General features: G+C 64.2%; 58 protein-coding genes and 1 tRNA gene (2 of these 59 cut by a window edge). 30 read left to right on the top strand and 29 right to left on the bottom strand.

Translation table 11 applies throughout. The features are described from left to right. Positions 1–214, top strand: partial view of a GNAT family N-acetyltransferase gene (locus tag ASD76_RS12715; protein ID WP_055923467.1) — the 3' end only. Its footprint begins 923 nt before the window's first position; only the last 214 of its 1,137 coding nucleotides appear in the window; the start codon falls outside the window, past its left edge; it ends in the stop codon at positions 212–214. Positions 215–221: 7 nt separating this feature from the next. On the opposite strand, the gene virB11 is transcribed toward ASD76_RS12715, so the two are convergent. Genes virB11 through ASD76_RS12675 form a run of 8 tightly spaced genes read right to left on the bottom strand, consistent with a single transcriptional unit; the run spans position 222 to position 8,070 of the window. Beyond that, a complete protein-coding gene (virB11, locus tag ASD76_RS12710) occupies positions 222–1,238 on the bottom strand; it encodes a P-type DNA transfer ATPase VirB11 (protein WP_082553826.1) in 1,017 nt (338 codons plus the stop codon). A 7-nt stretch (positions 1,239–1,245) separates the two neighbouring features. Continuing rightward, positions 1,246–2,349 carry a TrbI/VirB10 family protein gene (locus ASD76_RS12705; RefSeq protein ID WP_055923464.1) on the bottom strand — a complete coding sequence of 368 codons (1,104 nt, stop codon included), beginning with the start codon at positions 2,347–2,349 and terminating at the stop codon, positions 1,246–1,248. Then, a complete protein-coding gene (locus tag ASD76_RS12700) occupies positions 2,349–3,161 on the bottom strand; it encodes a TrbG/VirB9 family P-type conjugative transfer protein (RefSeq protein WP_055923462.1) in 813 nt (270 codons plus the stop codon). Before ASD76_RS12700 ends, ASD76_RS12705 begins: the two co-directional genes overlap by 1 nt. Further along, positions 3,158–4,372 (bottom strand): type IV secretion system protein, encoded by a 1,215-nt coding sequence (locus ASD76_RS12695; protein ID WP_235506720.1) that lies wholly within the window; start codon positions 4,370–4,372, stop codon positions 3,158–3,160. Before ASD76_RS12695 ends, ASD76_RS12700 begins: the two co-directional genes overlap by 4 nt. Further along, positions 4,369–6,822 (bottom strand): VirB4 family type IV secretion/conjugal transfer ATPase, encoded by a 2,454-nt coding sequence (locus tag ASD76_RS12690; RefSeq protein WP_055923456.1) that lies wholly within the window; start codon positions 6,820–6,822, stop codon positions 4,369–4,371. The genes ASD76_RS12695 and ASD76_RS12690 overlap by 4 nt, the downstream gene beginning before the upstream one ends. Before the next feature lie 42 nt (positions 6,823–6,864). Further along, entirely contained in the window at positions 6,865–7,146 is a 282-nt protein-coding gene (locus tag ASD76_RS12685; RefSeq protein ID WP_055923452.1) for a type IV secretion system protein VirB3, read from the bottom strand. 1 nt (position 7,147) lies between these two features. Beyond that, entirely contained in the window at positions 7,148–7,450 is a 303-nt protein-coding gene (locus ASD76_RS12680) for a TrbC/VirB2 family protein (protein WP_200943100.1), read from the bottom strand. A 2-nt stretch (positions 7,451–7,452) separates the two neighbouring features. Further along, complete coding sequence (locus ASD76_RS12675) at positions 7,453–8,070, bottom strand: lytic transglycosylase domain-containing protein (protein ID WP_235506719.1); 618 nt, start codon at positions 8,068–8,070, stop codon at positions 7,453–7,455. 395 nt (positions 8,071–8,465) lie between these two features. Between ASD76_RS12675 and ASD76_RS12670 the strand changes: the two genes are divergently transcribed. Next, a complete protein-coding gene (locus ASD76_RS12670) occupies positions 8,466–8,729 on the top strand; it encodes a hypothetical protein (protein ID WP_055923447.1) in 264 nt (87 codons plus the stop codon). Between the two features lie 57 nt (positions 8,730–8,786). Beyond that, positions 8,787–10,673: a YcaO-like family protein gene (locus ASD76_RS12665; RefSeq protein WP_055923445.1), complete on the top strand. Its 1,887-nt coding sequence runs from the start codon at positions 8,787–8,789 to the stop codon at positions 10,671–10,673. Here the strand turns inward: ASD76_RS12665 and ASD76_RS12660 are convergent. Further along, positions 10,627–12,675 (bottom strand): hypothetical protein, encoded by a 2,049-nt coding sequence (locus ASD76_RS12660; protein WP_055923443.1) that lies wholly within the window; start codon positions 12,673–12,675, stop codon positions 10,627–10,629. The genes ASD76_RS12665 and ASD76_RS12660 overlap by 47 nt on opposite strands. 166 nt (positions 12,676–12,841) lie before the next feature. Then, positions 12,842–13,225, bottom strand: a complete 384-nt coding sequence (locus tag ASD76_RS12655) for a UrcA family protein (protein ID WP_055923441.1) — start codon at positions 13,223–13,225, stop codon at positions 12,842–12,844. Between the two features lie 336 nt (positions 13,226–13,561). Here ASD76_RS12655 and ASD76_RS12650 point away from each other — a divergent pair, with 336 nt between their 5' ends. From ASD76_RS12650 to ASD76_RS18850, 10 genes are all read left to right on the top strand, one after another. Then, positions 13,562–15,784, top strand: coding sequence for a TonB-dependent receptor (locus ASD76_RS12650; protein WP_055923439.1), 2,223 nt, complete (start codon positions 13,562–13,564; stop codon positions 15,782–15,784). A 225-nt stretch (positions 15,785–16,009) separates the two neighbouring features. Then, on the top strand, positions 16,010–17,254 hold the full coding sequence (locus ASD76_RS12645) for a tyrosine-type recombinase/integrase (protein ID WP_055923437.1): 1,245 nt from the start codon (positions 16,010–16,012) through the stop codon (positions 17,252–17,254). Between the two features lie 83 nt (positions 17,255–17,337). Beyond that, positions 17,338–17,565, top strand: a complete 228-nt coding sequence (locus ASD76_RS12640; RefSeq protein WP_156457716.1) for a hypothetical protein — start codon at positions 17,338–17,340, stop codon at positions 17,563–17,565. After that, entirely contained in the window at positions 17,562–18,323 is a 762-nt protein-coding gene (locus tag ASD76_RS12635; RefSeq protein ID WP_055923433.1) for a hypothetical protein, read from the top strand. Before ASD76_RS12640 ends, ASD76_RS12635 begins: the two co-directional genes overlap by 4 nt. 119 nt (positions 18,324–18,442) lie before the next feature. Continuing rightward, the gene (locus ASD76_RS12630; protein ID WP_055923432.1) at positions 18,443–18,628 is read left to right on the top strand and encodes a helix-turn-helix domain-containing protein; all 186 of its coding nucleotides are present in this window, start codon (positions 18,443–18,445) and stop codon (positions 18,626–18,628) included. A 3-nt stretch (positions 18,629–18,631) separates the two neighbouring features. After that, complete coding sequence (locus tag ASD76_RS18475; RefSeq protein WP_162249673.1) at positions 18,632–18,820, top strand: hypothetical protein; 189 nt, start codon at positions 18,632–18,634, stop codon at positions 18,818–18,820. Continuing rightward, entirely contained in the window at positions 18,813–19,016 is a 204-nt protein-coding gene (locus ASD76_RS12625; protein ID WP_055923429.1) for a hypothetical protein, read from the top strand. The genes ASD76_RS18475 and ASD76_RS12625 overlap by 8 nt, the downstream gene beginning before the upstream one ends. Continuing rightward, entirely contained in the window at positions 19,013–19,888 is an 876-nt protein-coding gene (locus ASD76_RS12620; protein WP_156457715.1) for a hypothetical protein, read from the top strand. Before ASD76_RS12625 ends, ASD76_RS12620 begins: the two co-directional genes overlap by 4 nt. Before the next feature lie 2 nt (positions 19,889–19,890). After that, entirely contained in the window at positions 19,891–20,586 is a 696-nt protein-coding gene (locus tag ASD76_RS12615; protein ID WP_235506718.1) for a hypothetical protein, read from the top strand. Then, positions 20,489–20,692 carry an HGGxSTG domain-containing protein gene (locus ASD76_RS18850; protein ID WP_414826692.1) on the top strand — a complete coding sequence of 68 codons (204 nt, stop codon included), beginning with the start codon at positions 20,489–20,491 and terminating at the stop codon, positions 20,690–20,692. The genes ASD76_RS12615 and ASD76_RS18850 overlap by 98 nt, the downstream gene beginning before the upstream one ends. A gap of 184 nt (positions 20,693–20,876) precedes the next feature. Here the strand turns inward: ASD76_RS18850 and ASD76_RS12610 are convergent, their stop codons facing one another. Further along, positions 20,877–21,698, bottom strand: a complete 822-nt coding sequence (locus ASD76_RS12610) for a TonB family protein (RefSeq protein WP_055923426.1) — start codon at positions 21,696–21,698, stop codon at positions 20,877–20,879. A 414-nt stretch (positions 21,699–22,112) separates the two neighbouring features. On the opposite strand from ASD76_RS12610, the gene ASD76_RS12605 reads away from it, so the two are divergent. Further along, the gene (locus tag ASD76_RS12605; RefSeq protein ID WP_156457714.1) at positions 22,113–22,409 is read left to right on the top strand and encodes a hypothetical protein; all 297 of its coding nucleotides are present in this window, start codon (positions 22,113–22,115) and stop codon (positions 22,407–22,409) included. Positions 22,410–22,535: 126 nt separating this feature from the next. Here ASD76_RS12605 and ASD76_RS12600 read toward each other — a convergent pair whose 3' ends face one another. Next, entirely contained in the window at positions 22,536–26,969 is a 4,434-nt protein-coding gene (locus tag ASD76_RS12600) for an autotransporter outer membrane beta-barrel domain-containing protein (protein ID WP_162249672.1), read from the bottom strand. A gap of 698 nt (positions 26,970–27,667) precedes the next feature. Between ASD76_RS12600 and ASD76_RS12595 the strand changes: the two genes are divergently transcribed. Genes ASD76_RS12595 through ASD76_RS12575 form a run of 5 tightly spaced genes read left to right on the top strand, consistent with a single transcriptional unit; the run spans position 27,668 to position 33,040 of the window. Then, positions 27,668–28,588, top strand: coding sequence for a transporter (locus ASD76_RS12595; protein ID WP_055923416.1), 921 nt, complete (start codon positions 27,668–27,670; stop codon positions 28,586–28,588). A 31-nt stretch (positions 28,589–28,619) separates the two neighbouring features. Next, complete coding sequence (locus tag ASD76_RS12590) at positions 28,620–29,225, top strand: hypothetical protein (RefSeq protein ID WP_200943099.1); 606 nt, start codon at positions 28,620–28,622, stop codon at positions 29,223–29,225. Positions 29,226–29,234: 9 nt separating this feature from the next. Then, positions 29,235–30,566, top strand: a complete 1,332-nt coding sequence (locus ASD76_RS12585) for a Dyp-type peroxidase (protein WP_055923413.1) — start codon at positions 29,235–29,237, stop codon at positions 30,564–30,566. A gap of 16 nt (positions 30,567–30,582) precedes the next feature. Then, positions 30,583–31,623 carry a hypothetical protein gene (locus ASD76_RS12580; RefSeq protein ID WP_055923409.1) on the top strand — a complete coding sequence of 347 codons (1,041 nt, stop codon included), beginning with the start codon at positions 30,583–30,585 and terminating at the stop codon, positions 31,621–31,623. Next, positions 31,616–33,040 carry a dihydrolipoyl dehydrogenase family protein gene (locus ASD76_RS12575; RefSeq protein ID WP_055923407.1) on the top strand — a complete coding sequence of 475 codons (1,425 nt, stop codon included), beginning with the start codon at positions 31,616–31,618 and terminating at the stop codon, positions 33,038–33,040. The genes ASD76_RS12580 and ASD76_RS12575 overlap by 8 nt, the downstream gene beginning before the upstream one ends. 244 nt (positions 33,041–33,284) lie before the next feature. On the opposite strand, the gene ASD76_RS12570 is transcribed toward ASD76_RS12575, so the two are convergent. Continuing rightward, positions 33,285–33,377, bottom strand: a tRNA-Ser gene (locus tag ASD76_RS12570). 201 nt (positions 33,378–33,578) lie between these two features. Here ASD76_RS12570 and ASD76_RS12565 point away from each other — a divergent pair. The 3 genes from ASD76_RS12565 to ASD76_RS12555 all read left to right on the top strand — a co-directional run bounded on the left by ASD76_RS12565 (position 33,579) and on the right by ASD76_RS12555 (position 36,192). Beyond that, positions 33,579–34,388: a DUF1134 domain-containing protein gene (locus ASD76_RS12565; RefSeq protein ID WP_082553822.1), complete on the top strand. Its 810-nt coding sequence runs from the start codon at positions 33,579–33,581 to the stop codon at positions 34,386–34,388. A gap of 79 nt (positions 34,389–34,467) precedes the next feature. Then, entirely contained in the window at positions 34,468–35,643 is a 1,176-nt protein-coding gene (locus tag ASD76_RS12560) for an aromatic amino acid transaminase (RefSeq protein ID WP_055923405.1), read from the top strand. Between the two features lie 6 nt (positions 35,644–35,649). Continuing rightward, positions 35,650–36,192: a GNAT family N-acetyltransferase gene (locus tag ASD76_RS12555; protein ID WP_055923403.1), complete on the top strand. Its 543-nt coding sequence runs from the start codon at positions 35,650–35,652 to the stop codon at positions 36,190–36,192. A gap of 33 nt (positions 36,193–36,225) precedes the next feature. On the opposite strand, the gene ASD76_RS12550 is transcribed toward ASD76_RS12555, so the two are convergent. The 7 genes from ASD76_RS12550 to ASD76_RS12520 are packed head-to-tail and all read right to left on the bottom strand — an operon-like array spanning position 36,226 to position 40,659. Beyond that, the gene (locus ASD76_RS12550) at positions 36,226–36,846 is read right to left on the bottom strand and encodes a riboflavin synthase (protein ID WP_055923401.1); all 621 of its coding nucleotides are present in this window, start codon (positions 36,844–36,846) and stop codon (positions 36,226–36,228) included. Beyond that, a complete protein-coding gene (gene ribD / locus ASD76_RS12545) occupies positions 36,847–37,839 on the bottom strand; it encodes a bifunctional diaminohydroxyphosphoribosylaminopyrimidine deaminase/5-amino-6-(5-phosphoribosylamino)uracil reductase RibD (protein ID WP_235506717.1) in 993 nt (330 codons plus the stop codon). Further along, positions 37,829–38,281: a hypothetical protein gene (locus tag ASD76_RS18350; RefSeq protein ID WP_156457713.1), complete on the bottom strand. Its 453-nt coding sequence runs from the start codon at positions 38,279–38,281 to the stop codon at positions 37,829–37,831. Before ASD76_RS18350 ends, ribD begins: the two co-directional genes overlap by 11 nt. Positions 38,282–38,338: 57 nt before the next feature. Continuing rightward, positions 38,339–38,851 carry a DUF4402 domain-containing protein gene (locus ASD76_RS12535; RefSeq protein WP_162249671.1) on the bottom strand — a complete coding sequence of 171 codons (513 nt, stop codon included), beginning with the start codon at positions 38,849–38,851 and terminating at the stop codon, positions 38,339–38,341. A gap of 40 nt (positions 38,852–38,891) precedes the next feature. Then, positions 38,892–39,614, bottom strand: a complete 723-nt coding sequence (locus ASD76_RS12530) for a M48 family metallopeptidase (RefSeq protein ID WP_055923394.1) — start codon at positions 39,612–39,614, stop codon at positions 38,892–38,894. Then, complete coding sequence (locus tag ASD76_RS12525; RefSeq protein WP_055923392.1) at positions 39,611–40,054, bottom strand: YcgN family cysteine cluster protein; 444 nt, start codon at positions 40,052–40,054, stop codon at positions 39,611–39,613. Before ASD76_RS12525 ends, ASD76_RS12530 begins: the two co-directional genes overlap by 4 nt. Further along, positions 40,042–40,659 carry an SCO family protein gene (locus tag ASD76_RS12520; protein WP_055923390.1) on the bottom strand — a complete coding sequence of 206 codons (618 nt, stop codon included), beginning with the start codon at positions 40,657–40,659 and terminating at the stop codon, positions 40,042–40,044. Before ASD76_RS12520 ends, ASD76_RS12525 begins: the two co-directional genes overlap by 13 nt. Positions 40,660–40,782: 123 nt before the next feature. Here ASD76_RS12520 and ASD76_RS12515 point away from each other — a divergent pair, with 123 nt between their 5' ends. The 5 genes from ASD76_RS12515 to ssb all read left to right on the top strand — a co-directional run bounded on the left by ASD76_RS12515 (position 40,783) and on the right by ssb (position 44,720). Next, positions 40,783–41,367, top strand: a complete 585-nt coding sequence (locus ASD76_RS12515) for an ankyrin repeat domain-containing protein (protein ID WP_055923388.1) — start codon at positions 40,783–40,785, stop codon at positions 41,365–41,367. Between the two features lie 2 nt (positions 41,368–41,369). Further along, positions 41,370–42,023 carry a COQ9 family protein gene (locus ASD76_RS12510; protein WP_055923386.1) on the top strand — a complete coding sequence of 218 codons (654 nt, stop codon included), beginning with the start codon at positions 41,370–41,372 and terminating at the stop codon, positions 42,021–42,023. A gap of 64 nt (positions 42,024–42,087) precedes the next feature. Then, complete coding sequence (locus tag ASD76_RS12505; RefSeq protein WP_055923384.1) at positions 42,088–42,327, top strand: FeoA family protein; 240 nt, start codon at positions 42,088–42,090, stop codon at positions 42,325–42,327. Further along, positions 42,324–44,177 (top strand): ferrous iron transporter B, encoded by a 1,854-nt coding sequence (gene feoB, locus ASD76_RS12500; protein ID WP_055923383.1) that lies wholly within the window; start codon positions 42,324–42,326, stop codon positions 44,175–44,177. The genes ASD76_RS12505 and feoB overlap by 4 nt, the downstream gene beginning before the upstream one ends. An 18-nt stretch (positions 44,178–44,195) precedes the next feature. Then, on the top strand, positions 44,196–44,720 hold the full coding sequence (gene ssb, locus ASD76_RS12495; protein WP_055923381.1) for a single-stranded DNA-binding protein: 525 nt from the start codon (positions 44,196–44,198) through the stop codon (positions 44,718–44,720). 31 nt (positions 44,721–44,751) lie between these two features. Here the strand turns inward: ssb and ASD76_RS12490 are convergent, their stop codons facing one another. Both ASD76_RS12490 and ASD76_RS12485 read right to left on the bottom strand, forming a co-directional pair. After that, positions 44,752–45,261 (bottom strand): YceD family protein, encoded by a 510-nt coding sequence (locus tag ASD76_RS12490; RefSeq protein ID WP_055923379.1) that lies wholly within the window; start codon positions 45,259–45,261, stop codon positions 44,752–44,754. Further along, positions 45,258–45,779, bottom strand: a complete 522-nt coding sequence (locus ASD76_RS12485; RefSeq protein WP_055923377.1) for a ubiquinol-cytochrome C chaperone family protein — start codon at positions 45,777–45,779, stop codon at positions 45,258–45,260. Before ASD76_RS12485 ends, ASD76_RS12490 begins: the two co-directional genes overlap by 4 nt. A gap of 123 nt (positions 45,780–45,902) precedes the next feature. Between ASD76_RS12485 and ASD76_RS12480 the strand changes: the two genes are divergently transcribed. The 3 genes from ASD76_RS12480 to hslU all read left to right on the top strand — a co-directional run bounded on the left by ASD76_RS12480 (position 45,903) and on the right by hslU (position 48,401). Beyond that, positions 45,903–46,376: an outer membrane protein assembly factor BamE gene (locus tag ASD76_RS12480; RefSeq protein WP_055923375.1), complete on the top strand. Its 474-nt coding sequence runs from the start codon at positions 45,903–45,905 to the stop codon at positions 46,374–46,376. Positions 46,377–46,433: 57 nt separating this feature from the next. After that, positions 46,434–46,994, top strand: a complete 561-nt coding sequence (gene hslV, locus ASD76_RS12475) for an ATP-dependent protease subunit HslV (protein ID WP_055923373.1) — start codon at positions 46,434–46,436, stop codon at positions 46,992–46,994. 105 nt (positions 46,995–47,099) lie between these two features. Continuing rightward, a complete protein-coding gene (gene hslU / locus ASD76_RS12470) occupies positions 47,100–48,401 on the top strand; it encodes an ATP-dependent protease ATPase subunit HslU (protein ID WP_055923371.1) in 1,302 nt (433 codons plus the stop codon). Here the strand turns inward: hslU and ASD76_RS12465 are convergent. The 7 genes from ASD76_RS12465 to ASD76_RS12435 form a co-directional block, all read right to left on the bottom strand. Next, positions 48,398–49,888 carry a tetratricopeptide repeat-containing sulfotransferase family protein gene (locus ASD76_RS12465; protein ID WP_055923370.1) on the bottom strand — a complete coding sequence of 497 codons (1,491 nt, stop codon included), beginning with the start codon at positions 49,886–49,888 and terminating at the stop codon, positions 48,398–48,400. The two genes, hslU and ASD76_RS12465, sit on opposite strands and share 4 nt — an antisense overlap. A 156-nt stretch (positions 49,889–50,044) precedes the next feature. Then, positions 50,045–50,587, bottom strand: coding sequence for a hypothetical protein (locus ASD76_RS12460; protein WP_055923369.1), 543 nt, complete (start codon positions 50,585–50,587; stop codon positions 50,045–50,047). After that, entirely contained in the window at positions 50,584–51,075 is a 492-nt protein-coding gene (locus ASD76_RS12455; RefSeq protein ID WP_156457712.1) for a hypothetical protein, read from the bottom strand. Before ASD76_RS12455 ends, ASD76_RS12460 begins: the two co-directional genes overlap by 4 nt. 49 nt (positions 51,076–51,124) lie before the next feature. Then, positions 51,125–51,646, bottom strand: coding sequence for a cytochrome c (locus ASD76_RS12450; protein ID WP_055923367.1), 522 nt, complete (start codon positions 51,644–51,646; stop codon positions 51,125–51,127). A gap of 75 nt (positions 51,647–51,721) precedes the next feature. Further along, a complete protein-coding gene (locus ASD76_RS12445) occupies positions 51,722–53,560 on the bottom strand; it encodes an ABCB family ABC transporter ATP-binding protein/permease (protein WP_055923366.1) in 1,839 nt (612 codons plus the stop codon). Positions 53,561–53,615: 55 nt separating this feature from the next. Further along, entirely contained in the window at positions 53,616–54,518 is a 903-nt protein-coding gene (locus tag ASD76_RS12440) for an aspartyl protease family protein (protein ID WP_055923365.1), read from the bottom strand. 134 nt (positions 54,519–54,652) lie between these two features. Next, on the bottom strand, positions 54,653–55,442 hold the 3' portion of the coding sequence (locus ASD76_RS12435; RefSeq protein WP_055923364.1) for a lipopolysaccharide biosynthesis protein. The gene runs 701 nt beyond the window's last position; only the last 790 of its 1,491 coding nucleotides appear in the window; its start codon lies beyond the right edge, outside the window — the gene reads right to left on this strand; it ends in the stop codon at positions 54,653–54,655.

The following is a 55,442-nucleotide window of genomic DNA, read 5'->3' as shown; positions in this document are numbered from 1 at the left end:
GGCTATCGAGCGGGGCCTCGCAAGGGTCGAGGCCGGGGCGCAGGGCGGGCACAAGCTGGCCCGAGGCTATGAGCCGGTCCGAACCTGGTCGATGCACTACATCGCCGATCCGGGCTTCCGTGCGGCTGTCGCCGATTTCCTTGAACGCGAGCGGGCGGGTGTCGCCCAGGACCAACTCTACCTCGGAGAGCGGACGCCCTTCCGGAAGGGCTAACCGGCTCTCAGGCCAGATCCTTGCTCCACGAAATCGCGCTGATCCCGCGCTTGCCCTCGACGCGGTCGAGCTGGACGATGATGTCGATCACCGACGCGGCATAAGCGACCGTATCGCTTCGCGTGAGGCCAATGCCGGTCTGCATGACCATGAGCGCCAGCTGCTCCAGCGCGCCGCGCGGGGAGTTGGCATGGATGGTCGAGAAGCTGCCGGGGTGGCCGGTGTTGATCGCGCGCAGGAACGACACGCTCTCCGCGCCGCGCAATTCGCCGAGCACGATGCGGTCGGGGCGCAGGCGAAGGGCCGACTGGAGCAGTTCGTTGGCGGTGACGCGCGCTTCGCCGAGCTCACCCTTCACCGCGATCAGGCCGACGCCGTTGGCGCCCGGAAGGCGAAGCTCGGCGGTGTCTTCGACCAGCACCACGCGTTCATGCTGCGGGATTTCGCCGAGCATGGCGTTGAGGAAGGTGGTCTTGCCGGTCGAGGTGCCACCGGAAATGAGGATCGTCTTGCGCGCGGCGATGGCGGCACGAAGGAACGCGACGGGCTCGGCGACCGGATCGGGCAGCACCGGTTCGCGGACCGGCTGGAGCGGCCCGCGGTCATAGGCGTCGAGCGGCAGGTCGAGGCGGCGGTGGCGGCGGATCGCCAGCGCCCAGTGCTTGCGCGTCGCGGGTGGGCCGCAGACCTGGATACGGGCGCCGTCGGGTAGGGTGGCTCCGAGCAAGGGATGCTCGCGGTTGATGCCCTGGTGGCTGACCCGCGCGACCTGCTCGGCGAGGCGCTGGACCAGCTTGTCGTCGATCACCGAAGTCTCGATCCGCTGCATGCCGGGATGCGCGGCGTCCTCGATCCACACTTCGCCCGGCCGGTTGACCAGGATCTCGGTCACCGTGTCGCGCGCCAGCCATTCGCTAAATGGGGCGAGATAGGCGTCGAGATAGACGCTACCGCTGACCGGAGCGGGAGGCTCCTCAGCCCCGGTTGATGCCGAGGTCGGCAAGGGATGGACGCGGGCGCTCATCGGCGAATTACAGGCGCGGTGCGGTCGAGAAGTCGAGGTCGCGCGCGGTGACCACACGGATCGGCTCGCCCGGACGCACACGTACGGTCGGCGAGATTTGGCCGTTCTGCTGCAGCGCCGTCGAAGCCGCGGTCTGGCCGCCGCCGACGATCACCGAAGATCCGCCGCTGCTGGTGGCGGCCAGCCCGCCGATGACCGACAACAGGATCGCCGAGCCGAAGCGCTGGAAGAAGTGCGTGTCGACCTTGCCGGGCAACCCGCCCGAACCGTCATAGGCGGTGCCGGGCGACGCGAGCGCCACCGAGACGCCGTCGGGACGGATCAGGCGCGTCCAGATCACGTAGGCGCGCTTCTGGCCGGCTTGCAGGCCCGACTGGTACTGCCCGATCAGGCGCGAGCTGCGCGGGACGAGCACGCGCGTGCCGTCGAAGCTGCGTACGTCCTGACTCACCACGGCGCGAACGAAGCCGGGCACGTCGGTGTTGATCGCGGTTTCGAGCACTGCCGGGATCAGCGTGCCCTGGGTGACCGTGGTCTTGGGATCGATGTCGTTGCGCGCCTGGGTCGGACCGCCACCGACGCCGCCGATGCGGCTGGCGAAGTCGTCACCCTGGGGCCGGCCTTCGGTCTGGCCCGCCGCGGTGGCTTCGGCGATCGCCTCGGCAATCGGTATCGGCAGCGAGCTGGCGTCGAACACCAGCGTCGGCGAGGAATAAGGATTGGTCGCCGGCATCATCGCAACGCCGGGAACTTGCGCCAGGATCGGCGCCGGGGCGGGGTCGGGCTGCACGGCGGGCGCGGCCACCGGAGCCGGCTGGGCCGGAGCGGGCGGCGCCACGAACGGCGCGGGCGCGGCGGGCTGGGGCACAGCGGCCTGCTGCTCGTCGCCCATGCGCGTGGTGTTGAGACCCCACAGCGTCGCGGCGCCGAGCAAGGCGACGAAGCCGACACCGGCAGCAAGGCCGAGCGCGTCGGAGCGGCCCTTGCGCTGGCCGACGACCGGGTAGGCGGTGCGGCTGGCGAGGTCGATGACTTCGGCCGAGACCTCGTCACGCGGGTCGCTGGCGGCAGCGGCCCGGCCCTTTTCCGGAAGACGCATGGCGAGCTTCATCACTTCACCTCCGTTGCGGGCTGGCCATTGGCGCGGGCGATTCCCGGCTGTGCCTGTTTGGGCGGACGGGCGGGCCCGCGATTGGCGAGCTTTGCCATGTCGTCACCGGCGCGCAGCACGATTTCGCGCGGCACTCCGTCGACCACGATGACATCGCCGCGCACCGCGAAATTGACCGGGCCTTCGGTGCCTTCGTAGTCCTTGACGAGGATCGCGGGCAGCGTCGTGCCGGGCGCCCAGGTCAGGAACGTCGCTTCGCCATCGTCATAGACTTGTGCCGGCAGCAGCGAGGTATCGCCGGAGCTCTGCCAGGCGAAGTTGAGTTCGGCCGGGTCGACCACCGCATAGGGATCGCTCACCGCGGCCGCTTCGACGGCGTTGGGCGCTTGCGGCACGACCGCCTCGGCATCGGCCTGCTGAACTGCGGCCTCGTCCTCAGGGTACTTGAACGCGAGAACGTAGATCGGGTTGCGGCTTCCCGGGCTGGCGACAAGGTCGAACAGGTAGGTGTGGCGGTCGGTGACCACGGTCATGTTGGTGACCGCGCGTTCGGACAGCGGCTTAACAAACAGCAGGTTTGCGCGCTTGTTCGGGGTCACCTGCCAGGCGTTGGAATCGCCGATGGCGACGTTCTCGATGTGCTCGTCCTCGGCGAAGCGGATCGCGGCCTGGACGTTGGGTTTGCCCTCGATGCGCACGACCTTGTTCGGATCGTAGACCCGCTCGACCAGGCGGGGGTCGTCAGCGAGCGCGACGCTCGGCAGCAGGACCGACCCGGCGAGCAGGGCGGCGGCGATAAGGGGGCGGTTCATCGGAAAGTCTCCGGCATTTTATTGGGGGCGGCGCGGAAGCGGCTACCGACGCCGCGTGCGCGCGAAAGGGAGGCGTTGGCGCTGCTGGCAGCGGCTTGGGGCGCGGTCATGGTGCTGGAACCGACGATGCGGGTCTCGTGGCTCGTGCCTCCCGCGACGCCAGCGGTGTCGTTGGCGGCAACCGGCGTCGTGGCAGAGAGCCTGATCTCACGCGAAGGCGGCGGCGCGGCGGCAGCGGCTTGGGCGGCAGGCGCGATCGCCTGGGCGGCGGGCGGCATGCGACCGGAACTCATCGTCGAGCCGCCGCTCGTTTCCTTGCTCGAACCGGCGAGGCCGAACACGGTCCATCCGGCCACCATCGTGCCGGCGACCTTGAGCGCCATAATCATCAGCGACAGATGCACCGCGCCGATCACGAAGAAGGCCATGGCCGCGCGCGGATCGATCTCGCCGTTGGGGGCCTCGATCAAGGTGCGCAGGACCGGCACCGAAAGCTCGAGCATCAGCGTGCCGCAGAGCACGGCGAACAGCGGTGCCAGGGCCAGCATGATCACGCCCTTGAGCCAGCCCGTGAACAGGCCGCGCGTCGCGGGGAACAGGGCCAGCACTACGAACACTGGGCCGAGCGCCAGCAATACGGCGAGGGCGATGCGGGTGGTGGCGAGGATGCCGACCGTGCCGAGCAGCAGCAGCGTCGCGCCCAGCCACATCAGGCCCGGCGGCGAGAAAGTCGAGACCGCGGCCGCTCCGGCGCCGCCGGCGTTTCGGGCGTTGTCGGCCTCCATCAGCGCGCTGAACACGATGTCGATCCGCCCCGCGAACAGCTGCGTCGCTGAGCCTCTCGTACCCATGAGCAAGCTGGCGATCTGGTCGGGCGCCCCGACCGCGAGGTTCCACACCACGCCCTGATAGGCGATCCAGCTGGTGGCAAAGGTCAGCACCAGGCCGAGCGTCATCATCCGCGGCGTCAGCGAGGCGATGCCGAGGTTCGAGCGGCCGGTGATCAGGGCAAAGGCGAAGAAGGCGACGAACAGCGTCAGCAGGATCGTCAGGACCGGCAGCAGCGCGCCGTCGGTGCCGAACAGGCGACCGAACGCGGCTTGCGCGGTGGCAGTGGCGGCGCAGTCGACCGCATAGAGGCTCGCGGCCACACCGCTGCCGACGCCGTCGAGCGCCTGCTGGCAAGTGGCCGGATCGAGCGACACGCTCACTGGGCGGCCTCCCAAGCCATGATCCCGCCGTCGTCGGCGTCATCGTGCCGGTCGCCGTCCTGCCCGCCCGGCCAGGAGCGGCCGGTGAGGATCGGATACCAGGCCGACGGGTGGTCGCCCACGGCCTCGCGGATCAGGTCGAGCCTGCGCACCGCGCTCTCGCGGCCGGACAGGACCGTCAGCACTTCGCTCGCACCCGACAGGTCGAGCCGCACCACCACCGAGGCGTCGCTCTGGCGGATCAGGAACGCGCGGCTGTGGGCCGGAAGGCTGCGGATCAGCGCCAGTTCGTGCGCGGTCAGGCCGAAGCCGTCGCAGTAGTCCTCGGCCCGGGCGCGGGCATTGGGCATGAAGATCATCGTCGCCGTCTGCTCGACCAACGCCGCCGAGATACGGCTGTCGAGCGCGTCGCGAGCGCTTTGCGTGGCGAACCCGACCAGCGCGTTGCGCTTCCTCAGCGTCTTGAGCCAGTCGCGAATGCGCGCGGCAAAGACCGCGTCGTCGAGCGCCTTCCACCCCTCGTCGATGAGGATCATCGTCGGCGAACCGTCGAGCCGCTCGTCGATGCGGTGGAACAGGTACATCATCGTCGGGGTACGCAGCCGCGGGCTTTCGAGCAGCGCGGTCATGTCGAAGCCCATCACGCGGGTCGACAGGTCAAGCCGGTCTTCCGCATTGTCGAACATCCAGGCGTGCTCGCCGTCCTCGATCCACGGGGAGAGACGGTCGGCCAGGTCGCCCGGCTGCGGCCGGCGCGCGCCCGAGAGCAACTCGCGGAAGAACCGCAGGCGGCGCAGCGAGGCGTCGTTGGCATAAGCCGCGTCGACCGCGCCGGAGATCGTCGACAGCTCTTCCGGACCTTCGGCCTGGAGCAGCACACCGAGCCAGTCGCGCAGGAACGCACGGTTGGCTGGGTTATCGGGCAGCGCGAGCGGGTTGAACCCGGTCGGCTCGCCGGCACGGATGCGGTCGTAGCGGCCGCCGATGCCGCGGATGAACAGTTCGGCGCCACGGTCCTTGTCGAACAGGATTGTGCGCGGGGCGAACTTCTGCGCCTGGGCGGCGAGGAAGTTCATCACCACCGTCTTGCCCGAGCCCGACGGTCCGATGACCGAGAAGTTGCCGAGGTCGCCCTGGTGGAAGTTGAAGAAGAACGGCGTCGCGCTCGTCGTTTCGAGCAGCGCCACGGCGTCGCCCCAGTGGTTGCCGGTCGCCTGGCCCAGCGCGAAGCCGTGAAGCGAGGCGAAGCTCGCCATGTTGGCGCTGGAGATCATGCCGCGGCGCACGAGGTAGGCCTCGTTGCCAGGGAACTGGCCCCAGAAGGCGGGCTCGAGGTTGGTGTCTTCGCGCACCGCGATCGCGCCCATGTCGGCGAGGGCGGCGCCGACTTGCGCGCTGGCATCGTCGAGGCGGACGAGATCGGCTGCCCTGACCAGGACCGACAGGTGGTGATCGCCAAAGGCCGCCGAGCCACTGCCGAGCGCATCGCGGGCCGAGAGCATCTCGCCGCGTTCGGCCATGGCTTCTTCGTCCGCCGAACGCAGGCGGCGCAGGGCCAGGTCGATCCGCTCACGCGCTGTCTGCCGCTCCGCCGGGGCGAAGCTTTCGGTCACGACCATCTCGAACGGCAGGCGCAGCAGCGGGTCGAGCAGGCCCGGGCTGGTCGCGTCGGGGTAGTCCTTGAGGCTTAGGATGGCGGCAAAGTCCGCACCGCCGCCGAGGCCACCGGCACCGCGCAACTCCATCGCGTCGAGCCCGAAGCTCGCACGGCGATAGGGCAGCATCTTGCCGACGTCGGTCTCGTCGGTCGGCTTGCGCACGGGGCGCATCTCGCCGTTGTAGAGCGCGCTCAGCAGTTCGAGCAGCTCGTTGTTCGCCGTGCCGTTGGGGCCAGCGTAATCGCCGAGCGGTTGCGCCCCGTAAAGGCCGAGCGAAGCGGCCAGCGACTGGAGCGCGGCCCGCAGCGCACGCACTTCGCGCGGATCGGCCTCGAGGCCTTCACTCCGGCGGCGGAACATCTTGCCGGCGCGTTCGGCGAGACCCGCCTTGCCGCGCGCCGGGCGGCGCACCAGCGTGACGAACTGGTCGTTCACGAACAGTGACCCGCGCGACAGCTTCTCGCGCCAGCGGCGGTCGATATGGGCGCTCAAGGGATCCTCGAAGCGGGCCTCGAGCTCAATCGAAACGCGGCGGCGGATCACGTGGTGGTACATCACGAACCGCGCATCGAGGTTCGAGCGCAGCATGACTTCGCGCGTGGCCGAATGGGCGTTGAGCGCCTCGGTATCTTCAGTCTCGAACAGCAGGCCCGGAACCTGCAGTGCCCCCATCAGCGATCCGTCGCGCAGGAGCAAAGTCCCTTCGTCGACCAGCCGGGCGTAGGGCAGGCGGTCGCCAGCGTGCGCTTCCTTAGCGCTCCATGCGGCGGCTCCCAGCCACTTAGTCCCCATCACACTCGCTCCTTCCCGCCCAATGGCGGGGCGTATTCGCGGTCAGGCCGCGTAACTGTTGCAACCCCAGCGCTTCCAGTTCTTCACCCGCGGACAACGGCTCACCTTGGTCAGCCACAGGTCGAAGATCCGGGGTTCGCGCAGACAGGCGAAATATCCGATGGCATGCATCACGAACGGAATCGGGATGATCCACAAGCTCTTGAGGATCAGGAACATCTCCGTCGTCACCAGTCCGTTGATGACGAAGTAGTTGAACGTCACCCCCGCAAACATCTGCGGCCGGGTCAGGGCCCGATGGACAGGATGACGGACCAGTTCCACGTCAGCCTACCGCCGCGGCGGACTGGATGCCCGCTACGATCGAGGCAGCCCCGAACAGGATGAAGCAGCCGAGAATTACGGTTGCACCGAAGCGCCAGTTCATCCGCCCGGTCAGCATCATGAAGCCGACTGCCGCTACGGCCATCACGGCGACCGCCGTGGCAACGTTGCCGAGCAGCGTCCCCTGCAGCCAGCCGAGTGCGGCAATGATCGGGCCCGAGCCGGCGGGGTTAACGCTTTGAGCCTGGGCGGCGGCGGGAAGGAACAGGGCGGCAAGCGCGGCAAGACGGGCAGTCGAACGCATCTTCAGTCTTCACTCCGGGAATGATCCGACAGCCGCCCCATGACCGAGGCGACGTAGGTCTGTGTTTCGCGAATGCGGGGAATGCCACCGGCGGCAGCGACGCGGCCCGGTCCGGCGTTGTACGCCGCCAGGGCCTTCTCGATGTCGCCATCGAACCGGTCGAGCTGGGCGCGCAGGTAACGCGCACCGCCTTCGAGGTTGGCAAAGGGATCGTCCGGATTGACGCCGAGATCGCGCGCCGTTCCGGGCATAAGCTGGGCGAGGCCGCGGGCGCCGGCCGGCGACACTGCGCCAGCACGCCAGCGGCTTTCCTGCCAGACGAGCGCCTCGATCAGGGCCGGGCTCAAATCGAACCGCGCGGCGAGTTCAGCAACTTTGGCGGCGTAGAAATCAGGCACGACTTCGGCCTGGCGCGACGGATCGGCAACGCCATACTCGGGCACGATCCGAGCCTCGGCGGGAACTTCGGCCAGCGGCGCCGATTGTGTCTGGACCTGGGATACGGGGGCCGTGTCAACGTTCGGGCCCGAGATCCAACTGGCATCACCGCCCGATCCGATCTCGAGGACGTCAGCGTGCGCGGGCTCGACGGCAAGTAAAGCCGCCGGCAACAGGGCCATGGCCCCCAAAGCGCGCAGAATCATCGTCTCGTCCACAACCCGCCAATGGTCACCCGATATGACAACCCTGTGACATCAGAGATGAAACAGAATCAATTCAGGGACCTTCCATCCCGGCGCTTATCAGAAAGGGTATTGCGGCGGAAGGATGGCGCCAGACGCAACTTGGCATAACCGCCTCGGGACGAAACTATTGCGCGACCAGTTGAGTGAGCGCTCTAGCGTGCATTAGAGGCCGTGGGGTCACGTCTAACTAAAATGTGCTATTAATTCAGCATATTGTTCTAGAATCCCAAGCGTAGTCTATATTTTGTACAACCATAGTGAAATGGGATATAGGTCAGCCAAAGCACTTCGGGTCGGAAGGTTCTTCCCTACAATTCGGGAGAAGTGCGATGCCAACAGTACCTACAGCAAGCCCAGTCTCGGAGGACTATCTCTTGAGATTCACGAAGGGCACTGATGTCTTTTATACGTTTGCGCAGGCTACGGCGGTGTTCAAGGAAAGCGAAATTACCAATACGAGCAAGACCTTGTTCGAAGAGCTGATCTTAAAGAACGCGACCGACATCACCGAGCCCACGATTGTCGAGCTGGCCTCGTCCGGAAATTTGGCGCCGGAGTGGGCTCCATTTGCTTTTAGGCAATCCGGAAAATGACGAGGCCAGGCGGGGGCTGACAGATCCGCCGTTGAGATGGAGTTACGCAGCCGAGCGTTGGCTGATACTCTCGGCCTGGCGATAGCGGCGGGGCGGGCTGCCGGCGTCACGCGCGTTTCGGACGTCACCCAGTTCGGGATCTGCGGCATTCCGGTGTTCCAATCCACCCGCCCGGCTTCGCGTTCGTTGTCGGTGTCGCAGGGAAAGGGGCTAACTCCGTGCGCCGCCATTGTCGGAGCGCTGCTCGAGGCGGCAGAATTCTGGACGGCGGAGAGGCTGGCGCGCCCAGGCGACATTCGGCGATTGTCTGAACTGCACGCTCGCCACATCGAAATTTGGTCAGGTGAGCGAGACCGCTTGGCGATCGACCTCGACACCTCATTAACCCGAGCATGGCTGGCGGGCACAGACCTGTCGTCAGGCGAGCCCTGTCCGGTGCCGTGGGATTTGCTTTCGCTCGATTTCACCACCGGCAATCTCGAATATGCCGCCACATCGAATGGCCTGGCGTGCGGTAATACCCGAACGGAAGCGCTGGTCGCCGGGATTGCCGAACTGCTCGAGCATCACTTTGTGGCCCAGTTCCGCCGGCTGACGCCCAGGCAGAGACGCGAGAGCCAGGTCGGCCTTGCAACGATTGACAACAAGGCGATCCGGCGTCTGCTGAACTGCGTAGAGCGGGCGGGGTTCGAAGCGCGCGCCTGGAGTCTGGCAAACGACTTCGCGCTTCCGGTATTCGAAGTGGCGTTGTTCGACACCGTCCACGCCGCAGACGACATCGCTCCGGTCGCCGGGAACGGGTGCTACCCGGATGCGCGCGTCGCATTCATCAGGGCCTTGCTGGAAGCGGTGCAAAGTCTGGCGACTTTCGTCGCCGGGGCACGCGATGACCTGACGCCCGATGAGTACAGTGACAGTAGAGAACGCAGCCTCAGCGCCCTGCTGAACTCACTGGCCTTCAACGATGGTCCGCTCGACTGGCGCTCGATTCCGTCGCCACGATGCAGGAGTAGCGAAGAATGTTTCGCCTTCCTGGCTGACCGGGTCGCGGCGATTACCAACGTCCCTATCGTCGCCTATGAGCACATCCCGCCCTGCGAGGGTCTCCATATCGTGCACGTGCTGGCGCCAGGGCTCCTCGACGGGTTCCGCGGGCCACGGCTCGAACAGCAGCCGGCCGCGGCTCCGATGGCGACGCCCTCCACTGCCATCCCGCGCAGTGCCAGCTTGCGGAAAGTCCTGTTCGCCGGCCCGAGTGTCATCGGATTGGTGCTTCCAGCAGATATCGAGATTCGACCACCGGCAAAGTGCGGCGATCTTTCCGATCTCTTGTCCGATCCGCCTGCTGCGGTCGGACTGATCGATGGCTACTTCGGTACGGCGCCAACTGTGTGGCACAAGGAAATCCTCAGCCTGCTGGCGCTCGGAGTTCAGGTTATCGGTGGCGCCAGCATCGGGGCGCTGCGTGCGGCCGAACTCGATCGCTTCGGCATGGTCGGCGTGGGCACCTTGTTCGAGGCCTATCGAACGGGGGCCCTGATCCGCGACGATGCGGTCATGCTCGTCCACGCTCCGCCAGAACTCGGCTTCGCCCCGCTCTCGATCCCGCTTGTGGACGCGGAATACGCGCTATTCGGTCTCGACCTTCCACCGGGGGCTTTGCGGATCATGCAGCGTATCGTCAGGACCACGCCTTACGAAACCCGCGACTGGCCATCGTGCCTGGCGCAATACCGGCAACGCGCGAGAACGGAGTTCCCGATTTCGTTGGCGGAACTGGAGGCCGCGCCCTCTCTCAAGCAGATCGATGCGGCCTTGGTCGTCGAAGCCCTGTCCCGGTGTGGCGAACGGAAGCCCGCGCAATTGGCCATGCCCCCGTTGACCAGCCATTACCGGGCTATGTTGGCCAGATCGGCTCCAGAGTTTGCTGCAAGCCTGACCTGATCCAGGCGAGGCGTTCCGGCGGGTTCAAGGGCATCGTGTCCCCGAACCAGTCGAGCACGTCATGCAGCTCTGGCTTGCGTTCCTGCTGCCAAGCTTGCTGGAAGTCGGAGACCAGCTTGGCGGCGACCTGCGAATCCCGGTGCGATGTCCCGTTCAGTTTCGTCGCGTTGGCAATTCGCACCGCGGCATACTGCATGCCTTCCTCGCCCGACACGGCGAAATGCTCTTCCGCGGTCTCGTGGTCGCCGCGCAGCGCCAGGATCACGGCATAATCGGCGTGATAGTCGCTCGGCGGCAGGGGGTTGAGGAAGAACGCTTGCTGCATCAGCCGCTCGGCCTCGTCCAGGTCGCCGATAAGGCACAGGCCCATTGCGCACATGTTGATCAAGTCGGCATCGTACGTGACGGTCTTGAGCGCGGCTTCGATGCTGCGCCGGGCCGAAGCGGTCTCGCCCCGACGCAACTGGCACCAGGCTTGCCGCACCCGGACTTCGAAATGCCCCGGCGCAATCGCGGCGGCGGCCCTGAGGTGGGCGTCGGAAAGCTCGCGGAAGTGCCGGACGTCGTGACCGCAGACCTGTTGCCAGAAGTCGGTATTGTACATCCGGATCAGCAACAGCCGCGCGCCAAGGTGTTGCGGGTCGCGCGCGACCAGAGCTTCGAGCAGCCGAACGCCCTCCTGGACCGCTTCGAGATGGCCCGCGGTGCGGATCAGCAGTCGGGCACGGGTGTAGATCGCACGGTCACTGTCCAGGTCCTCGGACGACTGGCGCAGCCTTGCCTCGAGGTCATGGTCGATCGCCGGCAAGGTTGCCCCGGCCGCCTTGGCGACAATCGTATCGAGCATTTCCGCCTCGGCGCTGTCGAAGCGCAGGGATTCCGACCAGAGGATGACCCGGCTCTGCCCGCTCGCGAGTTGGAGCGTCACGCGGTAACCGGCGCCAACATGCTGGATGCTCCCGGACAGCAGGTAGAGACCGAGAGCGTCCTCGCTCTGCTGCTCCACCACATTCGCTTCGCCTCCGTCGACCGCAAGCACCTGGATTCCGCGAATCCGGCTGATCGAGGTGCGCATGTCGTCGGCGCAGAACTGGGCGAGCGCGGCGAGCGCGCCGTCGTCGCCATGAGTCTGGAGCGGCGCGACCAGGACCAGCGGAAGCATGTCGCCACCAATCCGCTGGGGCTCGGTCGTCGCGGCCGGACGCGGCAGCACCGGAGCCAAATCCAGGTCAGGGGCGGAATCCTTGGGCGACTGGGGTCTGCCACTGGTCAGCGCATGGAGTAGCGCCCGTGTCTCCTCGGACGGCAGAGCATCGAATTCACGCTCGAGCCGGTCGCAAAGCAGGCGGTAACGGCGATGGAGCGAGGCTCCGTCACCACCGGCATGATCGAGCCGCATGCCAAGTCGGACCACGGCCTCGTTGACCGGATCGATGCGATCGAGCGACCGCAGGATGCTGCGGGCATTCTTCATGTCCGCCAGCCCATTCGCCTCGACGGCGCCCACCGACTGGGCGAGTACGAGGTCGCGCTGGCGCGGACGCTCGGCAAGCAGCCAGTCGTCGAAGCCCGGCGATACGTCGAGAAAGTCCTCGAGCAGATCACCTCTGATCTCGTCGAGCAGGCCAGCGAGGGCGTCGAGGTCATACGAGGTTGCCGCATGGCCCACCTCGTGAAGATCTGTCGTCAGCAGGGTGCGGTCGAGCTTCACCTCGTCGCGCGTGGTCGTGACGGCGTTGCTGATGGCGGCAAGCTCGCGCAGTTCCTTCAGCGATTGTCGCAGGCTGGCCCGAGCCTGATCCGGGCCGCGATCGGTCCACATGAGACCTGACAGCTGCTCGCGGGTGGCGGCGAGGTCGACGGCTAATGAGAGATAGGCAAGGATCGCCCTGGCCTTGCGGCCGGGCAGGCTGACATCCTTCCCAGCTTGCGTCAGGCGAAAGCGCCCGAACAACTGCAGTCTGGGGAGTTGGTCCGAAGAGGTCCCCTCGATTGCTTGCATGACACACTCGCCATGACGGAGCGAAATGCTTGGAGCACCAGCGCGGATTACAGCCCCACGCGCCAGGCTTCACCGAATTGTCGAAGCTTGCCGTTCCTCTGGCCAGAAAGCAAGCTGGGGGCACCGCGCCGCAGTGCCCCCGTAATAGCATGATGGTCATGAGCGGTTACTTCGCAGAGGCAACCACCGGTAGTTCGTACGTAGAGCGCTGAGCCAAGGCGTTGCCGTTACGGCGGTCGGTGGCCTTGTTGATCGCAACCTGGCGCTGACCCTGAATGTGGTTCCAGGTCTGTTCCTCGCACCGCACCACACCGGCCTCCTGCTGCAGGCTCTGGTAGGTGTGATCACCGCAAACACGGCGCACTGCGCGGTCAAGGCGACGATCGAGCGTCTTGATGCCGACGGGCGTGGTCAGGTCGAGATCGCCGTACTGGACGGGGATGCTGCGGCCTTGCTCGCGGGCTGACGCCACTGAAGGAACGGTTTGAACGAGCGCGGCCAGAGCAAAAGCGATAGCCGGCAGGGCGGACTTGTGATTGGTATTGGTCATGTTCGGTCTCCACTTGTGCCGGCGGTTTTGCCGACACGAGCTAGATGCCCCGAGGTACGTGAGCCGGGTCGTTGGTCGTCCGTGAAAAAGCCGTGAAAAATGCACCAAATCGAAATTGGTGAAGGTCGACGTCTCGCAGAACGACGTTCCCGACATCGCCGAAGCATGAACATTCGTATTTCAAAGACGAATTCGAATGCCCGCTCGGAGCGAGTAACTGCGAGCCGTCTAAATGGCAGTGTATGTCGGCGTGAGACGTGCGGTTTGCTGAATTATTCCCTGCACCGCTCGGTTCTGCTATAACCAGCAGATAATAAAAGAGATGGGGAGGGGCTCATGACGCACCGCTATCTGCGAACGACTTCTTGCTGCGCGCTGGCGCTTGCGAGCATCACGGCGGCGTCACCCGCCTTGGCACAGGAACCGGCGGCGGAGGCACCTGCCCAGGGCGAGAGTGCCGCGGGGAATACGATTGTCGTCACCGGTCTGCGTCGCACCGAAGAGTTGCAGAACACCCCCGCCGCGATAACAGCGTTCTCGCAAGACACTATCGAGAACGCCCGCATCACGCGGCCGATCGACTTCATCAGCCTGACGCCGAACGTGAATCTCATCGAGACGCAGAACGCGGGCAACGCCTTCATTGTCATCCGTGGCATCACCCAGGCGCGCAACAGCGAGCCTTCGGTGGCGGTGGTCGTCGACGGCGTGCAACAGGTAAACCCGGCGCAGTTCAACCAGGATCTGTTCGACATCCAGCAGATCGAGGTTCTCAGGGGGCCGCAGGGTGGCCTCTATGGCCGCAACGCCATCGGCGGCGCGATCATCATCCAGACCAAGCAGCCGACCGACGATTTCGAAGGCAAGGTTACCGCGGGCGTCGACAACGGCTTCGGCTGGTACGTGCGCGGTGGAGTCAGCGGCCCGCTCGGCACCGAGGCGGTCAAGTTCCGCCTTGCCGGCCAGTACTACGATACCGACGGATTCATTCCCAACACCTACCTTGGCGAAGACGCCGACCCGTACAAGAACATCGCCCTGCGCGGGAACCTGCTGTTCGACCTCGGCAGCGGCTGGGAAGTCGACTTGCGCGGTTCGATGGACCTGCTGCGCACCCAGGCGCTCTATTTCAACATCGTGACCGACGTGAACGACACCAGCCTTCCGGTTCGGGTCAACAACGCCGGGCAGAACGACCGCGACATCTACAACGTCGCCGCCAAGATCTCCTACGAAGGCGAGCACTTCACCGCGACCTCGATCACTTCTTACGACACCGTGAGCGAGATTCTCACCGGCGATGCGTTCGACTTCCTGCCGATCCCCGAATCGTTCTTCTTCAACTTGTTCGAAGCTATTTTCGGCCCCGGCAACGGCTTCGATCTCAACCAGAGCCAGTTCCTCGACGTCGAGGCGCTAAGCCAGGAGCTGCGCATCCAGTCGCCCGACGACCAGAAGCTGTTCTGGATGGTCGGCGGTTACCTGATCTCGACCGACCGCTTCATCTCGACAGGCAACATGATCGATACTGGCCAGGGCGTATTCCCGGTCTATCGCACCCCGAGCACCAACCCAGCCAATCCGCAGTTCTCCTACCTGGCGGATTCGCAGGACAACTTCGCCTGGGCCGGCTTCGGCAATATCGGTTACGAGTTCTCCGACCAGATCCGCGTCGATGCCTCCTTGCGCTACGATCGCGACCATCGCGAGAACACCACGCTCACCCCGGCCGGGTTCATGAACGGCCCCGGCCAGCCCAACGGCACCACCGGCGAAGTGCGCGAAGAGACCTTCGACGCATGGCAGCCCAAGCTGACGCTGACCTACATGCCAACCGACGACATCACGCTCTACGGCGGCTATTCGAAGGGCTTCCGTAGCGGCGGCTTCAACCAGACGGGGGTCGGCGGGGTCGCCGCCGCCAATGGCATCGTCGGAGTTGGTGACATCTTCCAGGCCGAAGTCGCCGAGACTTTCGAAGCCGGCATCAAGAGCCGGCTGTTCGACAACGTCCTGACCTTGAACGGCGCGGTGTTCACGACCGAGACGAAGAACAGCTATTTCTTCGTGTTCCTCGCCGCCAACTCGACGCAGAACCTCGGCAATGTGCCCAAGGCGCGCATCGACGGCTTCGAACTCGAAGCGTTCATTCGCCCCGCGCCCGACCTCCAGTTCAACGCCGCACTCGGCATGACGTGGAGCGACATCAAGGAGTTCCCCGACCCTGCCTTCGTCGGCAACGAGCTGCCGCTGATCTCGCGTTCGACGATCAACCTCGGGGCGCAGTGGACCCCGCAGCTCACCGACACGCTCGATGGGCTGCTGCGCGTCGATTACCGCCGCACGGGCAAGACCTGGTGGGATGTGCCGAACTCGACCGTGCGCGACCCGATCGACCTTGTCGATGCTCGGGCCGGGGTGGACGGAGGCCGCTGGGGCATGTTCGTTTTCGCCAAGAACCTCTTCAACGAAGAGTACAACGCCGAGTTTTCGCCTGGAGGCTTCGTGTTCAAGGCGCGCCCGCGGGTCTATGGCGCGGAGGCCTCGTTCAACTTCTGAGCTGAGCGGGAGGGCCGGTCCTGGCCGTTTGGCAGCGGTCAGGAATTGGCGGAGACGGAGTCCGCCAAACTATTGTCCGAATCCGTCCGTTTCAGTCGATTGAGCGCAGTAAATCAGGCACTTTTGCACCAATCGACTTTTCCCAGCGTCCAGTGCTGTCCGATTGCGTTCCCATAAAACCGGCTTATTGTCGGGGAACGGATTTGGGAACGGAGACGCGACGCAATGCCCCGCAAGCTGAGCAACGCCTTAACGCCGTTGGGGGTGAAGAATGCGAAGGCCGGACGCCATGCCGATGGTGCGGGGCTGCATTTGCTGGTGAAGGAAACTGGCGCGCGGTCCTGGGTCTATCGCTTTATGCTCAAGGGCAGGTCGCGGGATATTGGCTTGGGCGCGGCGGGACGGGGCGGCATTAGCCTTGCTACTGCCCGCGATCTCGCATCCGCATTGCGGCTCAAGGTCAAGGGCGGGATTGATCCGCTAGAAGAACGCCAGCGCGAAGCCTCAGACGCGCTTGCGGCGGCTCAGGCGGCAGCGATAGCCGGAATGACGTTCAAAGCCGTGGCAGAGACGTATATCGACGCAAATGAGGCAAGCTGGCGCAATGATAAGCACCGGCAGCAATGGCGCAACACGCTGGCCAGCTACGTCTATCCCGTTATGGGCGAATTGCCGGTTGCCGACATTGCCACGGCGCATGTCCTGAAAGTCCTTGAGCCGATCTGGCAGGACAAACCCGAAACTGCCAGCCGTATCCGAGGGCGGATTGAAACCGTGCTCGATGCCGCAAAGGCGCGCGGATACAGGGAGGGCGAAAATCCGGCTCGCTGGCGCGGCCATATCGCGCAAATCCTGCCGCCCCGTTCCCGGCTCACGCGCGGCCATCACAAGGCCATGTCCTATGAGGCTATCCCGGCGTTCATGGCGAAGTTGCGCGAACGTGAGGCAATGGCGGCGCTGGCGCTGGAGTTTGTCATTCTCACGGCCACGCGCACCAGCGAGGTGCTGGGGGCAACTTGGGCCGAAGTCGATTTGGAAAAGGCAATCTGGGCCGTGCCAGCGTCCCGCATGAAGGCGGGTAAGGAACATCGCATTCCCCTGTCGCCGCGCTCGGTTGAAATTTTGAAGTCGTTGACGCTCTTCGAGAACGATTGGCTGTTTCAATCTGACAAGGGCGGCAAGCTGTCCACGATGGCTATGTCCATGTTGCTTCGCCGCATGAAGCTGGAATGCACCGTTCACGGCTTCCGTTCGGGCTTCCGCGATTGGGCTGCGGAATGCACCGGTTATGCCCATGAAGTCTGCGAAATGGCTCTGGCCCATGTGATCGGCAACAAGTCCGAAGCGGCTTACCGGCGCGGCGATCTATTCGACAAGCGACGGCGGCTCATGGCCGATTGGGCAACCTATTGCACCAGCGGTAGTGCGGCTGGAGCGAAGGTTACGCCAATCCGGGGAGCGGCGGCATAAGCGATAGCGGCGCCACAGTCTTTCCCTTCGCGGTCAAGGATCGCTGGATTGTCAGGGTCGAAAGCGAGCGGAATTTGGTGAAGGTGCGCCATCGCACCCGCTGGTATGCCGTGGCGCGGCGTATGGGGCATGAGGATCCCCGCCACTGGTGCGCCAGCCGCGCAGACGCGCTGGGGATCGCGGAAGACATGTGGGTGGCACATCGAGCGATGGCCGAATACGAGCATTTCAAGGCGATCTATGACGCTGCGCCCGAGTGGAAGCGCGTGGTGGTTGACGCCTATCTGGAAAGCCTACGGGGGCAGGAATGACCTTTGCCGACGATGCCGAATTTGCCGCCTTCATCGGCAGGGATCACATGCTTGGGGCTGTGACGATGGAAACCGTCACTAGCGCATTAGACGGCTTCGCAGTGTCGCTCGCGCCGGGCAAAGATATGGATTGGCTGGCGTTGGCGGTAAGGCGCTCGCTTGCGATCTCCATTCGAGACGTCAGCAACGGCCCGAAGCGGACTTCAAACGCCGATATTCGCTCCGAGCTAGGGCGGCTGGCAGGCTTAGCAGGGTCAACTTGGCTGGAGCTATTCCAGTGCGATGTTGCTGCCGAGTCCCGGCTTTGGGATCATGCTTGGCACCAGTGGAACGGCGAAGGCGGGACCGACCTTGGCGGGGGCATTGTTATAGGCGAACCTTCCGATTACCATCGCTTCAAGGTTGCCGTTGCGGAACTGGATTGGCTGGCCAACTTCATGTCGGAAGCGGCCAGGACTACTGCTAGCCAGCGTGGCCCATGGCGGCTATCGGAGGAAAAGCGGCTTAGAGTGGAGCGCGGTCAATACCTAGCCACGATCTATGAGGCCGCATTTGGCCAACCGGTATCTGCAAACAACTTCCCAACTGACGCCCGCATTCGGGCGCAAACGCCGTTCATGGACTTCTATGGCCGCATGGTGACACTGGCTTTCGGCGCGCCGGAAACCGCCAACCTGACAGAAGTTGTGAAGGCGGCTTGCCAACTGCACCGGCAGCACCCGGCAGAATTTGCTGCGGGCGTTATTCCCGGACTTTAGTTGTGGGGGCATAACTCCCCCCGATTGGGGCAGAGAAGAACCCCCATTTTCGCCAGCTGATTAGCGGCATGTCCCTGCGTGGCCGCACTTGTCGCGGCGGACAGCAAGGGACAACTCCCATGACAAAAGCATACGGCACCTTGCCCGAGGCCGTGCAGTTTTCGGGCATGTCGCGCACCTCGATCTATGAAGCGTTGAAGCGCGGCGATCTAAAGGCTCGCAAGGCCGGGCGGCGCACGTTGATCTCGTTTGCCGACCTCGAAGCCTATCTGGCCAGCCTCCCGACCTATCAGGCGGGAGCATGAGCGATGACAGCACAAATGCGAAACGCCGGGGTGCAGCCCGGCGTCTCACGCAATCAACTTGGCGGCTGGTTGCATTACCCCTCTACCGGATCGGACTGGCGGGCGCAAATGCTTGCGGCCCGCTTCTTCCTGTCGCCTTGGATGGCGCAGGATATGGCGCGGCTCTGCTTTGGGGAGGGCTGCCATGACTGACAGGCCCTTTCCCGATCACCGACAGGCGGCGCTTGCGTTGCTGAACGGCAATCACCGGCTCAGCCGCAAGGCCGGGCAATTCCTTGGCCAGCTTGCCGTCGATCCCACGCCCATGAGCGAAGCGCAGGCCGGCTGGCTGCGCAAGTTGCTGGAGCGTGCTGGCTTGCCCCTCATGGCAGAGGGAGGCGCGGCATGAGCACCCATCCCGATGCACCGGGGCACAGGAATGTGGAAACCTCCATTGCCGCTGCCGCCATGCCCAAGCTGCGAAACTGCGCCCGGCGTGGCGGTGCTTTGAAACTTCACCGGGGAGCGGCTTTTGGTGAAGTTTCAATTGCACCGCTCCAGCCGCAATCGCTCGCAAATCCGCCGATTGTCCGAACTGGCACGACGCTTGCGATTAGTTACTTTACCTCTGGTGTGGCAGCCCTTTCCGCTGGAGGCACCGGCAGAGGGGGCGCGCGCAACCACGCCGACCGTGAGAGCCATGCCCTGACAGCCGCTCAGGTTGGCAATCTCAAGGCCGCTGAGCGCCATGCCGTAAAAATCGGGCTGCCGTTCAACCGCATGATCTCGGTTCACTGGCAGGCCGCTGGAGTGCATTTGGCGGGCATGGCGAAGGCGACCGGGCGCTTTACCGACCTCATGGCGAAGGCGCTCGCCCGGCATGGCAGCGGCGCGGCATGGCTATGGACCCATGAAAATGTGCCCGCCAACGGCCATAACAAAGGCGGACACTGTCACTTGTTGGCTCATGTGCCGGCCGATCTCGTTCCCGTCGTTACGGCTCTGCAACGGGGCTGGCTTCGCCGGATCACCGGGCAACCATACCGGGCGCGCGTGATCCACAGCAAACCGATTGGCGGTCGCCTGGGGCTGGAGACAGGTAATCCCGATCTCCACGCCGTCAATCTGGAGGCCGCGCTTGCTTACGTCCTGAAAGGGTCAAGCTCTGAGGCCGCGTCCCAATTCGCCCTGGAGCGGATAGTGCCGGGAGGGCGCGTGATCGGCAAGCGTTGCGGCACCTCTCAAAACATCGGCGCGAAGGCGCGAAAGGCAGAGGACTGACAATGGCAAAAAGGGCGAAGGCCAATCCCGGCGATGGACTGGTGGCACGGGGCGAAACCGGCAAACTGGAAGTCGAAAAGCGGGCGGACGAAAAGGTCGGGCGGACGCTGGCCCGGATCACGCTGGACCCGCAAACCCGCAACGCCAATCTGGCCATGTCGTTCGGTTCGCAAATGTTTGGCGACCAATTCAAGCCGGACATTGCGGAAAGCAGCGCCGTGCTGGCGGAGGAGATTCAGCGGGCCATGAAAGGCGACCTGTCATTGGCCAGCCGCATCTATACCTCGCAAGCGATCTCGCTGGATGCCGTCTTTACCGACATGGCACGGCGCTCAGGCAACAACATGGGCCAATATCCCGACGCTGCCGACAGATACATGCGACTGGCGCTCAAGGCACAAGCTGCCTGCCGTTCCACGCTGGAGGCACTGGCAAGGCTGCACCAGCCGCGCGAGCAAACGGTGCGGCATGTGCATGTCAATGAGGGTGGGCAGGCCGTCATTGCCGATCAATTCCACCACCACACAGGGGCAGCCGAAAATGGCAAATCAATCAAACAATCCCATGCAACCGGCCCGCTTGGCACAAGCGCCGCGCTGCCTGGCCCGGACCCGTTCGGGAACGGAGTGCCAATCCCCGGCAGTAAGGGGTCGGAAAAGGTGTCGTATGCACGGCGGAACGAATGCCGGTCCACCTAAGGGGAACATGCATGCCCGCAAGCACGGTGGATATTCCGCGAAGACCAAAGCGGCCGCCCGCTACATCATAGGGATTGCGCGGATCGTTCGGGAAATGGATGGGTGAGCACAAATAGCGGACGGTCTGCTTTCGACCCATCGCGGACATCCGACTGGTATAACTGAAGTGCAACTTCGAGGCGGGCGCCCGGGCGCCTGGATGGCGAAGATGAGGTGCAGAGGCGCGATGGGGAAGGTCTCAAACGGACGCTCCGCACCGAGGCTGAGCTGCGAGAGTGTGCGGCACGATCTCAGCGCAGGCGCCTCGCCGAACCTGCAGGGGCTGTGAATAGCTGGAACCGGAAATTCGCCACAAAGTAGCTCGGCATGGGTTGCCCGGCGGCATCGAGTGCGGGCTCGAACTTGCCCTTTTCCATCAGGATACGACACGCGGCACTGTTGAAGCTGTCCGCCCCGGCTCGCTGCACTTGGCAGCTGGTCGGCTTTCCGGCAGCGTCGAGCAACAAACGAACTGTATTGAATCCTCCCCGGCGACGCTGTCGTTCGTCGACGGGAAAGTCCGCCGGGGTAACCCAAGTCTGCGGATCTTCGGCCGGAACGGCCGGCCGCGTAAGCGTGCGATGCCGCTCCACGTCGACACCCCAATGCGTCAAAAGCTCGTCCATGCATGCTTGCATGGCCTGGATGGGCGGAACCATCGGCCCAAGGTCGAGAGTGAAGTCCTTGGTAAAGCCTTCCGTGACCATGAGCCCTTCGAGCTTGCGAGCTGCCTCGAGCTCATCGGCGCGCCGGTATAGCGTCGTAGCGGCCTGTTGAAACTCGTCGGCATCGCCGAACGATACAGCCGCGATACCGAGCCGAACCGGCCCGATGCCGAAATAGTCACGTCCGTCCTCAAGCTCGCCCTGGAATTGCCGCGCTTCGAATTGCACGGCCCCGGGCGCGAACTGGAACTTGGTCGTGAACTCGCGCGGAGCCCGGCGGAGCTCGCTGGATGCCAAGGCCATCTCAACGGTGTCGCTCGGCTGAAATCTCTCAAGCGAGAGCGTGATAATCTCGTCGCCGTAGGCAAAATCGCGCGTGAGCTGGCAGCTGTCCTCGGCGTAGTTCATCGCCCAGGCACTAGCTCCTACAAAGACACGGGGCTCCTTGGCCCGCACTGGGTTGGAGCATATGATTGTCGCCGCGATTACTGCGGGCACCAGATGAAATACTCTTGGCATTTCACGTTTCTCCCAATTTCACAGTATCGCAGCGCCTAACTTATCTCAAGCCGGCCCATTCATGCCAAAGGTTGAAGACGGTAGTCTCGTAACCGCGTCCGCCTAATCCCTCGCCTTTCGGAAGTTGCCCGGCAAAACGATGAGCCTAGCAATGTCCGCTTTCCACCCATGTCGGTCGTTCCGACTGGCAAAAGGGCAAATCGGGCACTCGTTCCAAAGCGGACCGTCTCCAAACGACCCATTGCGGCCCTTCGACAGGCTGCTAGGCTTGGACGTATGACCTGGAGGGACGCAATTTACGCGATGTCCGATTTGGACGGGTTCATGGAGTCGCGCGACCCTTTCTACGTTCCCGACCTGATTCACGAGCGCGTAGCGTTCGTTGGTTCTGCGTCTTTATTTGCTGCCCCGATCATCATGCCAATTCTTCTGGGCCGCGCCCCGGCGAGTGTGATGCCAAGCTTTGTAATGGTCCTGTTCGCTGGGCTTGCGCTAGTTGGCGGGCTGCGATCTCGAGCGTATCGTTTGAAGAGGATGCGGGTGGTGGCCGAGCTTCGCGCCGGCGGGGCAAAGCATCTCGAAAAGCAAGAGGCACCATAACGTCCGCTTTCCACCCTTTGCGGCCATTCCTCCCCCAATGGCCTCGGCCCGTTAGCCGACGTTCCGCTTTGAGGTTCCCCGCAGCCTATGCTGAATGACTGCAAAGGGTGGAAAGCGGACGTTCAGTTACCAATTGTAGCGAACTCCGATCTTCGCGTCGTAAGCTTTACTGTGTCCGTCGAAGGTGGAGTTGTAGCTACCCGCTCCAAAGAGAGTGGTATTGCGGTCGAGATGCCAGCTCACTCCGGCGTCAATTTCCCACCAGGTGCGGGGAAGCTCGGCTTCGAACGCGAGGAAGCCCGTCTCGGTCGAGAACTCGGTCTTGAGGTGTCCCGTGAACTCGTGCCACAAGTTCACCCGGATCCAACCCAGCTCCTCGCCAATGTTATTGAGCCTGGCGCCGATGCGCCCCGCAAGAGAGTTGAGATCGCGGAAACGGATGGTGGAGGCGACATCGCTCATGTCGTCGAGCGACAAGGTCTGGTAGATCAACTGCGCCTGGGGTTCGAGCCGCCAATCCTCGTCGATCTCGATCGGGTACCCACCCTCGAGAGATGCGGCCAGGCTAAATCCGTCAGTTCTAACCTCCGGGAGACGTCGCGGCCGGACGTGGATATTGAGCCACGTCGCCTGCACGATGGCATCGAGATATTCCCCACCTTCCTCAAAGTGAGTCCAATAGGCACCCAGGGTGCCATTCTTCATGGTCGCCGTGCCGCCAGCGAACTCCTGGTCCAGTATCTGGTGAGTGACACGGGAGTCGGCTTCTCCGTAAACCCCATAGATCCCCGCATGGTCGCGATCGCCATCGTCGTCTTCGGCACGGTAGATATCGATCCCGCCCTGAAATGCCCAGCTGTCCATCTTGTAGCTGGGACCTGTTCCGTAGATGCCTCGGTCGGTGTGATGCCGGACGTCCTTCGCGATGAAGCGACCCCACACGCCATTGGGGTTTTCGTCGTCATTCAGTTCCGGATCGCCGCGCAACTGCTCTTCATCTCCCACTCGTTCGTGGAGAGTGTCGAGGATACCCCGTCCATAGACGAGCGCGGCCGTCGGTAAGGCCGTTATGAGAGAAACCTCCTCGCGATAATTCGGCGTTGGCCGGGGAGGCGGCGTCGGCGTCGGCGTCGGTGTCGGCGTCGGCGTTGGTGTCGGTGTCGGCGTCGGTGTCGGCGTCGGCGTTGGTGTCGGTGTCGGCGTTGGTGTCGGTGTGGGCGTTGGTGTCGGAGTGGGTGTCGGAGTGGGTGTCGGAGTGGGTGTCGGAGTGGGTGTCGGAGTGGGTGTCGGAGTGGGTGTCGGAGTTGGCGTCGGCGTTGGTGTCGGTGTGGGCGTTGGTGTCGGTGTGGGCGTCGGTGTCGGCGTTGGAGTGGGAGTGGGAGTGGGAGTTGGAGTTGGAGTTGGCGTAGGTGTCGGTGTTGGTGTCGGCGTAGGTGTAGGTGTAGGGCACGGCGGCGAGGGGGCGCCCGGGACGGAGCAATCGAGAGTGGACCGCAGGTACCAGCTGTCAGGCCCACTCGTGTCGACACTCCCCCGATACAGCAGGTACTCGTACGGTCCTGCTATCGCGGGGGCACCAAGCTGAAATGCCCCCGTCGCGGTCGTGCCGCCGTTGACGGCATCCACGACAAGAATGCCGTTTCCCGTTGTGACTGCACCGCGACCGGTCGTGTTTGTAATGCGAAGCGCGGTATTCCCCGTGCCGGTCCCGCCGTCGATAACCAATAGGTCGGAAGGGGAGCCGTCCAGGCCGAGATAAGTGTTGAGCCCGAGTACGCCTCCCTGCCCAATCCAGTTGACCACCGTCAGCGTCTTGTAGCTCGAAAGAAGCGTGGGATCACTCGCCGGAGCCAGGTACAAAATGCTGCTCAGGTTATTCGTGACGCTGGTGAGATTGGAGTTGCCGGTGAGATCCCATACGCTGCCCTGGTCCAGGACCAGATTGGACACGCTGCCGGACGCTGTCAGCGCCGAACCCGTCGCCCGCGAAGCTGTGAGGGTCACGTTCGCAAGACCGGGCAGCGCTGCCGGAGCCAGGGCAGCCGGCGACAGCCGTGCCGAAACGAGCGTCAGACCCGGATCCTGGTTTTCGCTCAACGGAGCTTGGGCATCGAGCGGAGCGAAATCATCCGACGTCGCAACCTGCAACCACTGCTCGTTTCCACCATCGGCAAGCGGAGTGCCCACTGTCGAGCGGAGAAAGACGATGTCGGCATTTCCGGCCGCGACAACAGTGGCTCCATTCGCGTTGGCGAGCTCGCTGTCGGCGAAGCTGGCGAGCGACGCGGGCCCGAAATCCCCGAGTACAAAAAGCGCGGCGGCGCCGGACCCCGTAGCGTCGATCGAGGCATCCGTTCCCGACAAGCGGGCTCCGTTCTGGACGACGGCGCCGTGCGCGAGCGCTCCACTTGTTTCGATCGACAACCCCGTCAGCGTGATCGAGGTCGGTTCGTCGCGGCCGTCGGGCACAACCGCATCGACGAAGTACCGCGACTGCACTCCGTAGGCACTCGGGCCGGACGTAACGACTTGTCCGTTCTGTGCCGTCAATTGTCCGCCACCAATGGCTCGCAGCCCGATAGCGTCGCTGCCCGATGTCGTGATTGAAATCCCGGCGAGGTCCATCGCTGCCGTGGCGATGTGGAAGTCCCGCGAGACGTACGCCCCATAGGCTCGCAGGCCTTCGGTAGTAACCACCAGGTCTGTGCCGGTGACATCGACAAGGAATTGCGCGCCTTCCTGGTCAATGCCCGCGTAAAGCCCGATCCCAAGAGCGCCCTCCGTGCTGATCGAATTGCCGTCGAGCGTGACGATCCCGCCATCGTCCGCGACCACGCCAAAGGCTTCTAGTCCGGTCACGAGAACCGAAGTGCCGGTAGAGTCGAGAAGGCCACCCGAATTGTAGGCGGTCATTCCATGGGCGCGCCGGGCACTTGCCGTGCCTGCATTCTCAGCGTCCCCCGAAGTGGTGATCGAACCCCCTGTCAGTGAGATGGTACTGCTTCCGCCCGAAACCGCTCCGTAGGATCGGCCAGCGCCCGTCGTCGCAATGACGACATTGGTCGCATCGACGGTGGAGGACCCAGCTTCCAAGGCGGCAGAATTGATTCCGCCCGTGCTGATCGATCCGCCACTCAACGTGGCGGTCGATTGATTCACCACGCGCACGCCTGGCGCTGTGGGACCGGTCGCCGTGATGGTGGTGTCAGTCGCGGAAAAGCTGGAACCAGTCCCGCCAAGCACGCCCACTGCGACGGCAGTCACAACCGCGGTCAGGCTGCTATCCGCGACACTGACCGTCGCACCGTTTTGAATGTCGATCGCATTCGCTGCCGCGTTACCTTGCGTACCACTCGTCGTAACCGTGATGTCGCTCGCATCTATGCGCGATCCCGCCCCGTCGGCGTGCAGGCCGTCTCCGCGACCCCCGGTGGTGGTAATCGTCACGCCGTCGAGGGTCATCGTACCACCGGTGCGGACGTCCGCCGCCGCCGCGTTGAGCACTTCTGAGCCGCCGCTTCCGGTCGTGTGAAGGGTGCCGCCGGTCAATTCGATGCGAGCGCCATCTTCGGCTCGGGCGGCGTTGGTCGCCGTTCCACCGGCACTGGCAGCGAGGTTCGTTCCGATGACGGAACTACCCGTTCCAGTAGCGAACAAGGTGTGACTGGCCCCAGCCGCCGTGCTGTAGGTGCCGTCCGTCAACTCAATCGCTGCCCCGGACTCGCTGCGCGCTGCGCTTGCCGTCGCGTTGGTTGTGTTGACCGTGAGCGATTGGCCTTCGATCCGTGAATTGGTGCCCGTAGCGAACAACGCATGGGCGTTGGCGGCACTGGTGGAAAGGCTGCTGGTAAACAGATCGATCGTTGCCCCGCTTTCGGCCCGTGCAGCGTTGGCAAAGGCTCCGGCCGTGGTGACGGTGATGTCTCGGCCCAAGATCGAGCTGCCGGTTCCGGTTGCGGTCAGGGCATAGCTGCTGGTGTTGGCGGGCACGCCGACCGCGGCACTCGTCGTGTTGGTCGTCGCGATCGTCGCACCTTGAGACAAGGAGATTGCGCCGCCGTTCTCCGCCCGCACGCCGAACGACGCGCGCGATGTGGTCGTGACAGAGCCCCCCGTAATCTCGATCCGGCTGTCTTGCCCTGACGCGAGCAGGCCATGGTTGAAGTAACTTACTGTCCCGCTGTTTCCGCCCAGCATCTGTATGCTTGACGTCGTCAAAGCGACGAAGCCGCCATCCGCGGCACGTATTGCGGTAAGGTTGTTCGCGGCGGTCGTGCCGTTTCCCAAGGTAAACGCGCTGTCGGTGACTCTTGCGAGGCTGCCCATACCCGTGACGACTGCCCCCGTTTGGCCGCTGATGGTCGTGGTTGCGGTCGAGGTGGTCTTGAGCGTGCTGTTAGTGACGGTGATGTCGGCGCCGGTCTGCAACCTCGCACCTGTCGCGTTCCCGGCCTGCAGGTTGATGGTTATGCCATCCGCCGTCACGTCTCCACTGGCGCCGCTATTCGAGAGGCCGGTGCCACCGGTAGTGGTTACTGTAATGATTGTGCCGCTCGGCACCGTGCATTCGAGATCGTTTACATTAAGAGTCGGACAAGTTTGCGCCTGTGTCGACCGAATGACGCACGCACTCGTCAGGCACCCCACCGCAAACGCGAGCGCGGAACTCCCTGCAAGTAAGTTGTAACTCGTTCCGGCGCACGATCTCGAGCAATTACCGACCCGCTCGAGCCCCGCTCGACCTGGTGAATTCACTGACATCTCAGCGAACTCCTCTCAAGTGTTTGCTATTTTTCGAAATACCGGGCGGCGTCTATGTCGCGCCATCAGGTAATCCCCCAACCAGCCGTGCCGATTGTACTCACTAGGCTATAAGGGTCTGGTCAGGACCGGCTGCTCAGAAATGGCCCTCACGAGCGTCCGCAATGGGTCGATTGCAGACGGTCCGCTTTGGAGCGGGCGTCAATTTGCGTTCAAGCCTGCCGGAATGACCGACATGGGTGGAAAGCGGACGCCCGAAGGTATCGCTTGTAGTACGGCGAATGGCCGCCATTCGCCCGACTGGGGCTGTTGAGTTCTTGCCATTTCTGACACGATCTCAGGTCTCTCCCGGATTGTGCGACGGGTAAACCCTAATGCCTTCCGGAATGAAGGCAGGTTAGGCCGTGCCTCGTGTCGCTAGTCGCGGCACTAGAGGAGAAAAGCGTTGGAGGCTTCCGCCGCACGGCTGGCTCCATTCCCGCAGTTCCGGTCCCACGGTGCGTAGCGTATGCGCTTGGCCGCTCCTGACCGCGGTGCTGTTCGCCACGCCGGTCATGGCGCAGGACGATGGTGCGCGGCTTTACATGCTTGCTCCCAAGGACACGACGATCGCCTCGGTCAGGGTCCATTCGCTCCACAGCAATGTCGGAACCGATACCGGGACCGTCTCGGACGATCCCAACTTGAACACGACGCTGGTGGTCTTCCAGTTCGTGCAGGAATTCGAAGTTGGCCGCCAGCAGCACATGGCGTTCCTGGTTGTCCCAGGGAGCCGGATTCACTCCGAAGTCGGGCTCGTCCCGGGCGGCCCTCCGGACTCGGTAACGGGGCTTGGCGACGTTCAATTGGGCTATGTCGTGGGTCTCTATGGAACGCCCTCGCTGCCGGCTGCGGACTATGCGGTGCATCCTCCAGGACTGGCGGTGAACCTGCTCGGCAAGCTGTTCCTGCCGACCGGCAAGTACAGCGATACGCGCACGACCAACATCGGAGCCAATCGCTTCGCGGTGCGCCTTGGCGTGCCGATCGTCTACGCCATCGGCAAGGGCATGGGCGATCCGTCGCTGACAACGATCGAGCTGATGCCGACCGTCACCTTTTATGGCTCGAACGACCGCCCCTACGGCGCGGAGCGGATGACCCAGGCTCCGCTGCTGATTGTCGAGGGCCATCTGACGCGCGGCTTGGCGAAAGGCTTTTGGGCTTCGCTGGACATGCTGTGGCGACGGGGCGGCGAAACCGAGGTCGATGGGGTGAAATCGGACAATTCGCAACAGGCCCTGTCGCTCGGTGTGACGGGTGTTGTTGCTCTTCCCCAAAGGTGGTCGCTGCGCCTGTCAGGCGGAGCTGTCGTCAGCCGCAACGAGCACGGCCCCAATGGCTGGATGGCGCGGGCCATCCTTGGGACTGCCTTCTGAACGCATGCAACTTCGGACCAGGAGAATGACAATGGCCACGATCGCCGAGAAGCCCAGTGTCTCGAACGCTCTACCGAAGGAGCAGGTCAAGGGCCGGCAATCGGCCATGGCCATTCCCCCCGGCGGATACTTCCCTGATCGCGTCGAACAGGGGCGGTTCGGGCCGGTGTTCCCGCAAACGCCGCTGAACTACGGCTTCACCATCATCGCCAGGATCAAGCCGGGGACCGAGGCCAACTTCTATGCCTACGCGGCCAATATCGAGAAGGCCGTCGCCGGCGCCCCCGACGTGCTCGACGTACTCAAGCTCCACACCCTCAAGTGGGTGCTCTTCGACATCGAGGGCGCGACCTACTTCATGTACCAGGGCGTGTTCGACACGGACTTCGACAAGTACACCGAAGATGCGGTGGCGATCTTTTCGAACACCGGCCTCGATACCGTATTCGAGAACCTCGAGGGGTTCCCGGCCGACTGGAAGTCCAACCCCGACGCATTCATCAATTTCGTGCGCGAACACCACCGGCCGAGCTTCATGGAATATGCCGAGTATTCCTATGTTTCGGCCAAGGAGGTGAAGAGCGCGCTGACGGTGAAGAATGGGCTCGCCGACGTCCTCGACAACATGCAGCTCTAGGGCGGCGGGATGCTCGAGCTCGGCGACATCCAGCACATCCTGCTTACGCGAACACCGGCGCTCACCGGCCGCTATGTGTTCCTGTCTTTCGCGGACGGAGACAGCGGCCGGGAATGGCTCAAGGAGATCCTGCCGATCGTGCAGTCGGCGGCTACGGTCGGGACGAGTGAGGAAGATCGGCGCTGGGTCACGGTCGCGTTTACTTGCAATGGCCTCAAAGCACTGGGCGTCGAAGCCGAAGCCCTGGACAGCTTTCCCGAAGCGTTTCGCCAGGGGATGGCGGCGCGGGCCGAAGTGCTCGGCGACACCGGGGCGAACAGCCCGGAGCACTGGGTGGATGGGACCGCGAGTTCGGGTCTGCACGCGATCGCGATCCTGTTCGCCCGCGATGACGAGGACCGGGGCCGCTGCGAGCGCGAGCACGAGGCGCTGCTGGATCGACTTCCTGGGGTCAGCGTCCTCTCGAGCTTGCACCTCGAGGCCACTCCGCCGTTCGACTATGCCCACGACCACTTCGGCTACCGCGACCGGCTTTCGCAGCCCGTGATCGAGGGGACCGAAGACATTCCCTACAACGGTTGCGGCGGACCTCTGAAGGCAGGCGAGTTCATCCTCGGCTATCCCGACGAGAGCGGCCAGCCCTATCCGATGCCGCAGCCGGAGATACTCTCTCGCAACGGTACCTACATGGCCTATCGCCGGCTCGAGGAGCATGTCGGCAAGTTTCGGGCTTTCCTCGCCGAACATGGGGAAACGCCCGACGAGCAGGAATTGATCGCGGCAAAGCTGATGGGCCGCTGGCGCAGCGGTGCCCCGCTGACGCTCGCGCCTGAGAAGGACGATCCCGAGCTCGGCGCCGACCTGCACCGGTGCAACGACTTCAACTACAAGACCGAGGACCCGCACGGCTACGCGGTACCGCTCGGCTCGCACATGCGGCGAATGAACCCGCGCGACACTGCGGCCAACATGAACCGGCGACGGATGATCCGGCGCGGCGCCACTTACGGCTCGCATCTGCCCGAGGGCCAAGCGGACGATGGCACTGAGCGGGGCATCGCCGCCTTCGTCATCTGCGCGAGCTTGGTCCGTCAGTTCGAGTTCGCCCAGAACGTCTGGGTCAACGACAAGAACTTCCACGAACTGGGCAACGAGCGTGACCCGATCATCGGCAACCAGGACGGCACGCTCGAATACAAGATCCCCAAGCGCCCGATCCGCAAGAAGATCACCGGCTTGCCGGCGTTCACCTCGGTGAGAGGCGGGGCCTACTTCTTCATGCCTGGGATCAAGGCGCTCCATTACCTGGCGCAGCTCGGGAACGCAGGCCCGCAACATTGACTGGAAGGACCGCCCGATGACTTCGCCATCCCAAGCCCGGACCTACAACCAGACCATCGTTTCACGTCCGTACACCCCGGGGAAACGGCGGATCAGCATCTATTGGACCTGGAGCTATCCGTGGGAAGTGCAACGGGATCCGGCGCTGATGGCGGACCGCTTTTCAACGATCACAGAAGTCCGCCGGGTCTTGTGGCCGGCCTATGAAAAGCCAGAGTTCGCGGCGGACCATTTCCTGCAGGGGATCGCCGGAACGCTCGAGCTGTTCCACGTTTCGGCGCTGAGCTTCCAGCGGGTCGCCGAGGAATGTACCGGCCACCCGGTTCACGTGTTCCAACGCATCGACCAAGCAGGCTTTCGGCAGCCGATCGACGAAAGCGTGCTTGATGACTGCGACACCTTCATGGTGTTCGGGCTCGACCACCTGCCGGCCGATCAGCGCGCCGAGCCGGGCGAGATCGAAGCGATCCGCAATTGGCTGAGGCGCGAGGGGACTTGCCTGCTCCTGGCGCCCCACCACGACGTCGGGTTCACCGACGATAACGACCAGCGGCAGATGGAATATCTCCATCACGGAGATGCGCTGGTTCCGCGCCAGCAACGCTTCACGACTTATACTCGCGACCTGATGCAGGCCCTCGGTGTGCCGGTCCACAACACGTGGGGCTTGCGGCCTGCGCGAGTTGAAGGCGGGATTGCGCCGCTGACCGTGTCGCATGAGGCCGACCTGCTCGGCCTGCTCGAAGGCGTGCCCACGCTGAACTTCCACCCGCACTTGCCGCACTACGAGGTGACCGAACCGGACAGCACGAGGATCCACGTGCTCGCCCGGCAACCGATCGATCTGGAGCGCCCGCATCCGTTCAGCGCGGCGGGGAACACCGAGTTCAATGTCGTGCTGTGGATGCCGCCCGAAGGCGAACGCGCAGGCGACATCGTGCTGGTGGATTCCACCCACTTCACCACACTTTTCGGTGGCACCGACAGCCTCGAGAGGTTCTGGCGCAACCTCGCCCTAATGCCGAGCGGCTTGGCTGCAAAGCGACCCGATGCCTAGCAAGTCCGATCGGGTACTCGTCCTCGGAGCAGGTCCTGCGGGAATTTTCGCGGCCTTGCGGGCTGCAGAACTGGGCGCGCCCACGACCCTTGTCACCAGTGGTGCTTTCGGCGGCATGGCAGCGGCCGACGGGCCAGTTCCGGTACGCGCGCTGGCCCATGCCGCCCGCCTAATGCGTGAAGCGCAACAGATGCCGCTCTACGGGATCAATGTCGGTGAACCGCGGCTCGACTATCCGTCGCTTCTCGGACGCATCGGCGAGATTGTGCGCGACGTGCGCGAGCACGCGGCGCTACGTCCGCAACTCGAAGCGGCGGGGGTGGCGATCCATGAGCATGCCGGGCCGACCCATTTCGTCGACCCACATCTAATCCAGACGGACGCAGGACAGCGGTTCGAAGCGGATCGGATCATCGTTTGCACAGGCGGCGTGAACCGCACGCTACCTGTCCCCGGCTTCGGACTGCTCGCAACGCACCGCGATGCCTTGTCGCTGACCTCGGTTCCGCCCTCAATGATAGTTATCGGCGGCGGGGCCACCGGCCTCCAGGTCGCGTCGATCTTCGCGGCATTCGGTACGCAAGTGGAACTGTTCGAGGCCGGAGACCGGATCCTCCCCGCAGAAGAACCCGAGGTGTCCGCTCAAGTGGCAGCCGGCTTTCGCGCTCGGGGGATTGTGCTGCGTGAAGGTTTCGGCGCCATTGAGGGCTTCGAGCCAGCTAGCGACGGCATTCGGATGACCTACCGACACGGTAACGAAACCAGGTCCAGCAGCGCGGCCCTCGGCGTCTCGGCAGTCGGTTGGTGTGTAGACGCCGACGCACTCCAATTATCGGCAGCCGGCATTGAACTCCATCAAGGCTTCATCGAAGTCGACGAGGTCGGGCGAACGTCCACACCGCACATTTTCGCAGCGGGCGATGCAATCGGCGGTGCCATGCTTGTACCCCAGGCGATCCAGGAGGGATTTGTCGCCGCTTCGGCCGCACTTGGCGCGGAAGCTCATCCGACGGCGCGGCATTTGGTCCCGCTCGGGAGCTTTACCGATCCCGAGTATGCCAGGGTGGGAGACATCGAAACAACAGCGGCAAAAAGCGAGAGAATAGTGGCGTCTACGGCGACGTTCGCGGAGACCACGCGAACGATCATAGACGGCCGAACGTTTGGGTTCTGCAAGCTCATCGCCGACGCGGAGACCCGCCAGATCATCGGCTGCAGCGTGGTCGGCGATCGCGCGGTCGATATCGTCCAAGTGGCGGCGGTAGCGATGGCCGGACGCATGGACGTGGATACGCTCGCCAATTTCCAGCTCTCGTTCCCCATTTACGCCGGCATACTTTCGCGCACGGCGATTAGACTGACCCAGGATATGGACTGGCGCTCCTCGACAAAACGAGCTTTGTCTGCCGAGGCGTAGACTGGCTCGAAGTATCCCGTTCCGCACTTTCCTCAAATGTCCGCAATGGGTCGTTAGCGGACCGTCCGCTTTTGGCGCCTGAACGCGGATGGAAGCGATTCGCTAAGCGACCGCCAAACACCATTCGAGCGAGGCGCAACCTTCGCTGGGCCATCACCCGACCGCCCAGCTAACGACCTTTAGGGGAGCTATTTTGGGAACAAGCCCCCCTTCCAGAAATATTGGCAATAAAATCAATGGAAGGTGGCGGAGACGGAGGGATTCGAACCCTCGATACCAGTAATCCCGGTATGGCGGTTTAGCAAACCGCTGGTTTCAGCCACTCACCCACGTCTCCGGATCGCGGCTAGCGATGAGCGCGGCGCTATAACGAGGGGTCGGTGTTGCGGCAAGAGGGCTTCCGGGCCCCTTGTCGATTGTGTGTAATCGACTCGATTCGCCGCAAAACCGACTCACCCTGCCGCGCGTTCATTGCCGCTTCAGGCGAGGAGGACTCTTTCTACGCCAGTACACGCCCGTTTCGGGATCGGGGGACACCATGCTGGTCACCATTGCCGCTTATTGCCGCCGGCACGCGCTGGGCGCGGTGCTTGGCCTCGCCACCGCCTGCGCCGGAACGCCGCTTGCCGCGCAAGGCATGCAGACGATTGATCCGAACTCCGCGATCGATGCCGATCTGAATTCGCCGCCGACATACGACACGGCGCCTTCTTACGATGCTGCTCCAGCGCCAGCCTATGACGGCGTGCCGACCGAGCCCGCACCGTGGAATTCGGAACCGGCCTATCCGCAGCAAGGCACCGTGCCGAACAATCCCGCCGCCAATACGGTGCCGGTCCAGGCCGCCAACTCCGCCTCGGCGAGCGATACCTACAAGGAAGACGACCTGATCGGCGCCGCCGAAGGCGTATTCGGGAAAGGCGCCAAAGGGCTCGCGGGCCTGATCGAGGACATCCTCAAGAAGCAGGGCGAGCCGAACGGCTATATCGTCGGCCGCGAAGCCGGTGGCGCGTTCTTCGTTGGCGCGCGCTATGGCTCGGGGACCTTGTTCCACAAGATCGAAGGCCAGCGTCCGGTTTACTGGACCGGGCCGTCGATCGGCTTTGACGCGGGCGCCAATGCCGGCAGCACTTTCGTGCTGGTCTACAACCTCAACGACACGGAAGAGCTCTACGAGCGTTATCCGGCCGGCGAGGGCGCGGCCTATTTCGTGGGTGGATTCAACGCCAGCTACATGCGCAAGGGCGATGTCGTACTGATCCCGATCCGCGTCGGGGCGGGCCTGCGGCTCGGTGTCAACGCCGGCTACATGAAGTTCTCGAAGGACCAGCGCTGGCTGCCTTTCTGACTTCCGTTCCGGCAGAGGTTCAAAAAGCGGTCAATTGAGGGTTGCGGGCGCGCCTGTGCATGGGCATGAGCGCGCCGCTATGCTCGACAGACTCACTCAGCAGCCGCCCGACGCGCTCCTCGCGCTGATCAAGCTCTATGATGCCGATCCGCGGGCCGACAAGATCGACCTCGGCGTCGGCGTCTATCGCACCGGCCAGGGCGACACCCCGGTGTTCGGCGCGATCAAGGCGGCCGAAGCCAAGCTGGTGGCCGAGCAGAATTCCAAAGCCTATCTCGGGCCCGAAGGCGACATGGGCTTCGTCCACGCGCTGATGCCGTACATCTTGGGCGACGACCCCACGCGCGGCGGCCGGATCGACGGCATGCAGACCCCCGGCGGAACCGGCGCTGTGCGCCTCGCCGCGGCGCTGGCGCAGCGTTCGGGCATCAGCCGCGTGCTCATGGGCACGCCGAGCTGGCCGAACCACGCGCAGATCCTGGCCGATCTGGGCCTGGAGCTGGTGACGTTCCAGCACGCCAATGCCGATGGGTCCGCCGATCTCGACGCACTCAAGGCCGCGCTTGCAGGCGCTGGCGAAGGCGATGCGGTGCTGCTGCACGGCTGCTGCCACAACCCGACCGGCATCGACTACACCCCCGCGCAGTGGGACGAGATCGCCGCGGTGCTGGGCAACAGCAAGGTCCTGCCGATCGTCGACCTCGCCTATCAGGGCCTGGGCGAAGGGCTGGAAGAAGACGCTTACGGCGCGCGCGTGGTCATCGCAGCGGTGCCCGAAGCGCTGATCGCCTACAGCTGCGACAAGAACTTCGGCCTCTACCGCGACCGCGTCGGCGCACTCTATGTTTACGCCAAGGACAGCGAGGAGCTCGGCCGCGTGCTCTCCAACGGCCACGCGCTGGCACGCGCTGCCTGGTCGATGCCGCCTGATCACGGCGCGGCTGCTGTCCGGCTGGTGTTGGAAGACAAGACCACCACCGCCCAGTGGCTCGACGAACTCGACCAGATGCGCACCCGCATCCGCCAGGTGCGCGAGGCGCTCGGCCAGGCCGGGAGCGCCGGCACCCTCGACCTCACGCCTTACGCGCGCCAGCAGGGCATGTTCGCCATGCTTCCGCTGACCAAGGAGCAGATCCAGGCGCTGCGCGAGGATCACGCGGTCTACATGGCTGGTTCGGGTCGCATCAACGTCGCGGGACTGACCCTGGGCAACCTGCCCAAGTTCATCGCTGCCCTTGCCTCGGTAACCGCCTAGCCCCCTATGGATCGGCAGCCGGTCCTTGAAGGCGAGCGGCTGTTCTTGCGGCCGCTGAAGAAGAAGGACTGGGACGCGCTCTTCGCCGTCGCGGCCGACAAGCTGCTGTGGGCGCACCACCCGGCGTCGGACCGCTGGCAGGAGCCCGTGTTCCGTGAGTTCTTCGCCGACGCTCTGGCCCAGGGCGGCGCGCTGGCAATCGTCGACAAGGCCAGCGGGGAGATCATCGGCTCATCCCGCTTCCAGGGTTACGATTCGTCGGGGGAGGGCGAAGTCGAGATCGGCTGGTCCTTCATCGCACGGCCTTACTGGGGCCTCGGCTATAACGCCGAGTTCAAGCGGCTGATGCTCGAACATGCGCTCGAGAGCGTGGGGCGGGTGGTCTTCACCGTGGGCGAGGACAATGTCATCTCGCGCAAGGCCATGGCCAACATCGGCGGGCAGCTGACGGCGCAGACCAAAGTGGTCGAGCGCGGCGGCCGACCGGTCAATCACGTGATCTTCGAGATTACCCGCGAGAGTTTTGCCCGAGGGCCGTTGGCGGGTTAGTCACTTGCCATCTCCAAGGGAGAGGGCTCAGCGTCAGTTCGCCCGCAAGCTCTCAAGCCGCTTCAGGTAACGCGCCACCGTATCGATCTCGAGGTTCACCGTAGCACCCTGCGCCAGCTGGCCGAGCGTGGTCACCTCCGACGTATGCGGAATCACATTGAGGCCGAAGTCGACCGAGCCATCGGGCCGGTCGGCGAGTTCGTTGACCGTCAGAGAGACCCCATCGACCGTGATCGAACCCTTCGGCGCGATAAACGGGGCGAGCTCGGCGGGCGCGCGGATCGTCAGGCGAGTCGAATCGCCTTCCGGTTGCCAGTCGGCGATCTTGCCCACGGCATCGACATGGCCCGAAACGATGTGTCCGCCCATCTCGTCGCCAAGCTTGAGCGACTGTTCGAGATTCACTTGCCGCCCCGCGTGCCACAGGCCGTGAGCGGTGCGGCTGACGGTTTCGGCGGAGACGTCGACCGTGAACCAGGCTGAGCCTGCCTCGCCGCCGCGGTCGACCACGGTCAGGCACACGCCCGAGCAGGCGATCGACGCGCCGATCGAAATGCCGGCTGGGTCGTAAGGACAGGCGATAGTCACGTGCAGGTCGCCGCGTTGCTCGACCTTGGTGATAGTGCCGATGGCGGTAACAATCCCTGTAAACATCTAGACGATCCAGCCCCTTGCTTCGCGCGACCGCTGATAGATGTCGAGCGTATCTCTGCCAAGCAGGCGCCTGTCGACATGGCGCCAACGCGCGTGGGCGTCAGCCAGCGATTCGAGCCCGATATCGCCGATGGCCTGGAGACCGGGACCGAGCAGGACAGGGCCGCGATAGATCATCAGCCGGTCGACCAGGTCAGCCTCAAGGAATGACGCTGCTGCGCCCGCACCGCCTTCGACGAGCAAATACTGTACCGGCTCAAGCGCGCGGATTTCCTGCGGATCGATCAGCGAGTGCCAGCCGTCCGGCACTTCCTCTCCGGTCAAGGCCAGCCGCGCAGGACTGCGAGCCTCTAACCCAGGCAATCGCACGTCGAGCTTGGGGGCGTCGGCGCGGAAGGTGCCGCCGCCGACCAGAATCGCGTCGACCCTAGCGCGCTCGCGGTGGGCGTGGGCGCGAGCTTCGGGGCCGGTGATCCACTGGCTCTCACCCGACGCCGTGGCAATGCAGCCGTCGAGCGACATGGCAAGCTTCAACGTAACGTGCGGGCGGTCGAGCGTCTTGCGCATGAGGAAGCCGGCGAGGCTTTCACGGCAGGTTTCGTCGTCAGCGCAAGTCGCGTCGATCCCCGCCGCGCGGAGCCGTTCGAGGCCGGCGCCGGAGGTCCGTTGGTCGGGATCCACCACGCCGGCAACCACCCGCGCTACGCCGGCGGCGGCGACGAGGTCGGCGCAGGCTGGGCCGCGATCGGACTGGTGCGCGCAGGGTTCGAGAGTGACGTAGAGCGTCGCTCCGCGGGCCTTCACCCCGGCTTGCTCAAGGGCTATGGCTTCGGCGTGGGGGCGGCCACCCGGCTGGGTCCAGCCGCGGCCGATGACGATCCCGTCACGAATGACGACAGCTCCGACAGCGGGATTGGGGCGGCTTAGCGGGCGTGCCCGCTCGGCCAGGGAGGCCGCGGCCGCCAGCCAGCGTGCGTCTTGCTTACTGCTCAACCGAAGCCTGCGCCGGTGCGGCCTTGTTCCTTGCCGCGGCAGTGTCGGTGGCCGCCTTCTCCGCGGCCTTCTCACGCTCGATGTCGGCTTCCATCGCGTCGACATCGATGCCCGTCGCACGGCCGAGAGCCTTGTAAGCCTCCTTCTTGCGCTCAGCGAGCGCTTCCAGTTCGGCCCGGCGCTTGTCCTGCCGCTTCTGGTTCTCGATGTTGGAGGCGATGATCTCTGCCTCGGTCCGGTTGGGATCGAAGGTCGTGATGTAAGTCACGCTCGGCCGCTTGGGCTCGACGCGCTGGCTTTCGGGAATGAACACCACCATCATGGTAAACGTCATCGCCACGGCCACGCCGAGGATTTGCCAGCGGTAAGGTGTCGGCTGTCGCCAAAGGTCGACCAGATCCCCGATCGCGCCCCGTGGCGACACTTTTCGCCAGTAGCTCATGCCGGTTAGATAGGCCGTTGCACGCGGGATCGCCACCCCGAACGCTCTTCCGGCGGATTAAAAATAGTCCACGTGGATCTCGATCCGCCCACGAAAGTCCCCACCGCTCGCTGCCCGGCTCGAGATACGGGCGCCGAAATTGAAAGTCAGGAGACCGTTCTCGTCGAGCATCGCTACTGGCGGCAGGTCGGTCACGAAGTGGGTCAGCTCGGCCTCGGCGCCGCTGGGACTGCGCAGCAAGACGCGGGCCGGCAGTTCTACCCGCACCGGCCGCAGTGGCTGCCCCCTGACAGTCGCGCGGGCCTGGTAGGATATGCCGCCAAGGTCGATCATGTTGACCACGCGCTTGGCGCCAGTCCGGGGGTCGATCTCGGCCGCACCGTCTTCCTGGCCGGCGAGGGCAAGTCGGCTGAATTGCAGTCCGCTTTCGATCTCGATGCGGAGCGGTTGTTCGTCGCGTTCAGCACGCGGTAGCTCAAGGCAGGTCGCGCAAGCGTCTTCGCCGGCCGCTGCGGACACAGCGCACCCAAGTGCGAGGATCGCGCCAAAGAGCAGGCGAGGTCGGCTCATGGCGCGGATCATGCCAAAACAGGGTTAATTCGGCGTTAGCCTATCCCAGGGCGGCGTAGAGGCCGCGGCCCTCCGACTTGAGCCAGCGGTCGGCGGCCTTCAGATCGCCCTCGAACAGGCGTCCGAGCAGAGCATGGAAGGCCGGCGAATGGTCGAAATGGACCAAGTGCGCGACCTCGTGCGCCACCACCGAACGACGGACCGCGTCCGGGGCCTGGACCAGCCGCCAGTTGATGCGAATGCATCCGGCTCCCGAACAGCTCCCCCACCGCCGCACGGCGCGCGACAGCCGCAATTGCGGGACCGTCTGTCCGGCGAGCGCGCAGTAGTGGGCGAGGTCTTCGCTCAGCAGGCGGAGCGCCTCGGTCTCGAGCCAGCGACGGACGCGGGCCGTCACCGTTTCCTGCGGTCCGCCCAGGCGCAGGCGGTTGCCGGCAACGGCAGGTTTGCGCGGCAGGCTCGATTCCCATTCGACAACAAGCCGCTCCCCTCGGAACAGCAGCGTCCCGCCCGGCACGGGGGGACACGAGTCGGGCACAGCGGCCAGCTGGCGTTCGAGCCAGTCGGCGCGGCTCTTGACGAATACCAGTGCATCCATCGTGCGGCCCCATTGCGGCATGGTGATGCGCACTTCGCTGCCATCAGGAGCCAGCCGCATCGTCATGCGCTTGGCGCGAGCATGACGGCGGATCGCGAGCGGAATTTCCTGCCCGCCGATCGTCACCTTCGGGTCCTGGCGCTCCGGCCGCAGCCAGTCGATCATCCGCCCTCCCATTCGACGATATGATGCTCGAGCGGACCGGCATCGTCTTCGCTCACCACTCTTCCCGAGACGCAGGCCCCGGCGCGGATCATCGCGTCATGGCTGCCGGTCAGCAGATAGTGCCAGTCAGGCAAGGGGCGCTCTTCGGCGCGGCGACGATAGGCGCAAGTCTCGGGCAGCCAGGTCACCTGTTTGACCAGCTTGGGCGTCAGGCGCAGGCAGTCCGGCACGAAGGCCTTGCGGTGCTTGTAGTCGCTGCAGCGAGCGGTCTGGGTATCAAGCAAGCGGCAGGCGACGTTGGTCTCGATGACGTCGCCGGTTTCCTCGTCCTCGATCTTGTGCAGGCAGCAGCGGCCGCACCCGTCACACAGCGCTTCCCACTCATCGCGATTGAGCGCTTCGAGCGGGAGTTCCCAGAAGCGGGTTCTCAACTCACCCATCGTTCCAGTTCCGCGGCCACTTCATTGGGACCCTTTTCTACCGGCAGAAGCGCGATCGGCTCACCCTTCCGCCCCATCAGGAAAGCGGCGCGGCTGTGATCCATCAGGTAGCCGCCGCTCTCGCTCACTTCGCCCTTGGTATAATAGACTGCAAAAGCCTTGGCGGCTTGGGCAATCTGCTCCTGCGTGCCGGTGAGGCCGATAAGATCGTCGGAGAAGGCCGAGGTGAACTCGCCGACCACCTTGGGGGTGTCGCGAGATGGGTCGATGGTGATGAACAGCGGTTGGACTTGCGCCGCGAGCTCTGGCTCAGCCTTCTTGAACTGCTCGAACCCCTTCATCATCCGCTGGACGTCGAACGGGCAGATGTCCGGGCAATAGGCATAGCCGAAATAGACCATGCGAAACTTGCCGTCGAAATCGCTCCAGCGCACGGTCTTGCCCTGAGTATCAACGAGTTCGAACGGTCCGCCGATCTGGGCTCCGGCAAGCGGCGCATCGGCAGCGGGAGAGGCGGTGGAGTTGCCACATCCGGACAGGATCAGGGACAGCAACAGACAGGTGGCGGCAATTGTACTACGGCAGGTCATGGCATCAATGTTCATGCTCTGCTAACGCCCGGTCGGCAAGGCCAGAGTCCCTAGGACGGACGGCCTGTCCGCATATTTGGATCGAGGAGATCGGGTTTGGCCCGGGGTATCGTACGACGTTCGACTGTCAGTGTGGTTATGGCGACAATTCTGGCTTTGGGCGCCCCCGCTGCCGCGCAAACTAAGTCGGACGGCTACAAGTTTCTCGACGCGGTGAAAGACAAGAACGCCAACGAAGTCGATGCGCTTCTGCGCAAGCCGGGCTCGCAAGTCGTCAACTCACGCGACTTGAGCAATGGCCGCACCGCGCTGCATATCGTGGTCGACATGCGCGACGTGACCTGGATCAGGTACCTCATCAACCGCGGCGCCAACCCCAATACTGCCGACAACAAGGGCGTGACGCCGCTGATGCGGGCCAGCCAGCTGGGCTTCGTTGACGGCGTGGACGCACTGGTCGCGGGCGGGGCGCGAGTCGACAACTCCAACGATGCCGGTGAAACACCGCTGATCCTGGCGGTCCACCGCAAGGACACCAACATGATGCGCGTCCTGCTCAAGGCTGGCGCCGATCCTGACAGGGCGGACAACTCCGGCCGATCGGCGCGGGATTATGCCCGCAGTGACGGCGCCAACAGCCCGACGCTGGCAGAAATCGAAAGCAGCAAGGCACCGGTGGGTGCCCGGACGGGCAGCGGACAGACCTACGGGCCGAGCCTCTGACGATGGCGCCGGACGACCGCACGCTCGACGAGTTGCGGCTCGACCTCGCGCCGGAGATCGCCCGCCTTGCCGTGTTCGACGGTTGGGGCGATCAGGCGCTGGAGCAGGCAGCTGCCAGCGCGGGAGTCGATCCCGCGGTTGCGCGGCTCGCCTTTCCGGGCGGGGCGATGGACATGATCGCCGCATGGATTGCCTCGACCGACGCCAAGATGCAGGCAGCCTTTGCTGACGGGCATCTGACCGGGCTCAAGATCCGCGACCGAATTCGCACTCTCCTCCAGTTTCGCCTCGATGCGGTGGCTGGGCAGGAAGAGGCGTTGCGGCGGGCCCTGGCGATCCAGGCCATGCCCCAGAACCTGGCGCGCACTATGAAGCTCGGCTGGAACAGCGCCGACCAGATGTGGCGCCTCGCAGGCGATACGGCCACCGACTACAATCATTACACCAAGCGTGGCTTGCTGGCCGGGATCTACACGGCGACTTTGGCCGTTTTCCTTGACGACACCAGCGAGGGCAAGGCGGAGACGCGCGCTTTTCTCGATCGCCGAATCGAAGGTGTGATGAAATTCGAGAAGGCCAAGGCACGGGTGTTCCGCGACCGTGAGGGCTTCGATTTCGCCCGGTTCCTTGGTAGGCTACGCTACCCGGCGCGCTAGTTCTTACTGCGAGCCAGTTGCAATTACCTCCGCCATCTGGCACCCGCATTGGGTGACTTCCAGCATGACTCTCGATCTCCTGCCGGTGCGCCGCCGCGCCGAAATCGTCTCCATCGATTGGGCTGCGCTCGCGCCCGACGAAGCCAAGCGCCTGCAGGCTCTCGGCATCGACGAGGGCGCCCGAGTAGCGGTGGCCCATCGCGGCATTTTTGCCGGCCGTGACCCGATCGCGCTGCTGATCGGCCGCATGACCGTGGCCATCCGCCGCGCCCATGCCCGCGCGATGACGGTGGAGCTGATATGACCCGGCAACTCACCGCCGCGCTTGTTGGCAACCCCAACTCGGGCAAGAGCGCGCTGTTCAACGCGCTGACCGGCGCGCGCCAGAAGATCGCCAACTACCCCGGCGTCACCGTGGAGCGGAAAGCCGGGCGGATGTACCTGCCTTCCGGAGAGCCGATCGAACTGGTCGACCTCCCCGGCAGCTATGCACTCGATGCGGCGAGCCCGGACGAGGAAGTGACTCGCCGGGTCGTGCTCGGAGAGTTTCCGGGCGAGGCCAAGCCCGATGTCCTGATCATCGTCCTCGACGCCGCCAACCTCGAACAGCACCTCGTCTTCGCGCAGGAATTGATCGAGCTCGGACGGCCCGTGGTCGTCGCGCTCAACATGATCGACCTTGCCGAACGTGACGGGCTGGTGATCGACCCGGCAGCGCTTGCGCAGTCGCTCGGTGTCCCGGTGGTTCCGACCGTCGCGGTGCGCAAGCGTGGGCTCGATGCGCTGCTGGAAGCGGTTGGCCAAGCCGAATCGCTGGCCGGCAAGGACATGCGCTCGCATCCGCACCAGCATCTTTCGCTACAGGAGCGGCGCCTTACGGCTCGCCACATGGCGAATGGCGCGATCCTCAGCGAATCGGGTGTCCACCGGTTGCACGCAAGCCTCGACAAGGTCCTGCTGCATCCCTGGCTCGGCCCGCCGATTCTGTTCGCGCTGCTGTTCGTGATCTTCCAGGCGGTGTTCGCCTGGGCGACTCCGTTTGCCGACGCACTCGACGGTGGCGTTAGCGCGCTGATCGACTTCACCAATCAGAACATGGCATCCGGCTTGGTCCGCGACTTCCTGACTCAGGGCGTGCTCTCGGGCGTTGGCTCGGTGGTGGTGTTCCTGCCGCAGATCGTGATCCTGTTCGCCTTCATCCTGGTGATGGAGCAATCGGGCTACATGGCCCGCGCGGCTTTCATCATGGACCGGCTGATGGCTTCGGTCGGGCTTTCCGGACGCAGCTTCATCCCGCTGCTCTCGAGCTTCGCCTGCGCCATCCCCGGCATCATGGCGACGCGTGCGATCGCCGATCCCAAGGACCGGCTGACCACCATCCTGATCGCCCCGCTGATGACCTGTTCGGCGCGCCTGCCGGTCTACGCGGTGATCATCGGTGCGTTCATTCCCGCGACCACCATAGGCTGGGGCATCGGTCTGCAAGGGCTGGTGCTGTTCGCGCTCTACGTCGCCGGGATCATCGGCGCGATGGTCGCGGCCCTGGTTCTGCGTCGTACGGTGACCAAGGGTTCCGCGTCAGGCTTCATCATGGAGCTGCCGAAATACCAGTGGCCGCCGCTGCGCGACCTCGCGATCGGCCTGTGGCAGCGCGCCTGGGTGTTCCTGCGCCGCGCCGGCACGATCATCTTCACCGTCACCGTGGTGCTGTGGGTCCTGCTCAGCTTCCCCAAGGCCGAACCGGGGCAAAGCCAGTCCGAAGCGAGCATCGCCGGCCATATCGCCAGCGGGCTTGAGGTTATCGTCCGGCCGATCGGTTTCAATCATGAGATTGCGCTCTCGCTGATCCCGGCGATGGCCGCGCGCGAAGTGGCCGTGGCCTCTCTCGCGACGACTTACGCCGTCAATGCCGAGGATGAAGATGTCGCCGCCCAGGGCCTGATCCCGAAGCTGCAGAACAGCTGGACCCTGCCCACCGCGCTCGCGTTCCTCGCCTGGTTCGTGTTCGCCCCGCAGTGCCTCTCGACCATCGCCGTCGCCCGGCGCGAAACGAATGGGTGGAAATGGCCCATGTTCATGCTGGGATATCTGTTCGCGCTGGCCTACGTGTTCGCCGGAATCACCTACTGGCTGGCGGTTGCCGCTGGCCTCTAGTTCGGCAGAGGAAAATTCATGGCAGGCAGCGTCAACAAGGTCATTCTGATCGGGAACCTGGGTCAGGACCCGGAAGTGAAGAGCTTCCAGAACGGCGGCCGCATCGCCAACCTGCGCATCGCCACGTCTGAGACCTGGAAAGACAAGCAGACCGGCGAGCGCAAGGAGCGGACCGAGTGGCACAGCGTCGTGCTTCAGTCCGACGGCTTGGTCGGCGTGGCCGAGCGTTTCCTGCGCAAGGGCAGCAAGGTCTACATCGAAGGCCAGCTGCGCACCCGCAAGTGGCAGGATCAGTCCGGCAACGACCGTTACACCACCGAAGTCTCGGTTGGCGGTATCGGTGGTGTACTGACCATGCTCGACGGCGCCCAAGGCGGCGGCGGCGGTGGTGGTGGTCAGCGCAGCGGCGGTGGCGACTGGGGTGACCGCGGCGGTTCGTCGTCAGGCGGCGCCAGCAGCGGCGGCTCCAGCTGGAACCAGGGCGGCGGCTCGTCGTCGGGCGGCGGCATCAGCGACGACCTCGACGACGACATCCCGTTCTGAGCTGGGTGTTCCCTCTCCCAAGGGGGGAGGGCTAGTCCTGCTTCTTTAGCGCTGCGAGCGCCCCGAACGGGCCGGCAGCGGCCTCGTCCAGCAACCCGGCTTCCTTGCGGAAGCGATCGGCGTTGGGGCCGGTGGCGTAGGGATCAATCGCCAGCACCAGGCTCTGCGCGACGGCTTCGCCCAAGTCGATCGACTGACCCGAGTAAGCAATCTCGTCGAGATCGCCGGCATCGAGTTCCAGCTCTTCCTCATCGACAGGCGTTTCGGGAACGAAGCGGAAGATCAGCGGCTCGTCGATCGTCACCGGCAGGTCTTCGCCAGAAATCGCGCAGCTCTGCACGATCGACGCGTGCAGACGTCCGTTGGCGTTGATGGCCTGACCGTCAGCCCGAAGATCCAGCGTGGCCTTAAGCGATTTGATCGCCACCAGCAGAAACCGCCGGGCGACAGCCTTGCGCTCTTCCTCGTTGGCCTCGAGCTCGATCGCTCCTTCGGCGAAGTGCCGCAAGTCGATGGGGCGAGAGAATTCGGGCGCGGTCATAGGCCGATGTCTCCGGACAGAAGGACCTTGCTGTCGAGCGCGCAGAGCTTGTCGTAAAATCCACGCAACCGGCGCGCGAGGCCGTCAGGCCGGCTGTCCTCGTCCAGCAGCGTGACATTGCGCGCCAGCGCCTCGGCCAGCGCGGAGTCTTCGGCGCTCTTCAGTGCCTCGCGAAAAGCGCCGATCCGTCCTCCGAGTACGGACATGAGCTTGCCCATGTGCTTGCCGACCACCAGATCGCCCACGCCCGTCTCGCGCAACTGGCCGTCCATGTCGGCCACGAACAATTCGGTCAGCAAGGCCGATTCGCGGGCGAAGACCCGGTCACGCTCAAGGCGCAGCAGCACGATGGCCAGGATCGCCGCAATCATGTCGAACCGTCCCGCCACCGTGTCGGCCACGCCGTCCTCGCGATAGAGGACCGGATCGCGCGAAAGTTCGACGACGCGGTGCCACAAGGGGCGCAGCGCTTCGCGAGCATCGGATCCGGGGCGAAGGAAGCGTTTGAGCAGGGACATGGGGGACTAAAGCCATTCGTTCAGCGGTTATTCAATGGGCCGGCCGCACCCGCCATTGCTTGACGAAGCGGGAGCCCGTAAGGCTCCGGCCCAGATAGTGACCCGAAGCGGAGAAGTCGAGGAATGGCGGGTAAGTGGCGCATCGGGATAATTCTGGGGGCATCCGTGCTCACGAGTGGATGCATCAATTCGATCGCGACGCACCGCGGCTACCTCAACGACGAGGTGCTGCTGCAATCCGTCCAACCCGGCATCGACAACCGCCAGTCGGTTGAGCGCACGCTGGGGCGGCCGAGCTTGCAGAGCGAGTACGGCGATCCGGTGTGGTTCTACATCTCCAGCACCACCATGCAGAAGCCTTTCGGCACCCCGAGGATTGCCGAACATTCGGTGACCGCCGTCCGTTTCGACGAGACCGGTAACGTCATCGAAGTGAAGCGCAGCGGGCTGGACGAAGTCGCTTATCTCAACCCCGACGATGCCAAGACCCCGACGCTCGGGCGCGAGCGCGGGTTCCTTGAGGACCTGTTCGGCAACATCGGCCAGGTCGGCATGGGCGGCGCGGCCACCGGCGGCGGTGGCGGCGGCAACAACTGAGCCGAGTACAGCGGCGCTCGCTTGAAGCGCCGCCAGGTCTCGCCCATATCTTCGTCCATGGACGATAGAGAGGGACGCCACGGCCTTATCCAGTGGCACGGCACTACCATCATTGGCGTCAGCAGGGGCGGCAAGACCGTCATCGCCGGTGACGGCCAGATTTCCATGGGCAACACGGTGATGAAGCCGAACGCCCGCAAGGTCCGCCGGATCGGCGAAGGCGGGAAGGTCATCGCCGGTTTCGCCGGTGCCACCGCCGACGCCTTCACCCTGTTCGAACGGCTCGAAAAGAAGCTCGAGCAATATTCCGGCCAGCTGCTGCGCGCGGCGGTCGAGCTCGCCAAGGACTGGCGGACCGACAAGTATCTCCGCAACCTCGAAGCGCTGATGATCGTGGCCGACAAGGACACGCTGCTGGTGCTCACCGGCAATGGCGACGTGCTCGAACCCGAAGGCGGCATCGCTGCGATCGGATCGGGCGGTAACTACGCCTTGTCTGCCGCCCGCGCGCTCGCGGACTATGAAGACGATGCCGAAACAATCGCCCGCAAGGCCATGGCGGTCGCTGCCGAGATATGCGTGTTCACCAATGACCGCGTGACGGTCGAAACCATCTAGCTTCCCTCCCGTTTGCCGGAGGGGCCGGGGATGGGCCCACTTGCTCATCCTCAGACTCACCCACACCTAGCCCCTCCTGCAAGCGGGAGGGGGACTGAGGAACAAATGAACGATCACCTGACCCCTAAGGCGATAGTCGCGGCATTGGACGAACACATCATCGGCCAGGCCGAAGCCAAGCGCGCAGTCGCCGTGGCGCTGCGCAACCGTTGGCGCCGCCAGCGCCTCTCACCCGAACTGCGCGACGAGGTGACGCCGAAGAACATCCTGATGATCGGGCCCACGGGCTGCGGCAAGACCGAGATCAGCCGGCGCCTGGCCAAGTTGGCCGATGCTCCCTTCGTGAAGGTGGAAGCGACCAAGTTCACCGAGGTCGGCTACGTCGGCCGCGATGTGGAGCAGATCGCCCGCGACCTGGCAGAGGAGGCCATCCGGCTGGAAAAGGACCGCCGGCGCGAGGCGGTGCGTGAATCGGCGAGCAAGGCGGCGATGGACCGGCTGCTCAAGGCGCTTGTCGGCGAAAATGCCAGTGAGGCGACGCGCGAGAGCTTTCGCCTGCGCATCGTCGAGAACGCGATGAACGACGTCGAAGTCGAGGTCGAAGTCGAGGATGCTCCGCAGAGCTCGTTCGAGCTGCCCGGCATGGGTGGCAACGTCGGCATGATCAATCTCAGCGAGATGATGGGCAAGGCGTTCGGCAAGCAGAACCTCAAGCGCCGCAAGCTCAAGGTGCCCGACGCCTGGGACAAGCTGGTCGACGAGGAAGCTGAAAAGCGCATGGACCAGGACGACGTCGCCCGCGTCGCGCTCGCCAATGCGGAAGCGAACGGGATCGTCTTCCTAGACGAGATCGACAAGATCGCCGTCTCTGACGTCAGGGGCGGATCGGTCAGCCGCGAGGGTGTGCAGCGCGACCTGCTGCCGCTGATCGAGGGTACCACGGTCGCTACCAAGTATGGCCCGATGAAGACCGACCACGTGCTGTTCATCGGCAGCGGCGCGTTCCACATCGCCAAGCCTTCGGACATGCTGCCCGAACTCCAGGGCCGCCTGCCGATTCGTGTTGAGCTGAAGGCGCTGACCGAGGAGGACTTCGTTGCCATCCTGTCGGACACCCGCGCGAACCTTGTCCAGCAGTACCGCGCGTTGCTCGGGACCGAAAAGGTCACCGTCGACGTCACGCCCGATGCGATCCGCGAAATCGCCCGCATTGCCGCGCAAGTGAACGAGACCATCGAGAACATCGGTGCCCGGCGCTTGCAGACGGTGATGGAGAAGCTGTTCGAGGATCTCAGCTTCGAGGCCGAGGACCGCCAGGGCGATTCGGTCGTGATCGACGCTGGCTATGTCCGCGAGCGACTGGCCGTGCTCGCGCAGGACGCCGACCTCAGCAAGTACGTGCTCTAGCCGTAGTAGGCTTCGACGAACGGTTCGAGGAATGAGCGATAGGGGTCGGCTGAACCGATCCCGTCGCGATTGATCGGGCGGCGGACCTGCATCATGCTGGACGTCGCCACCGGTCCTTCATTCTTGTGCGGCGCGAACACTTGCGGCTCGATGTCCAGCCCACAGTGCGTCATGAGGCGACGGGTCCAGGGCTCGGGGTCCGCTACCAGCGCTTCATAGGGAACCACCAGCAACCGATCGCCCAGGATATTCTGCCATCGCGTTCGCAACTGGTTCTCGAGTTGAAAGTGAAACGCGATGTCCTGTTGGTCATAGCTCCACGGGATAGCGCCCGCGGAGAAGTTGGTGCGAAAACACGACCAGGCCTGGTCGAGCGGGTCGCGCGTCATCCAGATCAGCGGGGCTTCGGGGAGTAGCGCGGCGACCAAGCCCAGGACGCGGCTGGCGTCGATCGTCTTGTCGACAAGACGCCCGGCGCCCGGGAAGCGCTCCTCCATCCAGTGATGCCACAGCCGGGCCGCCGATGGTGGGTCCGCCTTCTCGAGGTATGTCTTGAGCGCGGAATAGGACACGCCGCCGACCTCGATTGCCAACAAGCCCTGCCGGTTGATTTCCGCGCCCCCAGAGACGGCGCTATGGCTGGTCAGAATCTGCTGCACCAAAGTCGTGCCCGACCGCGGCAAGCCGGTGACGAAGATCGTCTTGGCTGTCGGCTCGCTCTGCAGGCGCGAAACGGCGGCAATCCGTTCGGCGTCAAAACCGTCAATTGCTTGGTGGGCGAGCAGCTGATCCTGTTGGCGGCTGTAGCTTTGCCCGGATTTCATCTCGCGGGCTCCACGGTCAAAGGCGGCGAAGGCGCGCGGATGATCGCCGCGGTCGGCATAAGTCTTGCCCAGCGCGTAAAAATAGGGAGCTCGCTCTGCTGGTCTGGCGTCCTCCATGCCGGGCTCGGCAGCGATGACGCGTTCGGCAAGCTCCCCCTCGCGCGCGAGGTCGGCCGACGTCGCCAGCATCAGCCATGGCGACCCCAAGTCGGGTCGCGCCTTCACTACGCGATCGAGATATTCCCGACCTTCCTCGGTCTTGCCGAGATTGAGCAGGATCATGCCCCGGGTGTAGGCGTTGGCCGTCGAGTTCGGTGCGTCGTCTGGTAGTGACCACATCAAGTCACGCGCTTCGCCCGTTGCCTCCCACTGCCCGAGCAGGGCCACTTTCTTGTACTGCGCGAGGTCACTTCGGCCGGAAGCTTCGACGAATAAGTCGACAGCTTTGCGAGCGAGTTGAAGCTCACCCTTGTCGGCTACGATCTGCGCGAGCGATTCCCACTGTGCGCCGAGGGGCGCGCCGAGCTCGATGAGCTGTCGAACGAGATCGACAATCCTGGCGCGGTCCTGTTGTTGGAGCGCCGGCTGAAGTTGGCCGACAAGGGCGACTCCAGCAGCCAGGTTGCGGTCTGTAAGTCCGCGCGGTTCTTGAGGCCGACTCACGTGATAAGGCCGCTATTCTCGCTATTTGCGTTCGGCATGTGGAGGGGATGCCCATGCGGACTGCAATCCGAAAAGTGTAGTAAATTGTGTCACCGGAGCGCGAACTTCGCGGATCTCGACTTTCCAACTCGAACGGTCGAACCGGCGACTACACCCTTAGCCGCACCACGCGCACCAGAACCAGCTAGGCGGTCGGAAGGCGGTGATTACACGTCCTGCCGTGATAATACCCATCCAGCTCAGCAGGGAGACGGCAGCAAATACCCTTGCCGCGTTCGGTGGCGAATCGTCTGGACCAAGGAGGGCGACCCTTCGCGAGGTCGTCAGGTAGAACAGCACCATGTTGAGGCCGGCAAGGCCGAGCAGAGCCATCTTCAGCTGCCACGCCGGATTATAAATGTACTGGTCGGGCGCGGAGACAACGAAAAGGAAGCCGGTCGCAGCGCAAAGCAGGAAGCCGAACACGCCGAACGGGACCAGTCGGTGCAGCGCCGACAGGGAGATCCCGCGAACGAAGCCGATCATCCTCAGGTCGAACATCCCGACTGTGCCAAACAGCAGGCAGATGCCGAAGAAGTGGACGATCTCCGCGATCGGCCATCCCCACGCGGAGTTCATCAGGTCATAGAAGCCGCTGTCGATCGCCCAGATGACGATACCGACGGGATCGAAGATCGGATCGTTCGGGAGCCCGGTCATGGGTCCGTCGTGAACAGCATGGTGTTGGTGTAGAGCAGCAGCTTGCCGCAAGCGACGCCAGCCAGCCACAGCGCGAGTGAACCCGCGGCAAGCAGGCGGGCATTCCTCGGCAAAGGGGAACCCGCGGCAGCCGCAGGGAAGACCTCGCGGGCAATAGCGCGGACCATCAGCGCCGCTGAGATCAGGCAGACGAACTTAAGTGCGAAGATCCAGTTGGTGAGCGCCTTGGCTGGATAGCCCGCCAGCAGGCCGAGGCCCGAGACGACCGCCATCGTCGCGCCCACCCACATCCACGGAACGAACCCGGCAAACCGTTCCAGCCGCGCGCCCGATGCGACACCCAGAACCCGCAACGAGATCGCCACTCCGCCGCCGACCAGGAAGGCCATTCCCAGCGCGTGGAAGATCAGCAGGACGAAGTAGGCGTAGAAATCCTCCCGCACGAAAGCGGAAAGCTGCGTTTCCTCCATCCAGCGTAGAGCGCCCATTTATCCCCCAGGCGCAGATTGCCACGCCAGGGCGATGATGGCCAGCTAGCTATTCACCGTACCAGTACTGCGCATGGCAAGCCTCGCACACAGCGTCCATTTCGCTCACCAGGTTGCCTGTGGCGGTAACGTCGCGCGCCTTGGCTGCGGCGACCAGTTTCTCCGAATGTTCGGCAAAGGCGACGGCCTTCTCCCGGAAGCCGGCAGGATTGGCGCCAAGCTGGTGCTGGACGTGGTCCATCGACACCTGGTCTTCACTTACGGTCCGGTTGTTGGGGCCAGCGGCGACCGGGCTTTGCCATGTCGCCATCGTCCTGCCGGCTTCGGCAAGACGTCCCGCGGAATAGACGAGGCTGTCGAACTTCGCGTCGTCCATCTTGGCTGCGTCGAGCGCGCCATCATCGTCCATCGCGTTGTTGGTGACGTCCCAGATCGCCAACATCGAAGGATTGACGTTCTGGGTCATCGCGATCCGCACGTTCGTGATCGTAGGATCCTGGGCAACGGCGGTTACGGCCACGAACGCCAGTGCGCCCGATACGACGAGAGTGGGGAGTCTGATCATGGCCATGCGATGGTCCCTGTTGCTGCCAGCGTCGTTGATTCTTCTCAAACTTGCGCTGATTCCCTTAGCATATTTGAGCACTCATTCCGCCGCTTCCTCCAGTGCCTCCTCGCGCTCGGAGAGCTGGCGGTTCCACATCTCGGCATAGAGTCCGTCGAGCCGCAGGAGATCGGAGTGCGAGCCGCTTTCGGCCAGTCGGCCGTGATCGAGCACGAGGATCGTATCGGCATCGGCAATGGTCGAAAGCCGGTGGGCGATCGCGATGCTGGTGCGATGTTCGGACACGCGGTGCAGAGTCGCCAGGATGTCCTGCTCCGTGCGGGTATCGAGCGCACTGGTTGCTTCGTCCAGCAGCAGGATCGGCGGGTTCTTGAGCAAGGTCCGGGCGATGGCGACGCGCTGCTTCTCGCCACCGGAAAGCTTGAGACCGCGTTCGCCGACTTCGGTGTTGAAGCCCTGCGGCAGCATCTCGATGAACGGCAGGATCGCCGCATCGCGGGCCGCGGCCGCCACAAGCTCCTGGCTCGCCCCGTCGCGGCCATAGGCGATATTGTAGCCGATCGTGTCGTTGAACAGCACGCTGTCCTGCGGGACGATGCCGAGCTGGGCGCGCAGGCTCTCCTGCGTCACTTCGGCAATATCCTGCCCGTCGATGAGAATGCGGCCCGACCAAGGGTCGTAGAAGCGGAATAGCAGACGGCCGATGGTCGATTTGCCGGCACCGGACGGACCGACGATCGCCACGTGTTCACCGGACGGGACTTCGAAGCTCAGGCCGTGGAGGATCTCGCGGTCGGGCTCGTAACCGAAGACGACGTTGTCGAACGCCACAGTCGGACGGTGCACGACCAGCGCTGGAGCTCCCGGAACGTCCTTCACTTCGATCTGTGTATCGATCAGGCGGAACATCTGGGCCATGTCGATCAGGCCCTGGCGGATGGTGCGATAGACCCAGCCAAGCATGTCGAGCGGGCGGAACAGCTGCATCAGGTAGGTGTTGATCAGCACCAGCGAGCCGACGCTAAGCCTGCCCTCGTGCCAGCCCCAGACCGTGAAGGCCATCGCGCCGCCCATCATCAGGTTCATGATGACGGCCTGGGCAATGTTGAGCAGGCCGAGCGAGTTCTCGCTCTTGATCGCGGCCTCGGCATAGGCGCGCGTGGCCGAACCGAAGCGTTCCAGTTCGCGCTTCTCGGCGCCGAAGTATTTGACCGTCTCGTAGTTCAGCAGCGAGTCGACCGCGCGGGCCAGCGCCAGCCCGTCGAGGTCGTTCATCTGCATGCGCAGCTTGGTACGCCACTCGGTGATCGCGCGCGTCACCCAGATATAGGAAGCAACCGTTACTGCCGTCGCCAGCACCACTTCCCAGCCGAACTTGACGTAGAAGATGGCCGCCACGACCACCATCTCGACCGCGGTCGGGGCAATGTTGAAGAGCAGGAAGTAGACCATCGTATTGATGCTCTTCGACCCGCGTTCGACGATCTTGGTCACCTCGCCGGTACGGCGGCTCAGATGGAAGCGCAGCGACAGCCCGTGGAGCCGCGCGAACACATCCTCGGTCAGCTGGCGCACGGCATCCTGGCCGACGCGTTCGAAAATGATGTTGCGGAGGTTGTCGAAGATCACCGTCGCCAGGCGCCCGGCGGCGTAAGCCGTGACCAGGCCGAGCGCGACCCACATGGCCTCATCGCCGCGTGCGGCCATCGCGTCGATCGCGCCGGCATAAGCAAACGGCAGCGTCAGCACGACGATCTTGGCAATGAGCACGAAGAAGCCCGCCCAGCCGATCCGCCAGCGCAGGTCGGGGCGGTCTTTCGGCCATAGGTAAGGGAGGAAACGGCGGACAGTGTTCCAGCCGGCCCAGTCTTTTGCCGCTTCCGAAGCGTTATTTCCCGATGCGGTGTTCGAATTATTCATCGCGCATCAGGTGGGGCCACTGACGGCCCGCGGCAATGAACAAATGCTATTGGCTCTATGAGCCGCGCGGTATGTCGAACAGGACGCGGCGGGTTTGGAAGTCGATCGCCACGCGCCTGAACAGCTTTAGCTCCGACATGCCGAGCACCAATGCCGGCTTGTCACTCAGGCCGAGCGAATGGAACGACGGCGAGTCCGCGTACATGACCGCCAGGTTCGAGAGCTTGGCCCTTCCCAGGTCGAGCTCGCCCGCGACGCGGATCGTGCCTGCAAGTGCCACACCATTGATGTCGGTCAGCTCAGTCTCGCCCAGGTGCCGCCCGCGGCGCATGCGCGCCTGAAGAGCCGGGTTCCCGATGCTCCCTTGGGCGCCGGTGTCGATGATCACCGCCACCGGTATACCATCGAGGCGCGCGTTGGTGATGATCAGTTGGCCAAGCTTGCTGCGAGCTTTGACGATAATCTCGAAGCCCCGGTTGCCGCCGAGCTGTGCGGCATCGGCAACCGACATCTCTTTCTTGATGAAGTCGATCAACACACGCTGGTTCTGCAGGCTGTCCAGTCCGAGGATCCCATCGGCACCACCGATGTGCTCGCCTTCGATCACCGGGGCGTTCTCGATGAAGAAGTTCCGGCTCCCGAGTCTCACGTTCTCGATCGGTGTCGTCTCGACCTGCCGGCGGCTGGCCATGCCGACCAGCGTCGCCTCGTCGCGGTCGAACAATTGCAGGCGGTCGGCCAGGTCGCGCGACACGACGGTCGCTTGCGCACCCGTGTCGATCATGAACTGGAAGGGCCCGTTTTCGCCGATTGTCACCGGGACGGTCATGCGCCGGTAGCGCTCGTCCTCTAGGGTGATGATCTCGACTTCAGGGATATCGCCGGGGATATCCTGGGCGGACGCTCCGCTCAGGCCAGTGACCAGCGTTACGGCAGCGGCTAGATGTTGCCAGCCCATTCTCTCTCCCCAACCCGGTCAAGGAGACCGAGTGACCTGAGCACCATACCATATCGAGCCACTCAGCACAAAGCGTGCCAAGCGAATCATCAGTCGGGCCTGTAATTGTCGGCCTTGGGCTTGCTGGCGCAGATTCAGCTCTCGGTCTGGCGGGTCCGGCTGCGGGCGATCATATCCCAATTGCGGCGCACCACTTCGGGCCAGAATAGCCAGAGCGTGACCCCATAGACCGTCCCCCCGAAAGCGGAGAGCAAGGCCAGTCGCACGAACGCGGGTAGCGGATCGATCAAGCGCGCGAGCACGATGACGGCCAGCGCCATGAGCGCGCATCCGACGATCGCAGGAAGCAATGCTCTGGCCAGATCGATCAGCCGAACGCCGATTCTGGGCAAGGTCATGGCCAGGGTGAAGGCGAGCAGCAGCGGCGCGGCGACTTGCCAACTGGTAACGAGCCCTTGCGCGCCTGCCGCCACGCCGACCATGAAGCAGGCCGGCATGATCACCGCGCCTGCCATGTTGCTGTAGAGGTAGGGCCGCGGATTGCCGAGCGCGTTGGTCGCCGGTGAGCACACGATCTGCAACGCCATCGCCGGCATCGCCAGGGCCAGGCCGGAGAGAATCGGAATCATCTCCAGCCACTTGGGTCCGAACACTGTCTCGACCAGCGGCCCCGCCGTAAGGCTCAAGCCTATATATAGAGGGGCGGTGACCAGGATGATCATCTGCACCCCAGAGACGAACGCGCCTCCAATCGGCTTCCCCTGCTTGAGAAGCTCGGCATAGGCCGGGAACGCCACTTCATTGAGGGGCGGCAGGAATCGACCCGTTAGGATCAGCGCGACGAACAGCGATTCTGAATAGAGGCCAAGTTCGTGCGCAGTGAAGCTGCGGCCGGCGATGAAGATGTCGGACTGGCTCTGCACC

It is taken from the genome of Altererythrobacter sp. Root672 (assembly GCF_001427865.1).
Lineage (GTDB): Bacteria > Pseudomonadota > Alphaproteobacteria > Sphingomonadales > Sphingomonadaceae > Croceibacterium_A.
This window is presented reverse-complemented; position numbering and strand designations above follow the sequence as displayed.

Excerpts from the sequence above, each read along its gene's own strand:
- virB11 (WP_082553826.1), bottom strand. The coding sequence starts at position 1,238 with ATGAGCGCCCGCGTCCATCCCTTGCCGACCTCGGCATCAACCGGGGCT.
- ASD76_RS12705 (WP_055923464.1), bottom strand. The coding sequence starts at position 2,349 with ATGAAGCTCGCCATGCGTCTTCCGGAAAAGGGCCGGGCCGCTGCCGCC.
- ASD76_RS12700 (WP_055923462.1), bottom strand. The coding sequence starts at position 3,161 with ATGAACCGCCCCCTTATCGCCGCCGCCCTGCTCGCCGGGTCGGTCCTG.
- ASD76_RS12690 (WP_055923456.1), bottom strand. The coding sequence starts at position 6,822 with ATGGGGACTAAGTGGCTGGGAGCCGCCGCATGGAGCGCTAAGGAAGCG.
- ASD76_RS12680 (WP_200943100.1), bottom strand. The coding sequence starts at position 7,450 with ATGCGTTCGACTGCCCGTCTTGCCGCGCTTGCCGCCCTGTTCCTTCCC.
- ASD76_RS12675 (WP_235506719.1), bottom strand. The coding sequence starts at position 8,070 with ATGGCCCTGTTGCCGGCGGCTTTACTTGCCGTCGAGCCCGCGCACGCT.
- ASD76_RS12670 (WP_055923447.1), top strand. The coding sequence starts at position 8,466 with ATGCCAACAGTACCTACAGCAAGCCCAGTCTCGGAGGACTATCTCTTG.
- ASD76_RS12660 (WP_055923443.1), bottom strand. The coding sequence starts at position 12,675 with ATGCAAGCAATCGAGGGGACCTCTTCGGACCAACTCCCCAGACTGCAG.
- ASD76_RS12655 (WP_055923441.1), bottom strand. The coding sequence starts at position 13,225 with ATGACCAATACCAATCACAAGTCCGCCCTGCCGGCTATCGCTTTTGCT.
- ASD76_RS12650 (WP_055923439.1), top strand. The coding sequence starts at position 13,562 with ATGACGCACCGCTATCTGCGAACGACTTCTTGCTGCGCGCTGGCGCTT.
- ASD76_RS12645 (WP_055923437.1), top strand. The coding sequence starts at position 16,010 with ATGCCCCGCAAGCTGAGCAACGCCTTAACGCCGTTGGGGGTGAAGAAT.
- ASD76_RS12635 (WP_055923433.1), top strand. The coding sequence starts at position 17,562 with ATGACCTTTGCCGACGATGCCGAATTTGCCGCCTTCATCGGCAGGGAT.
- ASD76_RS12630 (WP_055923432.1), top strand. The coding sequence starts at position 18,443 with ATGACAAAAGCATACGGCACCTTGCCCGAGGCCGTGCAGTTTTCGGGC.
- ASD76_RS18475 (WP_162249673.1), top strand. The coding sequence starts at position 18,632 with ATGACAGCACAAATGCGAAACGCCGGGGTGCAGCCCGGCGTCTCACGC.
- ASD76_RS12625 (WP_055923429.1), top strand. The coding sequence starts at position 18,813 with ATGACTGACAGGCCCTTTCCCGATCACCGACAGGCGGCGCTTGCGTTG.
- ASD76_RS12620 (WP_156457715.1), top strand. The coding sequence starts at position 19,013 with ATGAGCACCCATCCCGATGCACCGGGGCACAGGAATGTGGAAACCTCC.
- ASD76_RS12615 (WP_235506718.1), top strand. The coding sequence starts at position 19,891 with ATGGCAAAAAGGGCGAAGGCCAATCCCGGCGATGGACTGGTGGCACGG.
- ASD76_RS12610 (WP_055923426.1), bottom strand. The coding sequence starts at position 21,698 with ATGAACTACGCCGAGGACAGCTGCCAGCTCACGCGCGATTTTGCCTAC.
- ASD76_RS12605 (WP_156457714.1), top strand. The coding sequence starts at position 22,113 with ATGTCCGATTTGGACGGGTTCATGGAGTCGCGCGACCCTTTCTACGTT.
- ASD76_RS12590 (WP_200943099.1), top strand. The coding sequence starts at position 28,620 with ATGGCCACGATCGCCGAGAAGCCCAGTGTCTCGAACGCTCTACCGAAG.
- ASD76_RS12585 (WP_055923413.1), top strand. The coding sequence starts at position 29,235 with ATGCTCGAGCTCGGCGACATCCAGCACATCCTGCTTACGCGAACACCG.
- ASD76_RS12580 (WP_055923409.1), top strand. The coding sequence starts at position 30,583 with ATGACTTCGCCATCCCAAGCCCGGACCTACAACCAGACCATCGTTTCA.
- ASD76_RS12575 (WP_055923407.1), top strand. The coding sequence starts at position 31,616 with ATGCCTAGCAAGTCCGATCGGGTACTCGTCCTCGGAGCAGGTCCTGCG.
- ASD76_RS12565 (WP_082553822.1), top strand. The coding sequence starts at position 33,579 with ATGCTGGTCACCATTGCCGCTTATTGCCGCCGGCACGCGCTGGGCGCG.
- ASD76_RS12560 (WP_055923405.1), top strand. The coding sequence starts at position 34,468 with ATGCTCGACAGACTCACTCAGCAGCCGCCCGACGCGCTCCTCGCGCTG.
- ASD76_RS12555 (WP_055923403.1), top strand. The coding sequence starts at position 35,650 with ATGGATCGGCAGCCGGTCCTTGAAGGCGAGCGGCTGTTCTTGCGGCCG.
- ASD76_RS12550 (WP_055923401.1), bottom strand. The coding sequence starts at position 36,846 with ATGTTTACAGGGATTGTTACCGCCATCGGCACTATCACCAAGGTCGAG.
- ASD76_RS18350 (WP_156457713.1), bottom strand. The coding sequence starts at position 38,281 with ATGAGCTACTGGCGAAAAGTGTCGCCACGGGGCGCGATCGGGGATCTG.
- ASD76_RS12535 (WP_162249671.1), bottom strand. The coding sequence starts at position 38,851 with ATGAGCCGACCTCGCCTGCTCTTTGGCGCGATCCTCGCACTTGGGTGC.
- ASD76_RS12530 (WP_055923394.1), bottom strand. The coding sequence starts at position 39,614 with ATGATCGACTGGCTGCGGCCGGAGCGCCAGGACCCGAAGGTGACGATC.
- ASD76_RS12525 (WP_055923392.1), bottom strand. The coding sequence starts at position 40,054 with ATGGGTGAGTTGAGAACCCGCTTCTGGGAACTCCCGCTCGAAGCGCTC.
- ASD76_RS12520 (WP_055923390.1), bottom strand. The coding sequence starts at position 40,659 with ATGAACATTGATGCCATGACCTGCCGTAGTACAATTGCCGCCACCTGT.
- ASD76_RS12515 (WP_055923388.1), top strand. The coding sequence starts at position 40,783 with ATGGCGACAATTCTGGCTTTGGGCGCCCCCGCTGCCGCGCAAACTAAG.
- ASD76_RS12510 (WP_055923386.1), top strand. The coding sequence starts at position 41,370 with ATGGCGCCGGACGACCGCACGCTCGACGAGTTGCGGCTCGACCTCGCG.
- ASD76_RS12505 (WP_055923384.1), top strand. The coding sequence starts at position 42,088 with ATGACTCTCGATCTCCTGCCGGTGCGCCGCCGCGCCGAAATCGTCTCC.
- feoB (WP_055923383.1), top strand. The coding sequence starts at position 42,324 with ATGACCCGGCAACTCACCGCCGCGCTTGTTGGCAACCCCAACTCGGGC.
- ssb (WP_055923381.1), top strand. The coding sequence starts at position 44,196 with ATGGCAGGCAGCGTCAACAAGGTCATTCTGATCGGGAACCTGGGTCAG.
- ASD76_RS12490 (WP_055923379.1), bottom strand. The coding sequence starts at position 45,261 with ATGACCGCGCCCGAATTCTCTCGCCCCATCGACTTGCGGCACTTCGCC.
- ASD76_RS12485 (WP_055923377.1), bottom strand. The coding sequence starts at position 45,779 with ATGTCCCTGCTCAAACGCTTCCTTCGCCCCGGATCCGATGCTCGCGAA.
- ASD76_RS12480 (WP_055923375.1), top strand. The coding sequence starts at position 45,903 with ATGGCGGGTAAGTGGCGCATCGGGATAATTCTGGGGGCATCCGTGCTC.
- hslV (WP_055923373.1), top strand. The coding sequence starts at position 46,434 with ATGGACGATAGAGAGGGACGCCACGGCCTTATCCAGTGGCACGGCACT.
- hslU (WP_055923371.1), top strand. The coding sequence starts at position 47,100 with ATGAACGATCACCTGACCCCTAAGGCGATAGTCGCGGCATTGGACGAA.
- ASD76_RS12460 (WP_055923369.1), bottom strand. The coding sequence starts at position 50,587 with ATGACCGGGCTCCCGAACGATCCGATCTTCGATCCCGTCGGTATCGTC.
- ASD76_RS12455 (WP_156457712.1), bottom strand. The coding sequence starts at position 51,075 with ATGGGCGCTCTACGCTGGATGGAGGAAACGCAGCTTTCCGCTTTCGTG.
- ASD76_RS12450 (WP_055923367.1), bottom strand. The coding sequence starts at position 51,646 with ATGGCCATGATCAGACTCCCCACTCTCGTCGTATCGGGCGCACTGGCG.
- ASD76_RS12445 (WP_055923366.1), bottom strand. The coding sequence starts at position 53,560 with ATGAATAATTCGAACACCGCATCGGGAAATAACGCTTCGGAAGCGGCA.
- ASD76_RS12440 (WP_055923365.1), bottom strand. The coding sequence starts at position 54,518 with ATGGGCTGGCAACATCTAGCCGCTGCCGTAACGCTGGTCACTGGCCTG.